This is a genomic window from Mycoplasma sp. 3686h (genome assembly GCF_056781225.1).
Map to the genome: position 1 here is coordinate 807,401 of NZ_CM165562.1, position 57,671 is coordinate 865,071.

A 57,671-nucleotide genomic window follows, 5' to 3' on the forward strand; every position below is an offset into this window, starting at 1 on the left:
ACAATGAAGGTAAATACACCGTTGTAGTAGTCTTTCCTTCAATTGACACAAGAGTGTGTGATATGCAAGTAGTGGCTGCTAATGCTTTAGCTCAAGAATATCCAAATGTAAATTTTGTTTCACTTTCGCAAGATTTACCAACTGCTTTAGCTTCTTATAAAGACCAACACAAAATCGATCACATTCAAATGTTTAGCGATTACAAAAAAAGAGAGATGACTCTTTCGTTAGGATTATTAATTGATCAATTATTTCTTAATGCCCGTGCAATGCTTGTATTAGATAAGGAAAATAAACTTGTTTATAAACAAGTAAATGAAAATGTTCACGAGCAAGTTAATTTTGATTCATTAAAAGAATTTTTAAACAAAATATAAGAAAAATGCCTGTGTGGCATTTTTTTAATGCTTAGGATATTTGTTAACCTTTTTGGTTTTACTTTTAACTAAATTTAAAACTAATGTAAATTCACCTTTAACAGCATTATTTTGATTTAATTGATCTAGAATTTCATTCGCAGTCCCATAATATCAAGTTTCGTAAATTTTAGTTAATTCTTTGACTAAGCATAATTGCTCATGTCCTTGAAACACTTGAGCTATATCTTCAAGCGAAGTAATTAATTTATGTGGAGAAACGTAAAAAATATAAGTTCCATAAGAGAGTGAATTTAATTGAGTAATTCGTTGTGAACTTTTGTCTTTTAAAAAACCTAAAAACGAAAAAGTATTAGAAAAATTGCTTCCTACAAAAGCACTAATAGCAGCATTAACACCAGGAATAATTTCAAATGCAATATTTTGCTCACGACATAATTTAATGATTTCAAATCCTGGATCTGAAATTACAGGCATTCCAGCATCGCTTACAAGTGAAACTGTTTTATCGTTTTTTAAAAGCTCAATTATTCCTCTAGCACTATTTTTTTCGGTAAAGTTATTATAAGTAATTAACTTTTTTCCTGTAATTTGAAAATGTTCTAACAATTTAGCGGTAACTCTTGTGTCTTCACAAGCAATAATATGACTCTTTTTTAGTGTTTCTAGTGCTCTTAGGGTGATATCTTGTAAATTACCAATTGGGGTACCAACAATATATAGTTTACTCATATATTTCCATTAAATTAATTAATAACTTTTCTTTTATTAATCCAAAATTTTGTTGTGAACTTAAATCTTGAACAAAAGTATCTAAATGACTAATAGCATTAATTAATTTGGGTTTTTGTCCTTTAAGCTCTTTAGATAAGTTTAAAAGATTTAATCCAAGACTAAATTCAAAGTTAATGTTTTGATAAACAACACTGATAATAAAAATAATCATTTTAATTAGTATTTTGTTAAGAAAAGGATTTTCTTCCTCTAAAGTAATGCTTAAATGAGCATATAATAAATATTTATTTCTTAGTGATTTTTCAAAAACACTAATTAAATTAACTATTTTGTCAAAGTTTTCCGGTTTTAAAAACTCTTGAATTAATTGGTAATCGTTCAAAAGATACGCTAACAATTCACTTTGTTCATTCAAAAGCTTTTGTGCTTGTAATTTTTGAATTAATTCTTTTGTGCTTGGATGTTTAAGCGAAATGAGATAGCTTCGCGAAATAATTGTATCTAAAACTGAATGCAATTTGGTTGTGGTTAAAATAATAGTTATGTTTGAACTAGGTTCTTCTATGGTTTTTAAAATTGAATTAAGCCCTTGAGTTGAAGCATTTTCAATATTTTTAATAATAACAAAAATTCGCTTATCAGGATAATTAAGCAGTTGGGCTTTAATAAAAACTTCCTCTAATTGCTCTTTTTTAATTTTTTGGTTTAAATTATCTATTAATAAAACATTGACAAAATCTGCATATGATTGAAAACTGCAATTTGGAACATCATTAAAAATACAAAACACTTCTCGTAAAGCTTCATTAATTACATTTTCATTTGAATTAAAAAGTAAATACAAGTGTGACAGCTTGTTATTTTTTTTAATGCTATTAAAAAAGGTAACTTGTTCATTAGTTAGCATGTTTTTTAAGATATTCCTTAAATTGAGGGTGTTGCATTAATTGTTCTACCACTTGGTTAAATACTTGTTCTTCACTTTGTGAAGCATCAATAATTAAATATCTACTTGGGTTTTGATTAATTAAAGTTCAGTATCCACTATAAACAGTTTGGTGGAATGATTCCTTTTCTTTTTCCATACGATCTTCAACAAGTCGAGTGCTATTACGACGAATTTTTGCTTGTTCTGGAGTTAAATTGAAAAAGATTGTAATATCAGGGACTGCATTTTCAATGACTAATTCAGTAAGAGTTTTGACATATTCATATCCTAAATTTCTAGCAAATCCTTGATAAACGTAAAAGCTATCTATATAGCGATCACAAAGAACTAATTTATCACTTTCAAGTGCTGGTCAAATAATTTTTTCTAAATGAATTCTACGACTAGTTGAATATAGCATTGCTTCAGCAACTGCCGAAAGGTCTGAAGAAGAGTCTAAAATAATCTCTCTAATTTTTTCAGCTTCTTTGAGTCCTTGACCACCTGGTTCACGGGTTAAAACGATATTAGATAAATGAAATTTATTTTGCAAATATTGCATCAATTTATTAATAATGGTGGTTTTTCCGCTCCCGTCTAGTCCTTCAAAAGTGATAAACATAAATTCCTCCTTTATTTTTGTCTATGAATTAGTGAAAATTTCAAAGTCATTTCATCAATATAATCCATTGAAGCACCAATTGGTACTCCAATAGCTAATTGCGAAACATTAACACCAATTTTAGATAATTCTTTTTTAATTAAAACATTGGTCATTTCGCCGTGTAATGTGGGCGAAATTCCTAAAATCACTTCATCAAAAGTTTTTGCATATTCTTTTAATGAGTTAATTTCAAACATAGTTTTATCTACGTCAGATTCTTTTTTCAAAAGATTTTTAAAGGTATAGTATTTCCCCTTATAAAAACCAGCGTTTTCAATTTTGTCAATAATGGCAAAATTTTCAACGAGTAAAAGTTTATTTTCTCTTTGCGAATTATCACAATATTTGCAATATTCAATTTGGCTAGGTGATTGACAAAAGTTGCAAAAATGAACTTTTTCTTTGAGTCTTTTGAAGGAATTAGAAAGTGCAAAAACTTCTTCTTCAGAACTTTGAAGTACTCATAAAACAATCTTTTCAGCTTGTTTTTTCGAGATATTTGGTAATTTTCTAATTTCTTCAATAAATTTGGTTATCGAATCAGAAAAGAACATTAAAAGGGCATTCCACCAGGCATTTGTGGTGCAATTTTTTCAGTTTCTTCTTTAATTAAGTCAATGATTTCATTTATTGCAACTACAATTAAATCTTCAAGAATATCTTTATCATCAGGGTCAATTAAAATAGGATCAACATTAACAGACACTAAAGTAAAATCGCCTTTCATTTTAATTGTGATTCCTTGTTTTTCAATAGAAAAAACTTTTTCATCAAGTTCTTTTTGTTTTTGCTCCATTTGAGCTTGCATTTTTTTAAGTTGTTTTAACATTTCGTTATTCATTTTGTCCTCTTTTCACTAAATTAATTTCATCACCAAAGAGTGATTTAATTTTATCCTCAGTACTTTGGTCTTTGAAACGATTTTCTAAATAAGTTAATGGTTCGATTGCTTTTAAATCGTTTGGGGTTTGTTTTTGTGTAAATTGATCTTTGAAAAGCTTAAGCACTCTCTTCTTTTGAGTATTGGATATTGTGTAAATGTGTTTGTATTCAAAAAATACTGTTTTAATGTACTTTTGAAAATCCTCAGTATTCCTAATTTTATAAATTTGATTTAAAAGATTTTCATCATCTGAAGCAATTAAGATAAACGTATCACTTGAAGCTAAAATTTTAGTTGGTTCAAGTAGTTTCATTTTTTCATATTTTCAAGTATCTGAAGGTATAAGGGTTTTTTCAGCCATTTGCTTATATGAAGTTAAAAGCTCTTTAGTATTCTTTTGAATACCTTGTTGAAGGATGTGCATTAAATTAGCTATTTCTTGATCGCTTCATTTTTCTGTGTTCGAATCATCACTCTGATTTAAATTGATTACTTTTGTATCTATATTATGTGGATATGAATCGTCTATATATTCTTTATTAGTAAATGTTTGCTCTTGTGATTTAAAATCTCTATTAAGCTGTTCACTAACAGATTGGTGCGATTGCTCGTATTGTGGGTTTTGTGATAAGTCACCTCAATCATGAATCTGGTCTGAGTTTTCTTCTTTAATTTTATGAGTAACCCCGGCTTGATTATTGAGATTAACAATTGGTTTAATTGGTTCATCTTGTGCTTTATTTGTTTTGTATGAGCACATTTTTAGTATTAAAACTTCAAGTAATTCAAACGGGTATTCTGAGCGAGCCATTTTAATTAGCACTTGATTTAATTCCTCCAAAAAACTAATTGCAAAGTTTTTATTAATTTGTAATGATTTGATTTGATCAATTTCTAATCATTCCAAAAATTCTTGTGATTGGGTTAAATTATAAATTAATCATTCTTTTAAAATATTTAATAAACTAATCACTAATTGATTTGGATCTGATCCTGAATCTTTGAGAAAATAAAATTGTTTCAGTGTTTTTTTAATTTTTAATGAACAAATTAAATTGATTAATTCAATGATTAAATCGTTTGAAACAATCCCAAAATTTGTGGTTAAATTTTCTACTGTAATCTTTCCTTGCCCAAATGAAGCACTTTGATCAGCAATTGAAAGTGCATCCCTCATAGCCCCAGAAGATAAGCGAGCAATTAATTTAATCGATTCATTGGTAAACTCAATATTTTCCTGTTTAAGTATTTTGACTAAATGCTGATAAATTTGTTCATTGGTAAGTTTGGTAAAATTAAATCTTTGTAAACGAGAAATAATAGTAAGTGGTATTTTTTGATAATCAGTGGTTGCAAAAATGAAAATTGCATGCGCAGGAGGTTCTTCCAGTGTTTTAAGGAGTGCGTTAAAGGCACTTTTAGTGAGCATATGAACCTCATCAATAATGTAAATTTTAAACCGAGAATGAATTGGGGATTGCTCAATTTTTTCCTTTAATTCTCTAATTTCATCAACTCCATTATTTGAAGCAGCATCCATTTCGACAATATCTAGTGATTTTCCAATTTGAGCTTTACAATTATTGCAAGCAATCGTTGCATCTTCACCATGCATACAATTAAGTACATTAGCAAAAATGTTCGCTAGCGAGGTTTTTCCTGATCCTTTAGGACCACTGAATAAATATGCATGCCCGATTTTTCTGGTTAAAATGATATTTTTTAACGTATTAATAATATGTTCTTGACCGACAACCTCATCAAATGATGTGGGTCGATATTTTCGATATAATGCTTTATAACTCACTTAAACTCCTTTGTTTAATAATTATATTTTAATATAGTTTTTTGAGTGGTTGATTTTTTAAAAAATAAAAGTTAATATTTAAAATTGTCAAACAAAAACCTCTTGGAAAAGAGGTTTTTGTTTATTACTCAACAATGGTTGCTTCATCTTCGTTTTGTGAACTTGTTGATTCTTGGGTCGCTTGTTGCTGAGCTGAGTAATTAGCAAAGTTTTTCATAACATTTTCCATCTCATCAAGCTTGGTTTTAAGAGTTGGAATGTCTTTTTTCTCGATTAATTCTTTTAATTCTTTAACTAATTTGTCTGACTCTTCTTTAGCTTTAGGGTCTAATTTATCACCTTGCTCTTTAGTTGCTTTTTCTACTTGATCAATTAATGTTTCGGCACGAACAATTGTTTCAGCTTCTTCTTTACGTTTAGCATCAGCTTCTTTATTTTCTTCAGCTTCACGAATCATTCTTTGAATTTCTTCTTCGCTTAATTTTGAAGAGTTTTCAATGGTAATGGTATTAGCTTTATTAGTTTTTAAATCTTTAGCAGTAACAGTGGTAATTCCATTAACATCAATAGTAAAGCTAACTTCAATTTGTGGTACTCCACGTGGAGCTGGTTCGATTCCTCCAAGATTAAATTGACCAAGTGATTTATTATCATTAGCCATTTCTCTTTCCCCTTGAACTACCCGAATAGTTACTTCACTTTGATTATCAGCGGCAGTTGAGAAAATTTGTGATTTAGTTACTGGAATAGTGGTATTACGTGCAATTAAAGGAGTTGAAATTCCACCCATAGTTTCAATTCCAAGAGTAAGAGGAGTAACATCTAATAAAAGAACATCATCAATATCTCCAGCAAGCACTCCTCCTTGAATTGCAGCCCCAATTGACACCACTTCATCTGGGTTAATTGATCTGTTTGGTTCTTTACCTAAAGTACGTTTTACTAATTCTTGTACTGCTGGCATACGGGTACTTCCACCAACCAAAAGAACTTCGTGTAAATCAGCAGCAGTTACTTTAGCCTCTCTTAAAGCATCTTCAATTGGTTTTCTGGTACGGTCAAGTAAGTGTGAGGTCATTGATTCAAACTCACTACGCTTTAGTTCTAATTCAACGTTAACTGGTCCGTCAGTTGTAACAGCAAGGAATGGTAAATTAATTTGAGCTACTGATTGAGCTGAAAGGTCGATTTTGGCTTTTTCAGCAGTTTCTTTTAATCTAGCCATTGCCATTTTGTCTGATTTAGCATCAAAATTATATTTAGATTTAATTTGTTTTACCATTCATTCAACAATGGCATGGTCTCAATCATCTCCTCCAAGGTGGTTATCTCCACTAGTTGAAAGCACTTCGAAAGTTCCATTTTCAAGCTCAAGTACTGAAACGTCAAAGGTTCCACCACCAAGGTCATATACTAACACTTTCATTGATTTGTCAGTTTTTTCCAATCCAAAAGCCAAAGCAGCAGCAGTTGGTTCATTAATAATTCTTAATACATCCAATCCAGCAATTTTTCCTGCGATTTTTGTAGCTTCACGTTGTGCATTGTCAAAGTAAGCTGGAACGGTAATAACTGCTTTAGAAACCTTGCTTCCAATTTTAGCTTCAGCATATTCTTTCATGTATGAAAGAATCATAGCTGAAATTTCTTCAGGTTTATAATCTTTATTGTTTGCATGTACAGTTTTATTGGTTCCCATTAATCTTTTAATTGACACAATGGTATTTGGGTTAGTTTCAACTTGTCTTTTAGCTGCATCTCCAACGATAATTTCTCCGTTTTTAAATGCAACTACCGAAGGTGTGGTTCTTTTTCCGTTTGGATTTTCTAACACAACTGATTGTTTATTTTCAATAATTGAAACAACTGAGTTTGTTGTTCCTAAGTCAATTCCTAATACTATTTCTTTTGCCATATTTTTTCTCCTTAAAACATCATATCTATAAACTAATTATAACATACTTTTTAGCACTCAAAGCTTTTGTTTGCTAAATTTTATAAATTTTTATTTATTTTTACTTGAGCTGGAACTACTGTTCGATCTTGTAATTTAAATCCTAAACGAACTATTTTAATGATTTGTTCGTGTTGCTTACTCGAATCGTGCTCAAAATCAATAACTTCTTGTTCGTGAGCATTAAACATTTCCCCTACATTTGGTTCAATTATTTTAATTTGACTTGCATCTAAGGCTTCTTGCAATTGCTTTAGTACTAATGAAAATCCATAACAATAATTTTGCACTTGATCATTAGTTGAATTTTGTCCTGCTTGAACTGCTGCAATTAAATTATTATAAGGAATCGCAAATTCTTGTATAAACTTTTGTAAAGCATATTTTTTTGCTTCTTCATTTTCTTTGGTAAATTTTTCTTTTAATTGAGCAGTTTTTTCTTCAATTGCTTCATTAGCTTTAGCGCTCGCTTGCATAATTTTATCTTTAAACAAGTATTCATTCACTTTTAATGTATTATTAAGTTTTTCAATTTGTTCCTTAAGTTGTGCATTTTCCTTTTCGAGCTGTTCAATTTTGTCTTTTTCATCTTCTTTAACCACTACTTTTGTAGTGATATTTGCTTCACTAATTTGGACTAAAACTTTTTGACCAGCTAATTCTTTATTTAAATGCTCGGCGCTAAGAGTAACTTCAAAATGATAGTTGCGCTTGTATTTTTTCCCAATTAAAAAATCATCTAAATTGCAATTAAAATCATTCTCTCCAATTACAATACTTCTAAATCCGCTTAGTTCTTTAATTTCAGTCCCATCTTCAAAAGTAAAAGTAAATTTCCCGTTTAATAAATCGCCTTTTTTAATCTTATTCATTATTCTCTCCTTTAATTAAAAATTTTTCAAAGACACTTAATGCACTTTTCATTTCATTAAAATCACTATCTTGTGGACCAACAATTGAAATTTCAGTTGTTCCCATAGTTGTATTGATTCTTTTAGTTAAAAAAGCACTTACTTCATTAACAGCAATTTTTAAGTTTTCTTGCTCATCTAATTTGTTTTCAATTTTCTCTCAAATTGAATAATTTTCAACCAAGTCAATGATTTGATTGACCTGTTCACGAGTAAAATTACGACTTAAAATCAATTCTTTTCGTCCGTAAACATTATTTTTAGTTTTAATATTAAAAATGTTTTCAACAAATTTTTCAATCACTGCAATATAATTAGAAACTTCTTTTTTGAGTACTTCCTTAAGAGCATAAGTTTTTTCAACTAAATCTTCTAGAGCAACACCAATGAGCTTTTCTTTGAACACACGTACAGCAATTTTAAGCTCGTTCATTTGCACTTTATCATTTTCAAGTGAAATTATTTTTGAATGCACTTCACCATTAGATACCACCATTACTGCTGTTGCCATAAACGAACTAATCGGAACTAAATCAATACTTTTTAAAATTAATGATTTGTCAAATTTAGTTGTAATTAGTGTTAATCCAGTGATATCGGCAATGGTTTCGGCTGCTTGTGCAATGGTAAAATTGGCATTTTCTTTTTTAGAATCGAAAGATTTTTTGAGCTTTTTTTCTAATAATTTTTCATTAGCTTGTGCAATGTGTTTGGCATAATAACTCAATCCAATCGGAGTTGGAATCCGACCACTTGATGAGTGAGCTTTTTTTAAATAACCTAAATCTTCAAGTTCTTTCATCAAGTAGCGGATTTTTGCACTAGAAAATTTAATTTCTTTTTCTTCGATTAAGTGTGCACTACTAATAGGCTGCTTTAAATGAGTATAAAGTTCAATAGTAGCACTAAGAATTTGTTCAAGTTTAGGATTAATTCTGCTCATAAATTTATTGTATCATAATTTAGCAATTAACAAGCTTTTTTGCTAAATTATTAAAAAACACTCTTGTGTGATACTTTCACTTTTAAGTTAGTTGATTATCTAACTTTGAGTGCATATCTTTTTAAGAGTGTTTTTAAAATAAATTAAAGACTGTCAGGTAAATCTTGATATTCGTATTCTTCAGGGTTTTGATAAAGCATTATGGTGGTCTCGTAAGAGTCTATATCAAGTCTAAATTGATTCATTCATTCAGAATTGCGTTCTAGGAATAAATCAGTGTCACTATTGAGTTCATATGTACTATTATCGACTTCTGCATTATCTCAATTGGTTAAATCAATTGCTTTTCATCTACCATCGACAAACACTTCATTTCAAGCATGTCCACCATCTTCAACTGTTGATAAGGGATCTCCATAGTGTCCTCCACCCATAATTCTGACAGGAATGTTTAAAATGGTAAGAGCAGCCGCTAAGTTCATACTATATCCAACACATTTAATTTCTGGATCATTAGTAAAAATTTGAGCAGGGTTATAAAATCCGTATCCATTGTAATTATATCTTTTCTTATTAATTGAAGATAAATAAGTTGTATTTGTAGCAATATAATAAGCAATTACCTTAATTTTGGTTTTAGTATCTCAATTTTTATTAATAATATTTAGTAAAACTTCTTTTCAATGATTAAATCATTTTCTGTATCCCGGAATTGGATTAATTCAAACGTCTTTACCAAGCTCTTGTGCTTCCTGATCAGTTAGTCGAAGTGAAAAATACACTTTTACTCTCCAATTTGCGTGTCCAGGTTTAAACCTCAAAAATTTGAGGTTTTTTAAATATTAAAATTACTTATCTTTTTGTAATAATCAGGCAATTTCTTCTTTATAAATTGGCCCATTATCAGTTCAAGGAGTTTCGAGAATAATTGGAATATTATCAAATTCAGGATCGTGGACAAAACGTTTAAGTGCTTCATATCCAATATAGCCTTTTCCAATATTTTCGTGGCGATCTTTATGTGAAGAAAGATCGTTTTTTGAATCATTTAAGTGAATTACTTTAATTTCTTGGAATAAATTTCATTTTCTTAATTCGTCCTTAAATTGTGTATATTGTTTAATATCATACCCTGCATCCCAGACATGACATGTATCTAAACATACCGCAAGACGATCTGAATTAACTCAATCTAAAACATAACGAATTTGTTCAAAAGTAATTCCAATTTCACTGCCTTTACCTGACATTGTTTCAATACAAATAACTACATCTTTGGTTTTTGAAAGAATAGTTTTTAAACTATCAACCAGGGTGTCTAAAGCTTCTTGAGGCGAATATTTAGTATATGCGCCAGGGTGAAGCACTAAATATTTAGCTCCAATATAGTTCATGCGTTCAATTTCTTTAGTTAAAAATTCAATAGCAAAATCACTTTTATCCGGATTGGCAGGATTAACAATATAAGGAGCATGAACAATAATGTCTTCTTTTGATATAACTTGCTCGAACATGAGCTCATATTTTTGTAATTGATAATTTTCAACCCCAGTACGCATAGTAGTTTGGGGAGCTCCTAAATAAATCATCATGGTATTAGCTCCATTTGAAATTGATTCAGCCGCTGCATCAGCTAAGTAACCAGGTTTTTTAAATGATATATGCGAACCAAGTTTAATCATTGTTCTCATCTCCTTTATTGTTTTTATTAATTTTGTTTTGCACTTGCTGTAAAAAGCTAGCTGCAATTACCCCTGAAGGAATTGCTATCACTGCTACTCCAATAAGTGAAATTATCACTACAATGACTTTTGCAGTAGCGGATTGAGGAGAAAAATCTCCATAACCAATAGTAGTTAGTGTAATGGTTGTAAAATAAATAGCATCTCAAAAGTTAGCTACAGTATTTGAACTTACACTTGGAAAATTCGGTTCATTTTGTGCTTTTGTTTGTGCTTGTTCGAATGTGATTTTATGTTCATTAGCATATGCTTGAATAAAATTATTAACTTGTGCATTATAATGACTAGTTTCAGCATTTCAAATAACTAAAGCAAATAAAATAATTATCACTATTACTAAAATAAAAATATTGAGTAAAAGTTTTGATTGCTCTCGAACTGCTTTAAAAATAATAGCAAATGGAGCAAATATTTTTAAAACAATGAGCAATCTTAATACCCTAACAATTGCTAATCCATTGAAAAAATCAAAGACTTTGGAATTAAAAGTATTGTCAGTGAATACTCCAATTAAGTTTACTGAAGCTAAAATACAAAGAATAGCTACTATACCATAGTAAGAAGCGAAAAATTTTAAATATAGTTTAAAAAGATTTTTTTCTTTATTTTGATAATGATACGTCATTAAATGAATGATAAAATCAATCACAAAGATAAAAAAGATTGGTACTTGAGCTATAGTGATGAACACTTTTGCATAAGTTGATGATCCTTGACCTAAAGGAACAAATAAATTAACAAATGAAAACAAACAAGCAAAAATAATTATCAAGCCATAAAACAATTGCATTCTTGCTGTTTTATTTTTGAGAAATTGCTCATTTTTTGAATTTTTATCTTCTTTAATTCAAACAATATCACTAATTGTTTGCATAAATTGTTGGTGTTTTTTCTTAATTGAATTAAGCATAAATAAAATTATAACTGAAAACGGGTAGACATTAACAGGTAAATTCAAAGCTCTTACTTAATTAGTTTTAGAATCATTGTCTTCTTTTATGTTTTTATTATCTTTTAAGTATCGTTCAACACTTTTATGAATTATGCTTGAAACTATAGCAAGGATTAGTATACCAATAACCAAAAGCAAACCGATAAAAATTTTTGCTACCGGAGATTCTGGGGAGAAGTTTTTATAACCAAAAGATACTAATGATAAAAATGTATAATAAATCGCTTCTCAATAGTCTGAAGGATTTTTTTCATTTCACTTAGGAAAATTTGGTTCATTAACTACTGTAGTTTTAACATCTCGAACTGAAATTTTATGTTCGAGAGCATAATGATCAATGAATGCAACTTTTTTTGCATTATAATGAATGATTTCAGCGTTTCAAATGACTAAAGCAAATAATACAACTATAAGAATTATTGAAATAAAAATGCGACGTAATATTTTTCACTGTTTGTCCAAGATTTTAAAAATAAAGTGAAAGAACGAAAACATTCTTAAAAATATAAACAATTTCAAAACTTTAACAATTGATATTCTAATAAAAATATTAAATATTGTTGAATTATAAGGATTATTGTAATCAGCATATTTAAATACTACAATTGAAGATGCAATACTAATAAGCATCACTAAACTATAATAAGATGAAAGAAATTTTTCAATTACGTTTTCAAAATTTTTTTTCATTATTTTGAGTATGATAAGTTATTCAACGAAAGAAAAAATCTATGGTAAACGAACAAAATACACAAGCTTGAGAGATTTTTATTAATTGTATATCAACAAGAGAATTGGTGGAAGGTAATAAATAAAAGAACGATAATAAAATGCTGATAAACATTATAAAAGGTCATGAAAAAATACTAAATTTTTCATGTTTACTTTTTTTAGATATGGTTTCATAGTCTCTAATTCAAATTGCCTCGCCCATTACCCCAAGTGTTTTAATTTCTTCTATTTCTGTTTCTTTTTTCTCGGATTGTTCAGACATAATCTTATTATATATGCAAAAATAGCCTCATGTTATTTTTTCCTAAAAACCAATAAAAAACGTAGCTAAAGCTACGTTTATAATGCTAATTGTAATTAAAGGAAGGAAAGCTTAATTAAACAAGTTCAATAATTGCCATACGAGTGGCATCACCAAGACGTTTTGGTAATTTGATAATACGTGTGTACCCACCATTACGCTCGGTATATTTTGGTGCAACTTCATCAAATAAAACTTTAAGTGCATTTTGATTGTTTTTATTTTTAATGTCACGGACATAAGCAGCAACTGCTCTGCGATTTGCTAAAGTTGGATTTTTTGCTTTGGTAATCATTCTTTCGGCGTGTCTTCTTAATTCTTTTGCTCTAGTTAAAGTAGTTGTTAATCTCCCATGGATTATAAGTTCACTAACAAGTGAACGCACCACACCATTTCTTCATTTGGTATCACGTGAATAAATTTGTGTTGGATTTGCCATCTTACTCATCCCCCTCTTTTAATTTAAAACCGTATTCGTGCAATTTTTCGATGATTTCATTTAATGATTTAGATCCAAGGTTTTTAACTTGTTCAAGCTCTTCATAGGTCATTTTAGCAATTTCACTAAGTTTAGTCTTTTTAATTCTTCTCAGAGCATTTAATGAACGAACTGATAAATTAACTTGGTTAATTTCAATTTCTGGTGACTCAGTTCCTTTTTCGATAATTTCTTCTTTGAAAATATCCACTTTCATGGTTTCAACTTCACCAATCCGTGCAAAGTGACCGATTAAAATTTCTGAAGCTTGTTTAAGTGCTTGTTTTGGAAGGATTGTTCCATCAGTTCTAAGGTTTAGTTCTAATTCTTCTTCAATTTGTGGTGAAGCCGAATTAAGTTCTTTGACACTGTAATGAACATTTTCAACTGGTGAAAAATTTGAATCTACAGCAATTAATTTTCCTTTTTTGAGATTTGATTGGATTTTATCTTCTAATTTAGCAATGAGGATTTTGTTTTCTTCAAACGAAATAAATCCTCTTCCTTGACGTAAGAATACTTCCAATTTAAGTGCTTTTTCTGATTGAATAGTAGCAATTTCTACATTTTGGTCCACTACTTCAATTTTAGGATGTGAAATCACTTGTAAGGAACGTGCTTTAATTTTCCCGATTGAATTAACCACTAATTCAGCTTTAACAATTTCATCCATTCCTAAAAGTTCAGGTTGATAACTAAAACGAACTTTTCTTATGTTCATTAAAATACTTGGAACATCTTCAACCACATCTTTAATAGTTTGAAATTCGTGTTCAACACCTTCAATTTTCACAGCAAAAGGTGCAAGTGATGTGATATTTGAAAGTAGCACTCTTCTTAAAGCAACACCAAGGGTGTTCCCAAAACCACGTTCAAGTGGTTTGAGTTGCATAGTTAAATTGAAATCATTATTATTGTTTTCAGTTTTTTGTAGGTAATCTAGTTTTGTCATTTTTTCCATAATTAACCTCTTGTAAAACTATTTTTTCGCACGTTCACGTTTAAGAACACGTTTTGGTGGTCTGGTTCCATTGTGTGGTGTAGGAGTAACATCTTTAATTTCTGTAACGGTAATTCCAGAAACTTCAATTTGTTTTCTTGCAGCATCTTTTCCTGCTCCAAGTCCTTTAAGTTCTACTTTAACTGATTTAAATCCGTGTGATTTAGCCGCTTCAGAAGCTGCTGCTGCAGCTAGTCCAGCTGCATAAGGAGTTTTTTTCTTGGTTCCTTTATATCCAATTGCTCCAGCACTACTTCAAGCAATAACATTACCTTGTTCATCAGTAAAGGTAACGATAGTGTTGTTGTTAGTTGAATGAATGTGTGCAATTCCAGTAGTAACAACTTTTTTCTTCGATTTACGAGCCATTATCTATTTACCTTTCTTTCCAGCAACAGTTTTTCTAGGACCTTTACGTGTACGAGCATTTTTTTGAGTTGATTGTCCACGAACTGGAAGACCTTTTCTATGTCTAATTCCACGGTAACATTTAATTTCCATTAAACGTTTAATATTAAGGTTCACTTCTCTTCTGAGATCACCTTCAGTGGTATATCCTTTAGCAGCTTCACGAATACGTGAAAGTTCATCTTCTGAAAGATTTTTTACCCGAGCATCTTCGCTAACATTAGCTTTGTGACAAATTTGTTTAGCAATTGTTCTTCCAATTCCATAAATATAGGTTAAAGAAACAACAACACGTTTGTCATTTGGAATTTCAACGTTTAAAATTCTAGCCATTTACTTATTCCTTTCTGATTATCCTTGTCTTTGTTTATGTTTTGGGTTTAAACAAATAACACGAATAATTCCTCTACGCTTAATAATTTTGCAATCTTTGCACATTGTTTTAACACTTGCTCTAACTTTCATGCGTTTCTCCTTTATTTGTGACGATAGGTAATCCGTCCTTGAGTTAAATCGTAAGGACTCATTTCTACATCAACAGTATCTCCAGGTAAAATACGAATGTGATTTACTCTCATTTTTCCTGAAATATGAGCTTTAATTACAATTCCGTTTTCAAGTTCTACTGAGTATAAATCAGTTGAGTAAGCTTCCTTGACTACGGCTTTCATTTTGATAGCATCTTTTGACAAATTAAATTCCTTTCGTTAAGACTATTCCCTTACCATTTTTAATTAAAACAGTGTGTTCATAGTGTGATGTGTTGCTTTTATCTTTTGACACAATAGTTCAACCATCACTTAACGTTCTAATATGTGGAGTTTGGGTAATCATAGGTTCAATGCATATTACCATTCCATCTTTGAGCAACATTCCAGTTCCTTTGGTTCCATCATTAGGAACATTAGGTTCTTCGTGTAAAGATAGACCGATTCCATGTCCACAAAATTCATTCGGAGTGTAATAACCAGCTTGTTTGATATACGAACCAATAGCATGCGATATATCGCCGATTCGAGCTCCTTTTTTAATTGCTTTTAAACCAGCACTAAAAGCTTCTTTAGCTACATCAATTAGTTTTTGATCTGCTAAAGAAATATTTCCAACACCCATTGTAAAAGCACTATCTGAATGGTATCCTTGTCATTTACATCCAAGATCTACACTAAGTAAATCCCCATCTCTTAGGATATAATCGCTCGGAATACCGTGAATCAATTGTTCGTTGACAGATATGCAAGCTGTCGCTGGAAAGCCATATAAACCGAGAAAGGCAGGTTGTGCATTCCGCTTAACTATTTCATTAAAAGCCAATTGATCAATCTCTTTTAATGAAATTCCTGGTCTTACAAAGTCATAAATTATTTGTTTAACTTCTGCCAAGATTGAGCAACTTTTGGTTATTTTTGCTATTTCTTGTGGGGTTTTTATTAATTTATTTTTCATGTGAAAATATACTTAATCTAAAGTAAGTTTAATTTTATCAGTTTATTGTATTTTTTCAAGGATTTTTTTAGCAATTAAATCTGGACTTTCGCTTGAATCTATTTTGTAAAGCATATTTTGTGAATCATAATAATCAATTAATGGTTTGGTTTTTTGATTGTAAATTTCTAAACGATCTTTCACTGCTTCAGGTTGGTCGTCCTTACGCATGCTTAATTGTGTCCCGTCCACATCACAAATTCCTTCAATTTTAGGTGGATGAAATTTAATATGATATCCTTTTTTACATTTTGGACAAGTTCTTCTTCCGCTTAAACGTTCTAAAATAATGTGCTCATCTGTATATAGTTCAATTGCTATAAAATCAAGGTTTTCAATTGAATTTAAAAATTTAGCTTGTTCAATGGTTCGTGGGTATCCGTCCAAAATAAATTTTTGATTTTGTGCTTGATATTTTTTAATTACTTTTTCTACAATTGAATTAGTAATTGAATCAGGTACATATCCTCCAGTAGTGACAATTTTTTCTACTTCAAGTCCTAAAGTGGTTTTATTTTCAATTTCCTCACGAAAAATGTTACCAGTTGAGATATGAATAATATCGCTCATTTTAGTTAAAAAATGGGCCACTGTGCCCTTACCAACTCCGGGTTGACCCATAAACACTAAGTTTTTTTTTATCATAATAGTCCTCTATTATCTACGTTATCTTTTTGTTCGCTAGATAGATATTGTCTTGATTGACGTCTTAATTTTGATAATCTAGCCGATTTTAGTCGTGCACTTAATTGAAGAACAGTTTCTAAAGCTACTGATACTAAAATCATTAATCCGGTTCCACCAAAAGAAATTGAAGGTGGAAGTCCAAGTAAAATTTCAACAAATTGCATCGATGCAATAATGATAAGATAAAATGCTGAAACTAAACTTAATCTAAATACCACTCCGATTAAGTAATCTTGAGTTTCTTCACCTGGACGCACCCCAGGAATAAAGGTAGAATTCTTTGCAAAATCTTCAGCAATTTTGTCAGCACGAGATTGTTGCAATCCTAAAACAATTGAAAAGACAAAGGTAATTACGATTAATAATGAAAGTCCTAATGGACGGGTAAATTGTAATTCTTGGTTAATAAATTGTTTTGAAGCACTAATATCTGAAAGTAAATTAGCAATCATTGAAGGGAATGACAATACCAACATTGCAAAAATAATTGGCATAATTCCACCCGGATTAAGTTTGATTGGTAATTTCCCCATTTCTTTAAGTGATTTGCTCCGTCCAGCACCAATTTGCTGAATTGGAATTCAACGTTCAGCATTATATACAATAGCTAAAATTGAAACACATAAAAAATAAATTACTAAGTAGGTTAAAAAGCTAATAATTCCAACCAAAGTTCCGTTTGAATTACTAATGTCCCCAACAAAATAATTAAATGCTGATTGAAATTGTTGTGGTAATCTTCCGGCAATTCCAGTGAAAATAATTAAACTAGTTCCATTCCCAATTCCTTTATTAGTTATTTGCTCAGAAATAAAAAGAGCAAATAATGAGGCTGCAGTTAAAATCATCGGGACAATAAATCATTCAATAGCTCCAGGTGCAAAAGCACTAGTTTTAATCACAGTAATAAATGCTCTTTGTCCGGCTGATAGTGATTTCATTAAAAAGACTGCTTGGGGATATGCTATAAATATTGTTGCAATCCGAGTGATAATATTGATTTTCTTTCTTCCATGAGGTCCAGATTGTGAAAGTTTATAAATCGGAGGACAAATTGGAGTTTGTAAAATCATCATGATTAATGAAGCGTTAATAAAAGGACTAATTCCTAACGCAAAAAGCGAAAATTGTCTTAGTCCACCACCACCCACTAAATTAAGTGTATCAATAAATGAATTATTCGATCGAGTTAAGTCTGAAGCTGTTGATATTTTAATAAAAGGTGCAGTAATTGTTGTCCCAATCACAAAGACTGATAAAAGCACAAAAGTATAAATGATTTTTCTGATTATATCTTTGGAACTTCAGAATTCTTTCCAGTTGTTTTTTCCTTTATAAACCAATCTAGAAAGGATAAAAAATAGATTTTTCATATAGATTTTTGCCTTTCTAAAAATACTTTTTAATTATAGCAAATAAAAAAGTTTTTAATATCAATATCTTGCATTTATCTCCACAATTAAAGACAAGAAAAAAGTAGAAACCTTCTTTATTAAGATTTCTACTTTTTTGCTTAATTTAATTTTAATTAACTACTTTTGGGAGTTAAATTAATAGTTAATGTTTCTTTTGTACCGTCTTTTTTGGTTATATTTAAAGTTAAAATTCCGCTATCTAAATCATAACTTGCTGAAATATATTTATTATCTTCTAATTTCAGATGATTAAAATAATCATCAGTTAAGAATAATATTTTGTTTTTTTCAACGTGATTATATCCAGCAAATCCAAACCCTTTTTTGTGATTTTTTTTATCATCAAAACTTTTATAGTATTGAATTTTTGAAATTGGTAATGGAAAGGATTTTGGTTGTTTTTTTGTTAAAAATGTTTTTAGTTCTGCAATAGGTGTTTTGTTAGCTACTTCATATCTGTTATCTGCAGTGAGTTGAACTCCGTTATCTTGAATTTTTCCACCACTAACATTTGCTGAATGATTTTGCGAATCTCCACTACTTACGGTTGGATTAGGACTGGTTGGATTTGTTTGTGAACCAGATGAAGAACTTGCAGGATTACTTTGAGAAGCACCAACGGTTTGACCTGCTCCTTGAGATGGTTGACTTACTGTTCCTGAACCATTTGAATCTACCGATGAACTATGAGTTTCATTGGTTTCTGTCGGAGCATCCCCTTGTGAACCTGGAGTGTTTGAAACAATTGGTTGTGATTGAGCACCCGAACCATTTTGAGGCGATGATGTTGAACCACTTGCTGGTGCAGTTGGAGTACCACTATCTGCAACTGGGGTATTTTTTTGCGAACCTGAAACACCTGGTTGACCAGAAGATTGACTTACAGGTTGTGAAACTTCATTGGTAGTCCCTTGAGCACCTAAGTCCCTTGAGCACCTAAGTCCCTTGAAGGTGATTCTTTAGATGTACTGTCTAGGTTTGTATTGTCACCTGCACTAGCTGAATCATGTGTTTGATTTCCTTGAACTTGTTTTTCATTTAATGAATCTGTTGATCCTGTAGGGGTTCCACTCCCCGAACTAGATAAAACAAGAGTATCATTTTGTGTTCCTGAAGAAGCTGATTGTCCAGTCCCACCTGTAACACTAGAAGATTGTGAACCACTGTTTTTTGAATCTTGACCTACTGAAGAAATACCTGCTTGATTAGAAAGTTGATTTGAAGGTTGTGAATCTGCAGTATTCCCAGATGCATTTGGTTGAGATGAATCTGAATGTGATAAAGGTTGAGCTTGCTTTCCGCTTCCTGAATCTATTTTTTCAGGTGAGGTACCACTACCTGAACTAGGTGCATTATTTTGTGAACTTGAAACACCAGTTTGAGAATTTTCTTTCGGTTTATTAGAAGATTGTGCACCTGATTGTGCACCTGATTGTGCACCTGATTGTGCACCACTATTACTTGAACCTTGACTTCCTGTTTGTTCAGAAGGTTGACTTACAGGTTGTGATTCTACATTCGAAACACCACGAGCTCCTGAACCTCTCGAAGATGATGAACTAGAAACACTGATTGCATTTGTATTACCACCTGCAACACCTGATTCACGTGCTTGAGTTCCAGAACCAGAAGTGTTTGAGTTATTTTGAGAAGTTGATGTTGAATCACTTTTTGGTGTAGTTTGTGAAGCTACTGAATTATCCTTACTTGATTCATTATTTTTAGAAGTGGTTTGAGTTGGTGTACTTGAACTATTTTGTGGTGTTGATTGATCAGCTCCTTGTTGTAAATTTTCTTGATCTTTAATTTGATTGGTTGAATCCTCGCTAGAAGCTGTTGATGTTGGAGCTAGGTTGATTGTTAATGTTTCTTTGGTTTTATCTTTTTTGGTTATATGTAAAGTTAAAATTCCCTTATCTAAATCATAACTTGCTGAAATATATTTATTGTCTTCTAATTTCAGATGATTAAAATAATCATCAGTTAAGAATAATATTTTGTTTTTTGGAACATGATTATATCCAGCAAATCCAAACCCTTTTTTGTGATTTTTTTTATCATCAAAACTTTTATAGTATTGAATTTTTGAAATTGGTAATGGAAAGGATTTTGGTTGTTTTTTTGTTAAAAATGTTTTTAGTTCTGCAATAGGTGTTTTGTTAGCTACTTCATATCTGTTATCTGCAGTGAGTTGAACTCCCTGATTTTGAGTACTTCCTCCTTGGGTCGAATCTACAGGTTGTGAGTTTGTTGGTGAGTTTGATTCACCTTGAGTTTGTTTTTCGTTTCCTGAATCTGTTGTTCCTGATGGAGTATCGCTAGGTGCATCGTTTTGAGTACTTGAAGCAATTGGAGCATCAGAAGATTGTGCATCACTATTACTTGAACCTTGACTTCCTGAAGAAGAACCACCTGCTTGTTGATTTTGTGAAGCTTGTTCATTATCTTTGGGTTGTTTTGAAGGTTCTGTATTTTGAGGGGTTGAATCTTTTTCTTGTTCTTCACCCGAAACAGTTGCAGTCCCTTCTTTTGGGGTTAGGTTGATTGTTAATGTTTCGTGACTACCGTCTTTTTTGTTTATATTTAAAGTTAAAATTCCCTTATCTAAATCATAACTTGCTGAAATGTATTTACGATCTGTAGATTTTCCATTATAAGTTGTAGCTTCTAATTGTATCTGATTAAAGTATTCTTCAGAAATCAATAATATTTTGTTTTTATTTGGATTATCTCTCTTTCAAAAACCAGCAAATCCAAACCCTTTTTTGTGATTTACTTTATCATCGTATGATGTATAATGTTGGATTTTTTCAATTGGTCATGGTTGAGAACTTGGTTTGTTGCTTTCTAAATAACTTTTTAGTTCCGCAATAGGTGTTGTATTAACTACTTCATAGTTATTATCTGTAACTACTTGAGAATCATTAGATGGTTTGTTTTCCTGGGTTGTAGATTCACCTGGGGTTGTTGGATTTTTTTCTTGTGAACCAGGATCTGATAAAGTTGGTAAATTATCTTTTATTGCTCCTGGGGTTGTTGTGTTTGAACCTGTTTGTTTTGGTTTGGTTTGTGGTTCTGTTGGACTACCTTGTGAACCACCGGTTGTATTAACAGGATTCGAACTTTCACCGGGGTTATTTTCTCCTGTATTTGGTTTTTGATCTTTTGGATTGGGATTAGTGTTATTAATTGATGCTTCACAAGAGGCTGATGCTGTGATTAATGTTATTGGCCCTGCTAGTATCAAAAAATTTCTTAAAAATTTCTTTCTCTTGTTCTTCATAGCTCTTATTATAAGGTATAAAAATTCTTTTTTAAAGACACCAAAAACTTCAAATTAATCCATTTGCAAAAATATTAAATAATAAAATTTTCATAAATAAGCTTTAATTCTGAGCAAAAAATATTTGGTTTTTAAAAAAATTCTATCCTTTTTTATAAATCTATAAAATATTTTTTAAATATTAAAAATTTTTAAAAAGCTGATAAAAAAGCATAAAAAAATGCGTCCTATGACGCGTATGCTCTCTCAAAACTGAATAGTAATTGGGAATAATAACTTATTAAAATGACTTTGAATTCATCTTAACTTTTAAACCGATCAATTTATTAGTAATGGTCAGCTGAATGTATTACTACACTTACACTTCCATCCTATCAACCTCATAGTCTATAAGGAATTTCAAGGAATACTTATCTTTGAGGAGGCTTCCCACTTAGATGCTTTCAGCGGTTATCCTTTCCGTACTTAGCTACCCAGCTATGCTTTTAAGAAACAACTGGAACACCAGCGGTACGTCCACTCCTATCCTCTCGTACTAAGAGCGACTCTCATCAATATTCCAACGCCCACATCAGATAGGGACCGAACTGTCTCACGACGTTCTGAACCCAGCTCGCGTACCGCTTTAATTGATGAACAGTACAAACCCTTGGAACCGACTCCAGCTCCAGGATGCGATGAGCTCGACATCGAGGCGCCAAACCTCGCTGTCGATGCGATCTCTTGAGCAAGATGATGCTCTGTTATCCCCAGGGTAACTTTTATCCGTTGAGCGACCGCTGTCCCATGACGTACAGTATGGATCACTAAGTCCTGCTTTCGCACCTGCTCGACTTGTAGGTCTCGCAGTCAAGCACACTTTTACCTTTGCGCTCTACATATGGTTTCTGACCATATTGAGTGTACCTTTGAACGCCTCCGTTACCTTTTAGGAGGCTGACCGCCTCAGTCAAACTACTCCACCACGCACTGTCCCCCTACTGGATTACAGTAGCAGGTTAGAAACTCAACATACCAAGGGTGGTATTTCAAGGATGACTCCATTAAAACTAGCGTTTTAATCTCACCGTCTCCCACCTATCCTACACATGTTAGGCCAAGTTTCAATACGAAGTTGTAGTAAAGCTCCATGGGGTCTTTTCGTCTTGATGCGGGTATCCAGCGTTTTCACTGGAACCATAATTTCACCGAGTCTAGTGTTGAGACAGTTGAGAGATCATTGCGCCTTTCGTGCAGGTCAGTATTTAGCCGACAAGGAATTTCGCTACCTTAGGACCGTTATAGTTACGGCCGCCGTTCACCCGGGCTTCACTTCAACGCTTTGCATTAAGCTAACGCATCCGCTTAACCTTCGGGCACTGGGCAGGCTTCACCCCCTATACTTCACCTTGCGGTTTAGCAGAGAGCTGTGTTTTTGATAAACAGTTGCCCCTCACAATTTACTGTGGCCTATTAAATAGGCACCCCTTCTCGCGAACTTACGGGGTTATTTTGCAGAGTTCCTTAACACTAGTTTTCTCGCTCGCCTTAGAATACTCATCTTGGGAACGTGTGTCCGTTCTCGGTACAGGTATCTGCAACTTTATAACGCTTAGAAGCTTTTCTAGGAAGCATGAAATCACACAATTAAACTCTTTTACGAGTCTATGCATTACTCCTTTTGGTTATAGAACACGCATTTAACTATGTTCACCAATTAAAGCTTACCCCCAAATCCATTAATGGGTAGTGCTATCCTTCTCCGTCACTCCATCACTTGTTGCAGAAAGTACAGGAATATTAACCTGTTGTCCATCAGATACGCTTTTCAGCCTCTCCTTAGGTCCTGACTAACCCTGGGTGGACGAACCTTGCCCAGGAAACCTCTCCCAATAGGCGTCGTAGATTCTCACTACGAATCGTTACTCATACCGGCATTCTCACTTCTAAACGCTCCACCAGTGCTCACGCTCTGACTTCACTGCGTTTAGAACGCTCCTCTAACGTACATAAATGTACCCGTGGCTTCGGTATTGTGTTTACTCCCGTTACATTATTGGCGCAGGGTCTCTTGACTAGTGAGCTATTACGCACTCTTTAAAGGATGGCTGCTTCTAAGCCAACCTCCTAGTTGTTTATGAAACCCCACAACCTTTCTGACTTAACACAATTTTGGGACCTTAGCCGACGATCTGGGTTGTTACCCTCGCGAGCCGGGACGTTAGCACCCCGGTTCCGACTGCATGATAATACACAATGGTATTCGGAGTTTGATTATAGTCAGTACCGCTAGGCGCGGCCATTCCATATTCAGTGCTCTACCACCAAAGTTTAACATCACACGCTAGCCCTAAAGCTATTTCGAGGAGAACCAGCTATCTCCAAGTTCGATTGGAATTTCTCCGCTATTCACAAGTCATCCGGGCACTTTTCAGCGTACTACGGTTCGACCCTCCACTTGGGATTAGCCAAGCTTCAGTCTGCTCATGAATAGATCACCTGGTTTCGGGTATATGTCATCATACTAATGCGCCCTATTCAGACTCGATTTCTCTACGGCTCCGCTTTTGTCCACTTAACCTCGCATGATAACATAACTCGCCGGTCCATACTGCAAGATGTACGCCATCACCCATTAACGGGCTCTGACTAATTGTAAGTAAGTGGTTTCAGAATCTCTTTCACTCCCCTCCCGGGGTTCTTTTCACCTTTCCCTCACGGTACTAGTTCGCTATCGGTGTCTGGTTAGTATTTAGCCTTACCGGATGGTCCCGGCTATTCAGACAGGGTTTCACGTCTCCGCCCTACTCAGGATGCTATCAGAAGATTTTGTCATTTCGCATACGGGAGTTTCACCCTCTGTGCTTTAGTTTCCCAACTAATTTTGCTATGACAAAATTTTGTAACTTCATGTAGATAGTCCTACAACCCCAACATATGTTGGTTTGGGACTTTTCCATTTTCGCTCATCGCTACTAGTGGAATCATTATTTATTTTCTTTTCCTGTTGCTACTAAGATGTTTCAGTTCACAACGTCTCTCGTCAAAAGCAACTATATATTCATTGCTTAGCAATTAGACTTTACTCTAATTAGGTTTCCCCATTCGGACATCCCCGTATCGTAGCGTATATCCAGCTCCACGAGGCTTTCGCAGGTAATCACGTCCTTCATCGACTTCCAGACCCACAAGATCCACCACAAACTCTTACTTATTTAAAAGTTATGTATTTTCCTATTGTTGATGTATTCAAAGACATTTTAATAAATTATTATTGCTAATAATTCTCAACTCGGTATCACAAAACAAATTGACTAAAAAATGTTTTTTGATGTCGTTGTTATATTAATTAATATCTTTACTATTCAGTTTTCAAAGAACATATGAGAGTAAGCTCTCTCAAAACTAGATATATCATTGGACTATTGACAATGTACATAACGGTATTTAAAATAGTCTTATTAAGGTAAATAATTCTTCAACGAATTATCTTTGTACTCCGTAGAAAGGAGGCGATCCATCCCCACGTTCTCGTAGGGATACCTTGTTACGACTTAACCCCAGTCACCAGTCCTGCTTGTAGGCGGTTGTCTCCGTAGTTAACAAAACCGACTTCAGGCATTACCAGCTCCCGTGGTTTGACGGGCGGTGTGTACAAGACCCGAGAACGTATTCACCGTAGCGTAGCTGATCGATGATTACTAGCGATCCTGACTTCATGAAGTCGAGTTGCAGACTTCAATCCGAACTGAGAATAGTTTTTTGAGATTTGCTCCATGTCGCCATCTTGCTTCTCTTTGTACTATCCATTGTAGCACGTGTGTTGCTTACACTCGTAAGAGGCGTGATGATTTGACGTCATCCCCACCTTCCTCCCAGTTACCTGAGCAGTCTCCTTAGATCATTTAACTAAGAATAAGGGTTGCGCTCGTTGCAGGACTTAACCGAACATCTCACGACACGAGCTGACGACAACCATGCACCATCTGTCATTTTGTTAACCTCAACTATATCTCTATAGCGTTGCAAAAGATGTCAAGAGTGGGTAAGGTTCTACGCGTATCTTCAAATTAAACCACATGCTCCACCGCTTGTGCGGATCCCCGTCAATTCCTTTAAGTTTCACTCTTGCGAGCATACTACTCAGGCGGATGATTTAATGCGTTAATTGCGCTAATGGTGTCCATCAGCTAATCATCATCGTTTACAGCGTGGACTACCAGGGTATCTAATCCTGTTTGCTCCCCACGCTTTCGTCTCTCAGTGTCAGTATATTCCCAGTTAATTGCTTCACTATATTGGTGTTCTTCCTTATATCTACGCATCCCACCGCTTCACAAGGAATTCCATTAACCTCTAAATAACTCTAGTCTATCAGTATCCAACGCGATTTGGGGTTGGTTCTCAAGTTTTGACGCCAGACTTAATAAACAACCTACAGACGCTTTACGCCCAATAATCCTGGATAACGCTTGCAACCTATGTATTACCGCGTACGCTGGCGCATAGTTAGCCAAGTTGCTTTCTGACAAGGTACCGTCAAGATAATAGCATTTCCTCTATTATTTTTCTTCCCTTATAACAGCAGTTTACAACCCAGCGCTTCCATCCTGCACGCTGTGTCGCTCCATCAAGCTTTCGCTCATTGTGGAAAATTCCCTACTGTCGCCTCCCGTAGGAGTCTCGGCTGTATCTCAGTCCCAGTGCATGGTTCAGTCTCTCAACCCCGCTAAACATCATCGCCTTGGTAAGCTTTTACCTTACCAACTAGCTAATGTTCCGCACCCCGATCCTTTAGTGAAGCATGCGCTCCTTTGATATTATTAACATGCGTTAATAATAAGTATCCTAAGCATTAGCGCTAATTTCTCAGCGTTATTCCAATCTAAAGAGCACGTTAAGTACGTGTTACTCACTCCATTCGCCGCTAAGTTTATAAATAAACTCCGCTCGACATGCATGTATTATAAGACACAGTACAGCGTTCATCCTGGTCAGGATCAAACTCTCGAAAAAATTGACTGTCATGTATTGTTATATATCTAGTTTTCAAAGAACTTTTTTGCTATTGTAGCTTATTAATTATACATATAAAAAAATTTTACAAAAACATTTTTATCATTTTTTTGATGGTTTTTCATATATCCAATTAAGAGCTGTTTTTAAATTATAAATTAAGAATTTTATTTTCAAAACAAAATTGTGTCATTAAATAATAAATAATTTTATCTTGATCATTTTCCGGTGCACTTATATATATAGTAACATGATTAAATAAATAATAAATTTGCTCAAGCAATTGGGCTGAATATTGTTTTGATGAATGATCGGAACATAAAAACCCACCTTGAGTTAGTTCAAAATCAACAATGTGCTCACTTGAGCACATTGCACACTGATTTAAGGTTAATTTAATTGCGTGATATTTAATTAAAGCAAGTAAAAAGATGTTCAGGATTTTGAAAAAATGAGTTTCTTGCTGGTGTTGATTAACAATTTGATAATAATCAATAAATTCACTTTGCAAATGCACTTCTTGTGCTCAGGTACTAATTCGTTTTAATAATAAAAAAGTTTTTTCATTGCTAAATTGATATGACCCAATTAGGCTCACTTTTTTCATGCGACCAATTTTGTTAGCATAACGAGCTTGAAAATATTCAATTTCACACAAAGCTCCTTGAATTAAGTTGCTCGCGTTTTTGGATAATGGTTTGTTCAAACCTAATGCAAACAAAGTAATTTGACCACTTTGAGTTAAAAAAGTGACCAAAAATTCATTAGCTGATAATTGCTTTTGGTATAGGAAAATTGCCTTTTGAATGGTTGTTTGTTTTGGCATTATTAATTAATTATAAATAAATATCTGCTCGCTTGAGCAGATATTATCTGTGAATTATTTTTGTTTTTTGAATAAACTTTTGTATTGAATGTTGGTGATATATAAATATCCGTCCACTTTTTTCAAATTAGCAATGCTAATAAAGGCGTTTTGGTCAATTTGACGAGCTACTTCAATGAATTTAGCTGCATCAATAAACAAACAGGTAGTCACAATAATGTTTTGAGTTTCTTTAGTATATCCACCTTTCACTTCATTAACACTAGTAGCAAAACGGTATTCTTTAAGTTGATTGACTGCATTAATAATAACTCATGGTTTTTGTGAAATAATTTCAACTTTAACCATTTGAAACTTAGGAAAAAGAATGTTTAAAAACCATCCGTTAAACAAAACCATGAGCAGTCCAGCCACAAATGCTGAACTAAAAAAGTTTTGTAATTTTCAATTTCCAGTTTCTAATCCATTAGTAATATAGCTTCCCACAAAGTAGGATAATAAAAACGAAAATAAGTGTAATAGCATTAATAAAGGACCCACGTTTTTGAATTTTTTATGTGATAAATACACACTTAAAATATCAAATCCCCCTGACGAGCTATCAATGATTAATAAAATGGCAGTACATACAGCTTGAATCGCTCCTCATAGTAAGGCATAAAAGATAATTGAAAAGTCTGAAAATTTTCCCTTTTCTCAGGTTATCAGTTCGTGTTCATTTAATTGTCCAAAAATATATAAATGATCATTATTAGTAATTAAGTTACTAATAATTAACCCTACAATAGACACTGTCCCCATAAAAATAAAGTTTAATAAAGTAAAGCGCTTGCCAATAAACTTTCATGAGAGAATAAATAATGGAATATTGGCAAATAAGTTTAATAATCAGAAAATACTATTGTAAATGATAAATTTATTTTCACCTTGAGGTATTAATTGAAAACTTAACCGAGCAATTGATTGAGAAATAGCTGCTATTCCCATTTCATATAGTCCGGTAATTTGTACAATTATATATTGAAAGAACGCAAACAAAATTGCAATAATTAAAGTAAAAATAATCTGTCATTTGAGTGATTTAACACGGTAAAAGAGGCCAAAAGTAAGCAATGATTGTTTAATTTTGGCACGTTTAAATTCCACAATTTTGTTTTCTTCTACTTGTAAAATATTTTTTGAGTGTGACTTATTATTTTTCATCTTTTATATTATAAGGTGGTTTTTAAAAACTTTTTATGACTTATTTAGTTGGTGATTTAATTTATTTATTCGCTTTCAATTATTTTTCTTAATTTGCTTTCGATTCGGGTAATAATTCCAGTGACTAGGGCATTTCCCATCATAAAATATCTTCGTTTTTCGGTCATTGTATCGGTTCAATTGAGTGGGAACATTTGAATTAATTCACATTCTTGGGGGGTTAATATTCGATATTCTTTAAGTTTGTCATCATAAATAATGTGCGAAGATCTATTAACAGTTCCTTCGCTGGTTAACATAGTTCGTGCAGGTTCGTTTAACTTTTCTGGAAAGCTCATTGCTCCTTCACTATAAATATATTCATGACCACTTTTAGAAGTTCTTAGGATTTTTTTTGAACCTTTGAGATACTTTCATTTTTCTAATTTGTTATCTCTTACTATGTAAGGTTGATAATTTAAATTTTCTTTGTGGACTTGATTGATTATTTGACTTAAAGTGTATTTTTTCTCGGTAATTGATTTAAAATCAGCAGATGTGATTTTACCGTTTTTCATTATTCCTGTGTCTAAAAATTTACCGTCTTGAAAATTATTGGAAACATCCAAAATATCAACGTATTTAGATAAATCAATAGATTGAATTTTAGCGTTTAAATTTATTTGAAACTCAGTATTAAAAATATTTGATTCTAATAAATTAATTTCATTAATGCTTTTAGCAAATTTTGTCGTTTTTTTATAAGCAAAGATAAAGACTCTTTTGCGTTTTTGTGGCATTGAATAATCTCCTGCATTCACAACTCGTCATTGAACATCATAACCTAAATCATCAAATGTTTTAAGCATAATCGCAAAATCTCTTCCTCTTTGAACTGAAGGTGATTTAAGTAACCGATCCACATTTTCAAGTAAAACAAATGTGGGGGATTTTTGAACTAAAATTTCTTTGATTTCCCAAAATAAAACCCCTTTTTTACCTTCTATTCCTTTTTCATTTGATAATGATCGTGCAACAGAATAATCTTGACAAGGAAATCCCCCTACTAATAAATTATGATCTGGAATTTCGTGCTTATTTACCTTGTTAATGTCTTCGTTTGAATTATTTTCAATTCCAAATCTGTTAATATAACATTCAAAAGCATGTTGCGTTTTGGTTGATGGTTCATATTGATTTGCTCATACAAACTTTCACGGACCTTTTTCAATCGCTCGACCATTTTTATCAATTTTTTGAATTTTATTAAATCCAACCCTAAACCCACCAACACCAGCAAAGAGTTCTACCACAGTTAATTTCATACGATTCTCCTATTTTAATAAATGCTTAATTATTTTTGATATATATTCATTATTAAATCAAAAACATTGGTGTGTCATTTTATCTCCATTTGGTAACGTGTCCATGTCTTTTTCACTTCCATTACCATATTTAATTCCATTTATTAAATAGGCACTTTTTAGCGAATGGGGTCTTAAATGAAAAATTTGAGTTTGGCTTTTCTTTGGTAAATCATTATGAACAACAACTTTTCCTGATTTTTCTTTTTTAATTTGAAAATTAACTCCATTTAATAATTTGTTTTTATAGCTTTCTCATTCTTGTTTTCCTATACTTTCTAGTTCATTAATGGGCATATTTCAAAATGTTGCTCCTCTAAGAATATACTCCCCATTTAATTTTTCTTGAAAAACAACAAATAAAAATCGGGTTGTTTCAAAGAAATTATATTCATTTGAATTATAAAAATCTTGCTTAACAAATTCTCTAATTTTAATTTTAGGGAATGACATACTTTCTTTTGGTTTGTTATTTAATTGAACTCTAATTGTTTTAACGATAATATTTGCTTTAGCAAATTCTTCAGCATTTAGAGTTTTAACACCTAACATGCGATAAACAAGTGTTTGATTGATATTTTTAGCATTGGTTTGGGTACTAATTTCAAATAACTTATACAAGCTTTCTTCTTTTTGTCCAACATATTTATCAATGACTTGAAGCACCAAATCATCAAACTGGTTTTTTGCTAATTGTTCTTTTGTGAAAATTGGGTCAAGATTATATTCACTTTTTTTATCAACATAATTGTTTAATATGTATGTCATATAAGATTGCTTAAGTGAAAAAGCTCTTCTTTTAGCAGGTATGAGTTTATTATAAAATTGTGGTTGTAAAATTTTATTTGAATTTGCACCTTTGGGACAAGCACCTAAATATTTTGTGTCTGACTCTGAGAGAAGATGAGCATTTCCACTTGTAATTTTATTAACGATAATTTTATAATCTTCTAGAATGATTTTTAAGTCTTTTGAGCATATTTCATCGTATATATCAAATAAATTAACATAATTGATTTTATAATTAGTTTTGAGTTGTTCTTGACTTCGGTGATACCAAACCATTAGCATTAATTTAATTTTATTTTCAAGATATGAACCTTTAAATTCTGTTTCTATAGGTTTATTGTTTGGAATCATTGAAATTATAAGACGTTCACCTGCTCTAATTCCATTCTTGGTTGTTTCGTAAGGTGTAACTTTTAGCTCCATTCCCACTTTTTCAAAATCAGGTTGCGAATCAGAATTAGGTTTGTAGAAAAAATGATACTCTTCCAACAAATTACCTAAACCACCTTTGTTGTTGCTGTTGTTATAATAATTTATTTTTTCATTTAATAAAAATCCATCTAACACTTTTCTCAATATATCTTCAAAAGTTGAACCTATTAGTTTTTTAGAATACTTTAAAATATCTTTTACACTATTATCATCATAAGGTAAGTTTTTCATCATTTTTCCAATTTAAAAATTGTTTATTAAATCTATCAATTGCTATCTTGTTTTCGTTTTAAGTATTTTATTATTATAATGTAACATTTAGCAATCTTATTTAGAATATGAAAAGATAAGCAAAAATAAGAAACAAAAAATCTTAATTTTGCTTATCTTTTAGGATAGATTTAAACCATTTTTAAAATCTTGTTTAATTTTAGTTCTTGAGTTGAATGAAAAACAAGATCACAAGATAAAAATAAATGTTCATTACCTTGAGGAATAATTGCAATTGAATGCATTTGAGCATCAATAATTGCTTGAACACCTGAATGAGCATCTTCAATTCCAATACATTCTTGAGGGAACAATTTAAGTCCTTGAGCTGCTTGAAGAAAAATATCTGGTGCTGGTTTACCTTTTTGCACATTTTTCGGATTAACTATAAAATCAAAATAGCTTATTAAACCAATTTTTTCTAAAATTAAAGGAGCATTATGCGAGGAAGAAGCTAAAGCAATTTTATAATTATGCATTTTTAACTCTTTTAAAAACGATTCTATCCCAGGTAAAATAGCACTTGAGTCTAAATTGGTTTGTAACAATCTTTTATATTCTTCGTTTTTATTAAAACACATTTGTTCAATTTGAGTGTTCGAGAATTGTTCAAGCACATTTTTAGCTTGCAAAATAGCAATTAGTGTGTCTTTTCTTGGTAATCCTTTAAGTGGTTCATTTTCTTGCTCACTATATTCAAGATGATATTTAGCTAATTCACCTTTTCAAGCTAAATAGTGTAAATGAGCTGTATCAGTAATCACTCCATCTAAGTCAAAAACAAAACCTTGAATTTGTTTTTTCATACATTTTATCCTTGAATTAGGAATTTTTGAACCTCAAGGAGTTTAAACATGAATTCATTATTATTGATGATAAGAGGCTTATTAGCTTGTTTCAAGCAGATAATTTCAAAATCTTCTTTAGATACTGATACTAAAAATTCACCACTAGCATAGCTAAAATTATATTTTAAATTATTCCATTCTTTAGGTAAATTGGGATGAATGTGTAATTGATCATTATGTCAATCAAGACCACCAAACCCAAAAACAATCATTTGTCAAATGGCCGCTAAACTTCCGGCATGAATTCCTTGGTTTGAAGATTCCATATTGTTTCCTAAGTCAATGTTAATTCCATATTTAAACAATTGATAGGCTTTCTCAATTTTACCTAAACGGGCAGCTTCAATAGCGTAAGTGGCCGGTGAAAGTGATGAATCGTGAGTAGTGATACTTTCGTAATAATCAAAATTAGCATTTCTGATTTCTTTAGAATATAAATGTGGAAACAAGGAAGTTAAAAGGACTACATCGGCTTGTTTAACTAATTGTGAAGATAAAAGATTATGTCCTTGAGTCGTATTGAATAATTTTTTTCCTGCATCCCCAAGCATTTGAAATTGTGAAACATCATTTTTAGGGAGTTTCAAAAATTGATCATTTTCTGCAATAATGAGGTCTTGATTAGGTAATTGTTGTTTTAATTTAGCAACAACTATTTTCATTTTGTCCACATTTATTGGATAAGGAATTTTTTGATAAATCTTTTGCAATAATGCCAATCCTTGAGGAGTTGAAGATAATTTTTCAATTGCTTTTAATGCTAATTGAATATTAAATTGAGCTAATTTATTAATATAAGCATTATTATCAATGTTTCCTTTATATTCATTTGGGCCCATGACGTCTTTAATATGATATTCTCCATTAGCTTGTTTTTCTGCACGATTAGTGTAAAAATAAGCAGTATCAATAATCATCTCATAACCCATTGATTCCATAAATTCTTCATCACCTGTTACTTGATAATATTGGTTAATTGCATATGCTACATCAGCCGATACGTGAATTTCTTGTCTCCGCGAAGCAATTGGAACTTGCTCACCAGTGATAATATCAGCTTGACCTCAATATGGACAAACTTCTCCTTCACTTGGCCAAGCCATTTCTCATGGGAATTGAGCTCCTTCAAGATTACTTTCTTGTGGTCTTATCTTAATTTCTTTTGCTTTATCCCGAGCTCCTTGAAGACCTAAATAACGATAGGTGAGTAAATTACGGACAATTTTGGGGTTAGTAAATAAATAATTAGGATTAATAAAAAATTCTGTATCTCAATAAGTATGTCCTTGATATCCTTCCCCACTTAACCCTTTTGCTCCAACGTTTTTGAAAATTGAATCTTTGGGTACAAACGAATTTAAGTGAAAGATTCCAAATTCTAGAGCCAAAGTATCATATTTAGATTCAAAAGAATCTCCTTCAATTTGAACAAAAAATTGATTTCAAACCTTAGTATTCATTGCCTGAATTGATGCTTGTTTTAATGTTTGATAATCAGCCCTTAATAATTGCTCGTGTTTTTTATTTGCATGTTCAATAACTAAATCATCAGGCAAAATTTCTTTTTCTAAACCCACTCCAGTGTGAACAGACATGAGTTTAATCAACTCAAATTCATCATTTTCTTTTAAGGTGACATTAATTTTAAAAGCTACTTTTCTCCGAGAAATTGTGATTAAATAATCATCATTTCCTCCGTAAATTCTTTGTTGATTTAAACTAGCTTGTGTAATTAAATTATGCACTACTATTTTCTTAGAAAAAGTGGTTCATTGCTTCATTTGTAATGATTCTTTGGTTGGGCGAGATTTAAGCCCTTCAGCAAAGTGCTGTGAACCAGTGTTAGTGACTTGACCATTAATAGCAGGAATGATTGTTAGTTTAATATTTGGATAATTTTTGTTTAATTCTAAAACTTTTATATCTATTTTTTGTGCATAAACGTTTTTTTGTTCTTGAGACACAAATCGTTCAAAATTAAGTTCAAAAGTTCCTTGTTCTCTTTTGATAATAACTCTACGTTGTAAAACCCCTTCTTTTATAAAAAGAGTTTTTAAATACTCATCATCTTCTTGGAGCTGAATTTGTTTTCCATTCAACAAAATAGGTGTGGTCATCAAATCAGCTAAATTAGCTAATTCAGAAACATCTTCTTGGGAAGATTTATTAAAAATTCCATTAACAAAAAAGTCTTCTTTGTTATAAATAGCAGGTTCTTCATCAGCACTTCTAATTCCTAAATATCCATTCCCAAGTGCAAAAATACTTTCAGTTTTAGCTGTTTTTGTGCTGTCAAATTTAATTTGCGAAATAGTTTTCTTATCTAAATCATATTTTAAAAATTCCATTTTTTCTCTCTCTTATAAAAATTATTTATTCTTTAACAAGCACTGATTCATATGGTCTTAATACTTTGCTTGGTATTTTATAATCTGATCATGAAGATAGAATTAGTTCTTTGATTAGTCCATCAAAATGCATTTCTTTTGATGTTAGGTTAAGATATGCAATTAGTTTTTCGCTCTCATTTCAACGAGTAATTTTGATAATTCCACTGTCTAAAATTTCAATGTTTGCTTTTCCGTAAATCAAAACATTATGGTAGGTAGTTTTTCTTAAGTGAATAATTTGTTTGTAAAAATTCAAAATGCTATGTGGATTCTTACTTTCTTTTTCAACATTGATTTGGTCGCTAAATCTTCCTAATTTAATTCATGGGGTTGCTCCGGTGTTAAATCCACTATTTATACTTGAGTTCCATTGCATAGTCACTCTTCCTGAGTCCCGAGAATTAATATTTGAATAAAGCAACATTTCTTCTTCAGTATAAATTTTATCCCGATCAACCATATTTTTGAATGAATTGTGTGTATCAACATCTTTAAATTGATCTCGATTATCAAAATGAATGTTTAAAAGTCCAATTTCTTCACCATAGTATATGCTTGGCACTCCTTTAAGAGTAAAAAGCATAATGGCATGAGATTTAGCTGATTGATTTCTGAAAATAGTTTCACATCCTCAACGCGATACACTCCGTGAAGTGTCGTGATTAGATAAAAAGTTGGTAATCATTGATGGATGAACTTGCTCATCAACTTGAAATTCTTTTTGTCTCAGTGCAAATTGTTTGTAATCTCAAAGTGAATCATACCCGTTTCTTCCGGTTTGCCTTCCTCAACCAATTCATCATCATGAAAAATTGTAATAATTATCAGCAACTTTATCTGTGATTGCATACTGAATTAATTCATCATGAGTAATTCCACTGGCTTCTCCTAAGGTAAAAGTGTCTGGTTTATCTGCAAACGCTAATTTATTAAACTCTTTTAAATAATCTGTCGCTCCCTTACATCAAGCGAATTTAGGATTATGGTTTAATTCTGCAAAGTTTTTCGAAACATGTTTAATGGCATCAAGTCTAAATCCACGAACCCCTAAAGCATACCAAAAATCAATCACCTCAACCATAGCTTTAAGTGTATCAGGATGCTCTCAGTTTAAATCTACTTGTTCTTTAGCAAATAAGTGAAAATAATATTTGTTAATGCTTGGTACATATTCTCATGCACTTCCACCAAAAATAGATTTAGCTTGCTTTTCTTGTTCAGTTAATTGTTCTCTTCAAATAAAGTAATTGTGCTCAACATTTTCAGTTGATTCAATTGCTTTTTGAAACCATTCATGTTCATTGGATACGTGATTAAGGACAATGTCCATAATAATGTCTATTCCCCGTTTTTGTGCTTGTTGGGCAAGTTCTTTAAAATCTTCCAGTGTCCCAAATTGCTCTCACACATTTTTATAATCTAGTACATCATACCCTGCATCAACAAAATTAGTTGCATAAATTGGACAAAGTCAAATGGCATTAATTCCAAGTTCTTGTAAATAATCGAGTTTGCTGGTAATTCCTTTTAAATCACCGTTTCCATCATTATTTGAATCCATAAATGATCGAGGAAAAATTTGGTAAATAATTCGATCTTCTAATTTAATTGTTTTCATGATTATTCCTGTTCTTTAGTCTTTTTAATTTAATTTTTAAATTAAAGGTATGTAAATTATAGAAAATAAACACTCCAATAACATTTAAATTCTTGATAAGTCAAATTAATTTTTTATTTTTTCCACAAAATTAATAATTTATGAAATGCATTGAGAATGGGTTGATAAAATTTAATATACAATATAAAAAACCAATACATTATTAGTGTATTGGTTGTAAGTTTTGATTAAAACTCTAAAGACTATCAGGTAAATCTTGATATTCGTGCTCTTTGGGGTTTTGATAAAACATGATGGTGGTTTCGTAAGAGGATAGATTAAGTCTAAATCGATTCATTCAATCTGAATTACGCTCTAAGAATAAATCTGTATCATCTTTTATTTCAAATATTTCTTCTGAAACTACAGTTTCTGCATTATCTCAATTAGTTAAATCAATTACTTTTCATCTTCCATCAACAAAGACTTCATTTCAAGCATGTCCATCATTTGCTATTGTTGATAAAGGATTTCCAAAGTATTTCCCACCCATAATTCTGACAGGTATGTTTAAAATGGTAAGAGCAGCTGCTAGATTCATACTATATCCAACACATTGAATTTCTGGATCGTTAGTAAAAATTTGAGCAGGATTATAAAATCCATATCCATTATAATTAAAATCCTTTTCAACAGGGGATAAATAAGTTGTATTTGTTGCAATGTAATAAGCAATTGCTTTAATTTTGGTTTTAGTATCTCAATTCTTATTGATAATATTTGGTAAAATTTCTTTTCATTTATTAAATCATCTCTTGTATTCTGGAATTGGATTGATTCAAGGATCTACCTTTAGTTTTTGTGCTTCCTCTTCGGTTAATTGAAAAGAACTATCTGTTGTGATATATTCACCTTTTTCTCTAATGTGTTTTGGATTGATTAATTCAGAAAAAATGCTTTTATAATTCCCGTCAGAAAATAAATTAGGATTTTTTCAAAATAAATTATTATAAATATGGTAATCTTCGCTGGCTGCAGGTTTGTGTTGGAACTCTATAAGTTTTAGATATTTATAATATTTTGCAAAGTCCATGCTTGCGATAGATTCATCAGCAAAGAATTTGTATTCTTTATCTCCTATTTTTAAATAATGTTGTTTTAATATTTTGGTTGGTTCAAAAGTATATTTTGTTTTTTTTAGCTTATTGATTTCATTAATGATTTTTTCTTTTTGCTCGTTAAACTTTTTATAAATTTCATGATTATAAAAAGTACCATTATTATCCATTAATTTTTTTAACTTCTTATAATCTACTTTTTCGGGATTTATAGGATCAGCTTTTCAAAGTTCTTCATATCCATCTGGTTGAAAATTGATTTGTCTTTTAATATATTCACTCAGAACTGGATTGTTTTTAAATTCTGGATTTATTTGTAAAGCTTGAATGTCTTTATCTTGAATTTTAGCTAGTCTGTCTTTTTCGTTAACAAAAATTCAATTTCACCTTTGATAATATTTTAATCAATTATCAATATACTTATCATTAATTACAACATGATTAATTTTTTCGCTATAGTATTTGCTTGGTTCTAAAGAAAACTTGTCATTTTCATCGATTCCTCATTGTAAAATAACATATTCATCATAATTGTTTTGATAATGATATAAAAGTTTTTTCAATCTTTCAAGAGGTTGTAAATAATATGGGTGCTTTTCATATAAATCAATTTGTTGTTTTAATTTATAAATATAAAATTCTTTCTTTAATTCTTTAAGATTTTCGGTTGTTAATTTTGAATGATTAATTAAATTATTTTTAAATAAATTAGACCATTCTTGTTTATCTTGGAAACTAGAAATTAATTCGTTAGAATTTAAAGATTCTTTCTTATAAACTCTATAACCTTCCAGTAAATTATCAAGGGCTTTAGAGCTAAGTTTTAAAAATTCAGATTGAGTTTTTGTTTCGTTTAATATATTTTTTAAATCATTTAAATGATTTAAAAATTCTTGTGATAAGGGAATGGTTTGACTATCTAAAATAATTTTGTTAAATTGTGTTCTTCAATTATTTAACTGTTCTTTTTGATTTTTGGTTAATTCTAAAGGTTCTGATTTTGGTAGTTGATTTTCTTGCTTAGGTTTTGGAGAAATTATATTTTTTGATGGATTTATAGGAATAGGATTAGTTTCAGAATCACTAGGTATATTTTTTAAGGATTTAGTATTATTACAACTAATAACTAGTGTACTTAAAATAATTATTAGTGTTAAACTTACAGATGCAGTTAAAAATAAAAATGGTTTAAATACATTGTTAATTTTTAAAAAACTTCACTTCATGTTAAATTAAATTATAAATATAAAATAGGTTGAATTTTAACAAATACCAAATTAAATTGTGGTATTTGTTAAAATTAATTAACTCACTTAACACCTATTACTGAGTAATGAGCAAGAAAATCACCTGATATTGCTCTCAAATCAAATCTATCAAAAGAATTTTCTATTGTTTAAAATAGGACAAGTTTTTTAGTGAATTTGATATTTTAGAAGCATTAAATACTCTAACATTTTCATCAATTAAAGATTCTCACACAGATGAAGTTGTTAGAATATTCAAAGATAAAAACAAATCAACTAATGAAAGTTGAAAATTATATGAAGATTTAATTTTAATGATTCAAAATTTATAACTAATAGCAAATAAAAAACCGTTTATCCACATTTATTGGATATAAACGGTTTTTTAACTCCTGTAACTGGGAAACTCAGGAAAAACCAATACATTTTGTAAATGTAAACCTGGACACGCAAATTGGAGAGCGTGTCTTTTTAATTTATAATTAAAACGAGGTATATTATGAGTCAATTGAAACCTGAACAATGATTAAAGTGGTTTGAATATTATGAAAAGTATCAAAATAACGAAATATCAAAAAGTGAATTTAAGTTTATCTCTATAAAGGAATTTAATAAGAACTTTCAAGATGATCAGATAAGAAGATATTTCAATCATAAATACAATGATTTTTTAAAAACAATGATGTGATTTATAGTAAAACTGGTAAGTCACCCAAAAAGGTAAAGGTATTGGGAGACCAAAGAAAAACAAAAAATCGATTGAACCAAAGTTCCTATGGATCAGATAATTAAAATTCTTGAAATTTACGAAGAAACATTCGAGGAAAACAATATAAATGTTGACATTAGTAAAATAGAAAAGAAGGGAATTTGCAAAAAGCTTGCATTTAACCAATTTAGAATTAGTTCGTCAACTTATTATTATCAAATTAAGAATAAGCAAAAACCAATCAAGCACAACACAAAACAATTGCAAATAGAAGAAATTATTACTAAATCTTTCTTTGAAAACAAAGAAAATTATGGAAGAGAAAGATTATCTGTTTATATTAAAAGAAGATACAATATTTACATAGAACCCAGAAAAATCAGGCTGAATCATGAAAAAATTAACTCTTATTTGTCAAATTAGAAAAGCAAGAAGAAAACTAGAAATCAAAAATACAAACGTACAATATCCAGATTTAGTAAAAAGAGATTATAACGGTAAAAATGCAAATATAATAACTACTGATGTAACATATATCAAAGCACCAAATGACGTGAATGAAAATCACGTTTATTTATCTGTAGCTATTCATCATCGAACTAAAAAATTATCAATTGACAAATTGGTAAAACAAACGATGTTAACTTAGTATTGTCTCATATTAAAAACATTAAATTTAATGATAAATGAATCATCCATTCTGACCATGGGGTTCAATATTCTTCTAAACTCTTTGTTGATACAATTAAAGAAAATAACGGAATAATATCAATGGGTAGAGTCTGAAATTCATTAGACAACCGAGAGGTAGAATATTTCTTTTCAAACATTAAAAGCGAATGTTTGAATAAATTAAATTACAGCAAAATAAATTATCAAGAACTTAAAAATGAAATAGAAAATTACATCAATTGATACAACACTGAACGATATCAATCAATATTAAAATGAAAAACACCTCAAGAAGCTTGAGGTGAAACTATAAATATTTAAAAGATTCCAAAAAACTTGTCCAGGTTTATGTATTGGTTATAGGTTTTAATTAAAACTCTAAAGACTATCGGGTAAATCTTGATATTCGTACTCTTTGGGGTTTTGATAAAACATGATGGTGGTTTCGTAAGAACATATTTTAAGTCTAAAATGATTCATTCATTCGGAATTGCGTTCTAAGAATAAATCCACATCGTCTTTAAGTTCATATATTTGTTGTTTTTTAGTTGTAAAATCCGCTTTATCTCAATTAGTTAAATCAATCGCTTTTCATCTGCCGTCAATAAACACTTCGTTTCAAGCGTGCCCACCATCTGCCACTGTTGATAAAGAGTCCCCGAAGTATGCTCCATCCATAATTCTGACAGGAATGTTTAAAATGGTAAGTGCAGCAGCTAAGTTCATGCTATATCCAACACATTGAATTTCTGGGTCATTAGTGAAAATTTGAGTAGGATTATAAAATCCATATCCATTATAATTAAATTCTTTTTCAATAGGAGTTAAATAAGTTGTGTTTGTAGCAATATAATAAGCAATTGCTTTGATTTTGTTTTTAATATCTCAATTTTTATTAATAATATTTGGTAAAACATCTTTTCAATGATTAAATCATTTATTGTATTCTGGGGTTGGATCAATTCAAGAATGTTTTAATTCAATTTTATCAATCTCTTCGTTGGATAATTTAAGTGTATAATTAACTTTAATATTTCCGTCTTCTTTTGTAATATGTTTTGGGTTTATTTTTTCAGTTATTAATCTTCTATATGTTCCATTTGAAAATAAGTTAGGTTGTTTTCAAAGTAAATTATTATATGGATTATATGAATTAGTGGAAATATTTTGTTTTAAATATTTACCAAATTTGACGTAATCCATGCTTTGGACTGATTCATCAAAAAGAAAAGAATTTTTTTTATCTCCTATTTTGAAAGTATGTTCTACTAGTTTGACAACCCTTTTAAAAACATATTTTGTTTTTTTAAGTTTATTTATTTCGTTGACGATTTTGTCTTGGTGTCTTGATAATTCTAATGAGTTTTTATTGAAGAGTTCATAATGTTTATCTGGTAAAAAATCAATTTGTCTTTTAATATATTCACTCAGAACTTGGTTATCTTTAAATTCCGACTTAATTTGTAAAGCTTGAATATCTTGATCTTGAATTTTAGGCATTTTATCTTTATCATCAACAAAAATTCAGTTTCAACGTTGATAGTATTTCAATCAATCAGAAATATATTTGTTATCAATCTTTAAAAAATCAATATTTGCACTATAGTATTTGCTTGGGTCTAAAGAAAACTTGTTATTTTTATCAATTCCCCATTGGAAAAAAACTTTTTTTTCATTATTTTGATAATAATATAAGAGTTTTTTTAATCGTTCAAGGGGTTGTAAATAATAAGGATGCTTTTTATATAAAGTAATTTGTTGATTTAATTTATAAATATAAAAATCTTTCATTATACTTTCAAAATCATCAGAGGTGAATTCTAAATTAAAGTTCGTTTTTTCTTTAATAAGATTTGAATTATTTCTAAATATTCTAATTCATTCTTGCTTATCTTGTGGGCTAGAAATTAATTCGTTAGATTTCAAAAATTCATCTTTAAAGATTTTGTAATTTTTTAATAAAAGATTTGGGTTTATAACTTTGAATTTTCAAATATCAGAATCGCTTTTAACGTCAGTAGTACGAGAAAGTAAATTATTTAAATAATTTAAAAATTCTTGTGATAAGGGAATAGTTTTATCATCTAAAATAATATTTAATGTTTTTTTATATTCATTTAATTCGTTTAGTTGATGTTTAGTTAAGGGTCGCGATATTTGCTCAATAGGTTTTTTTGAGTTATTTGTAGGGGGTGTAGAAACTATTGGATTGAAAACAGGATTAGGCTTAGCATTATTGGGTGGTTTTTTTAAGAATTTAGTATTACAAGAAGTAATAAATATAGTACTTAAAATAGTCATTCCTGTTAAACTTAAAGGTGCAATTAAAACTAAAAATGGTTTAAATACATTATTAACTTTTAATAACAAATTTGACTTCATATTAAATTAAATTTGAATTTAATAAATGTCACATGAATTTGTGGTATTTATTAAAATTAATCAACTCAGTTGATTCCTATCACTGAATAGTGAGCAAGTAAATTGCCTTTTACTGGTATTGGATGAAATGTTTGTTTTATATCTAGATTTGGGTGACTCATTTGCAATGACCTAGCAATAACACTTGAAATTTCATAATCATCTCCTAATCGCTTTATAACTAAAAATTCTTCTATTAGAACTGGGTCTTGATCATTTTTGTTATACTTGAGTATTGCTTCTCGACTATCTAATGAAATGACCTGTTCGTCTTTATTTGGGTCTATTTGTATTGTCTTAAATAAAATTTCTTCGGGATCAGTTGGATAAATATAAGCGATTCGAATTTTTCTATTTTGTCGATGGTTTTGACGGTCTAATTTTATTCTATTAATAACCCCAACTTGATCTGGGTTTTTACCAGTTAATTGTTTAAAATATTTCCCAAATTCATCTATATTTTCATCCCCAAAGTAGCCTGTTAACAAAGGATTTACAAAGTCAGATATTTGCTCCAGATGGGTTGCATTTTGATATTCTTTTGAACTTTTAATTATATCTTTAAACTCATTTAATTTGTTTTTTGCTTGTTTTAATTCATATTGAGCTTGTTCTAGTTCTTCATGTAATTTAAGATTTTTGTTTTGTTCTTGTATTATTTTTTGACTATCGTAATCATCTAAATTTGATTCTAGTTGGTCAATTCTTTTTTGTTTTTCCTTATTGTCCTTAATCAAAGAAGTATTTTGTTTTTCCACATGATCAACAATCATTTTATTAAATTTAGTTATTTCACTCGTTAACTTATTAATTCGGTCAGTATATTCCTTGATATAGTTAATTTGCTCATTAATATTTTTAGGAGTTGATAAATCTTGTAAATTAAGCAATTTATCTAAATCACTAGTGTTAATTTGATAACTTTTAGCATGGTCTTTAACTTTAGTTGCTAGTGTTTTAAGACTTTGATATTGTCTAAGTAATGTATCAGTATTGGTAGTTAAAGCACTTGAAAAAGTTGCTTGTTTTGTTATTAAGTTATTAATGGTTGTTTCGAGCACTTGATTGTTATTTCTTAATGAATCAACAGTGCTATTTAATGATATTGTTCTTTGATTAAAATATTCTTGATAAGTACTGTTAAACAAATTGCTTAATTGAGTTAACATATCAATTAAATTTTTAATACTTTCTTGCATTTCTTGCAGCGAATAATTTTGGTCAAAACTTGGTACAGTTTGTGCTAGATTATTCTTTAATTCATTAACATTAGTATTATCATCGTTTACTTCATCAATAAAAGTTTGTGCTTTATTCTTGATGTTGTCATATAATTGTTTAACAGAATTATAAGTATCTTTGGCTTTAGTTTTATTATCTACAACTTTAACATTTAAGGTTTCGAGTTCATTTTGAGTTGTTTTTAGAGATTCTTGTGTTCTTTGTAGAGTTGCTTGGTTTTGGTTTAATTCATCTTGAACTGATTTTAAAGAATTGTTTGTGTTTTGTAATTCTTGTTGTTTTAAAGTTAGTTGAGATTGAACATTTTCTAATTGGGTTGTAGTGTCTGTTAATTGTGCTAATATGTTTTGATATTGTGCATTAAGAGGGTCAAGCACACTTGTTTTATACTCATTAATAACTTGTTGTGCTAATTCATGTGCTTGATTCGCTACAGGAGTAAATGTTTGAGCATAATTCTCTGCACTATATTTACCTTTAAGTTCAGTTAAAGTGTTGATTTGTGTCATTAAACGATTTGCTAAATTAGTTGTGTTTCCAAATTGTGAACTTCTAATTGTAGCTTCAATTGCACTTAATGAGTTGATTTGGTTTTCAAGTAAAAAATCTAGATTAGTCTTTAAATCAGTTTTAATTTGAGTAAGATTTTCTTTTAGTTTTGTATTTTGTTCATTTAAAGCATCTAATTGAGTTTGAGTATTTTTTATTTGTGATTTTAAATCGCTAATTTTCAATGCTTTATCTTGGATACCTTTTGTATATAAAGAAATGATTGAATCTTTAATACCTTCATATTCTTTAATAATTTTTCTAAAACTTGTATTGACTTGATCTAAATCATAACTTTGAACTTGTGAATAATCATTAGCTGCTTTTGCTTGTGCTAAAGAATTCTGAATTTGTCCAAAAAAGCCATTAAATAAAGTTTGTTTTTCATTTAAAAGTTTTAGTACTTTTTTGACTTTATTTTTGATTTTGTCATTTTCGGTTTTATTTACTTTCTCGAGATCGAAGTCATTAAAATATTTTAATGCTTTTTTAAATTGAGCAATTAATTTTAAATTAAATTTAAGATTTTTAGCTAGTTTTTCAGCAAATTCTTTAATTTTATTATCACGCTGTGCTATTTGTTTTTTAAGATTATCAATTTCTTGATTTTGTTGGTCAATTTGACTTATTATTAAATTAATGGTATTACTTAATTGATTCAAATAAGTATTTTGGACTTTTTGAATAGCTTTAAACGCTTGAATCATAGTATTATTATCATTAAAACTGGTTTTGTTTAATAATTCTATTATTGCTTTACCTTTATTTAGTGAATTAGTGATTCCTTGTTGGGTTTCTTGGTTTAAATTCTGATTATTTTTATCCAAAAGGTTTTTTAATGTTTGATTGAAAGTTGTGACTTTTTTAGTTAAATTATTCTTTCAAGATAAAAGTTGTTTTTCTAAGTTTTTATATCCATTCTTAGAAATATTTTGCTCATTTATATCAATAGCATTTAAATTTTTACTTGATAAATTGAGCTCTTGTAATTCTTGAACAAGAAACTGTAAGTGATTGGTCCTGCTTTTTAAATCTTTGACTTTTAAATTATCTACTTTATTTTGTGATTTATACTCTTGGTTCTGTAGATAGGATTGGTTGTTTGAATTTACAGGTAAACTACTTTGATGTTGATAAATAGTTTTTGCTGTTTGAAATGTAATTCCAATTGAAGTACCTAGTAACAAAAATGCACCAAGAGAAAATAAAGTTCTTTTTGTTTTAGTTTTCATATTTATCCTTAAAATGTTTAGTTTTTTTGGTTTGTTTTAGGTTTAAATTAATACAAAATTTATATTTTAAATTTGTATTAATAATTAAATAGATAGATATTAATAAAAACTAATTTAGCTTTTATTGATACCTTCTCTAATTGAGGTGCTTAAAATAATTAAAATATTAATTATGTCCACTTTTTAAGGAGGTAAAAATTTATCATAATTGATAAATATTTGCTTTTTTGAATTATTTCTCCTATTAATATTAATCTTTTGAAGGGAAATTTTAAATAAAATTCACTCTAAATTCTTATTGTTTTTCAGGAAAGAAACATGCAATAAACAAGAAGCGAAAACAACCTTTTTTCTCATACGTTTTGATTATAATTGAAACTTTAAAATACACAAAAAAATGGAAAAATTTTCCACAAAAAGCATGGAAACGTAAACATAAAAATTATCATTTTTTAAGGTTTTTGCAAGAACTTATATTTTTGCTTTTACTTGCATATTCAAGAATTAATCTTAATTCAGTAAGTAAAAAGAATACAATTTATATTGCTATGAATTTTAAAACATTATCTGATAATCAAATTAAACAATTTGATCAACAATTTGCTTATGATCACAATGATTTAGGTGTGGTCTTTTTAAATGAACAAATTCAAATCAAGTTATGACAACCACTAGCTAAAAATGTGGATATCTTAATTTTTAAAGACAGCAATTCAAACGAATGTATTCAATTACCAATGCATAAACAAGGTTCAGTTTGAACAATCTTACTTGATTCAAGTTTTGAATACACTTATTATCAATTTAAAATCACTCATCAGAATAATACTCAAACTTTTGTCCTTGATCCATATGCTAAATCAATGGCTCCTTTTAATCATTTTGAGCAAAAAGTTGGAAAAGGTTTTATTTTTGATTCAAACAAAGAAATTGTCAAACCAGCTCAATTAAAAAACAAAATCATTCACAATAATCAAGCAATTATTTACGAATTACACATTCGTGATTATACTAGTTTGCTCGAGCAAAATTTTTCAACTTCTAAAGGAACTTTTCAAGCAGCACTGCAAGCTAATATTTTTCAAAATCTCAATGAGCTTAATTTCACTCACGTACAATTACTTCCAATTCAAAGTACTTATATGGTTAATGAATTTGATCAAAGCATTATTCAACATGGTCAAGGACAAGGATGAAATACTAATTATAACTGGGGATATGATCCAAATAATTACTTCACTATAAACGGAATTTATTCATCCAATCCAAAAGATCCACTCGCAAGAATTAAAGAGTTTAGTGAATTTGTTAATCAATCTCATAAAAACGGAATTGGGATTATTTTAGATGTTGTTTTCAACCATTTATTCCATAATGATATTTTAAACAACATTCTTCCTGGTTATTATTTCCGAGAAAATGCTAAGGTTCATCCTGTAGATCAACCACCTCTGGCAACTCAAAGAACTATGACTCGTAAGTTAATGATTGATGTTTTAAAATACTTTGTCCAATATTTTGATGTTGATGGTTTTCGCTTTGATTTATCAAGTTTTTTTGATAAAGAAACTCATGAAGTAATTGCTCAAGAATTGCAAAAAATCAAGCCAAACATCATTTTACATGGTGAAGCTTGACCTTATTCAGATTTAGAATTTAAGAGCACTTATATCAAAGGTTATAATTCAAATAATTTTGAATTTGGATATTTTAATGATTCATTAAGAAATTCAATTACATGCTATGAAGGAGAAAAAGAGAAAAAAGGTTTAATTTTTCAAAATACCTATCAAGCATTTCAAGTCTATGTCTCTTCAATCCCTGGTAATATTAAAAATTATAATTGAGGAGATATTGAACACTCAACTTATTTTTATGATCTCTTTAATGAAAATACAACCACAAATTTAGCATATGTTGCCTGTCATGATGGTTTGACACTTTGAGATAAAATTGCTGTACATGCACAAACTAATGATTTTGTTAGCTTGCTTGAAATGTATCGAAAAGCTTTAATTATGCTTTATACAACCCAAGGAAGAAAACTAATTTTAGCTGGAACTGAACTACTTCATAGCAAACCATGTGATATCACTGGTGATGATCCACATAAATGTCTCCCCATGAACATTGATGATTTTTTAAACTTAAAACCCGATCAAAATTCTGTACATGAAAATTCATACAAAACTTCTGATTATGTTAATGGTTTAAAATGAAATAATTTAAATAATAAACAAATAAAAGAACATATTTATCAATTTATGAGCAATTTAAATGCTTTTAAATTGCAATATGATCACTTTAATTTAATTACTCCTGAACAAATAAATGAAAAATTATCATTTATTAAAGTTGATTATGAACAAAAACTCATAATCTATAAAGTGGTCCATAATAATGATGAAATTGTGGTTATACACAATTTTAGCGATAATTCGTATGAATTTGAACAATATAAATATTACCAAACATTATTTAGTTCGCTAATAAATTCTAGTACTAGTTACTTGCTTGCACCACATGAATCCAAGATTTTAAAAAGATAAGTTAAATAAAAAATTAAAACATAGCTGAGTTTGATTTGAATCCCAAAAGTTAGACAGTAAACACTAACTTAAAAGGTGTGTGCATATCAAAATTTTCTGCTATGTTTTGTATTCTCTTATTTTTCTTTGGTTCAAACAGCTTTTCCTCTAAACCAGGTTTGGAATGGTTTAATTGTTTTAAGCTTTTCAATATTGTTTTGATCAAAGATATCTTGTTCATAAATAACAAAATTAGCTAAATAATTCTCTTTAATTTGACCCATAATCTTTTCTGCGTTCATAAAGTAAGCTGAACCTTTGGTGTAAGCATCTATAGCCTCATAAATACTTATTCTTTCTTTTTTATTGGGATGATTAAGTGCTCCATAAACATTGTTTAATGGATCGAGCGGAAAGACTAAATGGTCAGTTGACATTCCAACACTAACTTTGTTTTTGATGCAAGTTTTAAACGGTAAAAGACTTTCTTCTAAATCACCAATTACTTTATTGCCAACAGAACACATTTCAAAACCAACAGGTATATTGCTTTTAGCTAAGCTCTTAATCAGATTAGAATCTAAATAAGAAGCATGAATAATTGCGTTTCTTGCATGATTACTTGGATCGACTTTTTGATAATTTTCTATCACTGAAGCAATCGCACGATTTCCGATTGCATGAGTAGTCACTGCAAAACCATATTGGTTCATTTCTTGCACATATTTGTCAAAATTGTTATCTTCTGTGTAAGCTTTTAAACTCTCTTGTTTAAATTTTTTTGCTAATCTGTAATCAAGTGAAGCTGTGCTCGAATAAATAGTTCCATCAGCAAAAACCTTAATGGCCGCTAATTTGTGATTATCCGGTAAAATAAATTGATCTTTTTTGCTAATAAAATCGTTTAATCAGTTCCTTTCAGTTAATCACAGTTGATGATAAACTTCTAAAGTTAATTCATTCTTGAGCATTTGAATTTGCTCAAGGCTACTTTGTCAATTTGAATTTCTTAAATCACAAGTATAAATCCCAGTTAATCCTAGCTCATTTGCATACTCAACGTACTCTTTAAGATAAGCAACTTCTTTTTCTATATCTGCTTGTGACATGAGACTATCAACTCTTCAAGTGATCATTTCACGAACAAAACCAGTTGGTCAACCTTGTTCATCAAGTTCAATAATTGAACCTAGATTTGTTGCGTTTTGCTTAAAAAGGTCAAATCTTTTTAAAGCTTTGGTGTTATAAACACCGGAATGATAATCATTTCTTCACAAAAATAAAGGAACTTTTTCGAGCATTTGATCTAAATCTGTTCGTTTTGGAATTCTTGCTTCTTGTAAGTTAGCTTCATTTAATCCATATCCAATTAAAACACTATTACTTTGAATATTGTGTTTCTTTTGATGTTGCTCTATTAATTTAGCAATATCAGAAAAATTTTTAGCTGATTCAATATTAAGATAATGGGCATATTTAGCTGAAAAAAAGAAGTGCACATGACTATCAATAAATCCAGGAATTACCGTTTTTCCTTTTAAATCAATAATTCGATCTGGTTGTTCATTAAGAATTTGTTCGTTTAAACCTACTTTTAAAAATTTATGCTCTTTAATTAAAAAAGATTGTGTAAATTTTGCGTTTGAAAGATATACTTTGCCATTTATAAAACCAATTGACTTCATACCAAAAATTATAATAAATTCTTTACTCCATTGATAAAAGTATAAATAAATACAGTTTGATAAATTAAGTAATTTTTTCCTTAATTTTAATAAAAAAATATAATAAATAAAAATAAGCAATCAGAAAACAAGAAGAAAGGTATGGATGAAAAAACTATTTAAGACATTAACTATTTTACCAATTGCAGCAATTCCTGCTGTTGTTGCTATGTCTTGTGAAACAAGAGAAGTAGAAACCGAATCAATAAAAGATCATGAAAAATCAAATCCAACCATAGGTGATTTAAAAGCATATCTTCAAGCATATATAAGAATAACTTCTGCAGTAGGTGATTTTAATTTTGATAAAAGAACGTTAGAAAGAGAAGATTCTTTTAAGAATTACTTTGAAAAAAATTTTGACGAACAATTGACATTAGCAAAAAATGAAAAGGATCTCAATAAACTAAAAGCTTTATTAGATGTTTTTACCTCATCAAAAATCCCTTCAAATGCTACTTCACTTACAAGAACAGTAATAGAAGCTTATTCAGGAGTAAAAATTAATTCAATTAAAAGTGAAATTTCAAAAATCGAAAGTCAAAAATAAAATTCAGTTGTAAGCAACTGAACTTTATTATCCCTAAAATGTCTTTTTAGTATTTATTGTTTCTTAATTTAAATCAACCTGGTATTTTTTAGATTTGCTATCACATTAAATCTGGTGTTTTTAATTCTTTAACACCTTCGTGAGAAAACAAGTGTGTCAAACTTTATATTTTAGAGTATAACAAGATTATTATAATTTGACCGAATTAAAAATCTTTAAATATAAAAATAAGCTTTTTTATAAATAATAATAATAATATAATTATCAAGATGTACAATAAACTATCAAAAATCTAGATGAAAGGTATAATATATGAAAAAACTATTTAAATGACTAACTATTTTACCAATTACAGCGATTCCTACTGTTGTTGCTATGTCTTGTGAAACAGAAAGCGACTCAATAAAAGATTACGAAAAACCAAACCCAACACCAAGCGATTTAAAGAGATACTTCCAAGCTTATGTAAGATTATCATCTAAATCTAATGGTCTTAATTCATTGTTTGATAAAGGAACAGCAGAAAGAGAACAATCTTTTGAAACTTATTTTAAAACAAATATTGATCAGTCAATTTCCTTGGCTGAAACCCAAAAAGATATTAATAAATTAAGATCTTTATTGGATGTTTTCACTTCAGTACAAATCCCTTCTAACGCTTCTTCTCTTGTAAAAGAATCATTAGAAGGATTAATAAACGGGAAAAAGTCTACAATCGAAGCTGCAATTGATAAAATTCGAACCGCTAATAATAATAGTGGGCAATAATTAAAATGTTCAGAAAATAGATTTAAATGTTTTTGTATTTCAGTTGCCGACAACTGAAATTTATTTTCGCTCAAAATTAGCATTTTTGGTTTTTGTTAATCTTTAATTTTAAATCAGCCTGGTGTTTTTTGAATTTTTTCTCACATTAAATCTGGTAGTTTTAATTCCTTAACTTTTTTACGAGAAAGAAAATGTTCAATTTGTTCTTCATTACCTGAAAGAGTTTTTATAATCCAATCTGGATCGGTAATTAAAACTTGTCCTAAAGCAACCAAATCAGCTCCTAATTTTAAGACTTGCATTGCTTGATCTGGTGTTTGAATTTGTCCAGCACTAATTAATGTTGCACGTTTATTAATTTGTTGAGCAAATAATTGAACATAAGCTTGTTCATATCCTTGAGGTTTTGATTGATATGCTTGAAAAAGTGATATATGAATATAATCAACTCCTAAGTTAACTAATTTTTCGGTAAGTTGTAAAGTATCAGTAACTTTTAAACCATTTTCAATTTGTTCATCTGGAGAAATCCGGTATCCGATAATAAAGTCTTTTTTATTTTCTTGCTCAACTACCTTTTTAACTTGTTTTACAATCTCTAAAGCAAAACGCATACGATTTTGTAAGCTACCGCCTCATTGATCGTTTCGTTTGTTAAAATAAGGTGATAAAAAGTTTTGAATTAAAAATCCATGAGCTCCATGTATTTCAATTCCATCAAAACCGGCTTGAATAGCTCTTTTAGTTGTGTGTCCAAAATCTTGGATTATTTGTTGAATTTCTAACTCACTTAATTCTCTAACTTTTACCTTGCTATTCGCTACTCCTACATTACTTGCAGAAACAATATCCTGAACTTGTTCAGGATCAGCTTTATTTCCTGCGTGGAAAATTTGTAAAATTGCTTTTGCTCCACCTGCTTTAGTGACTTGAGCTAATTTGCTTAAACTAGGAATGAATTTATCATCATATCCGGCAAATTGATTGCTAAATCCAATTCCATTTTCCGAAACAAATGTACACCCAGTGATTAATAATCCAATTTGGTTATTTCTATGTTTGTAGTATTCTAACTCTTGATCAGAAATAGTTAAATCTTCATTTGAAGCATAAGTAGTCATAGGTGCCATTGCAATTCTGTTTTTAATAATATGTTTATTAACTAAATTAATTTGAGAAAAAAGTTCCTTCATCTTACTCCTTATTTTGTGTGTTTTAGTTAAAAATTATATAAAAAGTTTATTAAACCTAAAAGTATAAAATTCCTAGGTTTGATAACTGCTTTGCTTAAATAAATAAATTATACTGGATTATAATTCAGTTCATTTTAACCGAATTAAATGTAACTAAATTACTATTATTTAAAAAACGGACAAAGTTATATTTGTCCGTTTTTGCTCGTTTTGGGTTTATGCAATTGGTTTGAATTTGCGTTTTAAAATAATATCTTTGCTTAAAAATCCATATTTTAAGCGTGAATTAATTAAAATAATCATTAACGCAAAAGAAATAAACATTGAAGCTCATGCAAGTGAATAATTAATTCGGTCACTAGATTGAGTAATATTAACATTCTTTCCGCTAATATTAACTGTTCGAGCAATGGTAAGCTCAATTGGTTGAAGAGCAACAATAAAGAAGATTGACACAAATGCAATGAGTGCAAATCAAACGTTATATTTAATGATTTTATTCCCGTTAAATTTGTTACTAAATAATCCGTATAATGAAAGACTTGATAAGAACACACTGATTAAAAGAGAACTAATAGAAATTGAAACTAATACTAAAAAGACGGTTTTAAGTTGAAAACTAGTTGAACGTTGATTTAAAATTGCAACAAATTCGGCTTGACTTTTATCATTGAGTTCATCTTTTAATCGCTCAGTTAATCATTCTCGATCAAATGCAATCCGACCATAAAATTTACTAATTAACAATCCAAGTAAAATCAGAACAACTAAACCAAAAATAAGTGAAATTAGCACTAAAATTTTTCGTTGTTGATAGTTAACAAATCACTTCATTAGTTAATTCTTTTCTGAGTAACTTTATCAAAAATATGGACACGAGAATTATCAAATTTGAGTTGGATTTTTTGATAAAGTTCATACTCTTCGTTGTTTGGTGCAGTAATAATAAACTCTAGTGTTTCATTAATTTTAGCTAAAATTAATTGATCTTTACCAATTAGCTCAATGTTAAAAACAATTGCTTGAGTGCTATTGTGCTCATGGATTGACGAAATTTTAATATCTTCACTTCTAAATCCGACCACAAGTTCTTGGTCAGGGTGCAGTAATGAAGCAGTTTGAGGATTAATTTCAATGCTTAAACTTTTATCACTTGAAACTAGTTTACCATTTTCAAAAGTAGCATCAAATGTGTTCATAGTTGGTGAACCGATAAATTTAGCTACGAATAAATTAGCTGGTTTAAAGTAAAGTTCTCTTCCGTTTCCGCTTTGTTGAATTGAACCATCGTTAAAGACAACAATTTGATCACCCATAGTCATAGCTTCAAGTTGATCGTGAGTAACGTAAATACTAGTGGTTTTGAGCAATCTATGAATAGAAACAATTTCTCTCCGCATGCTTTCACGTAATTTAGCATCAAGGTTTGAAAGTGGTTCGTCCATTAAAAAGACCAAAGGTTTCCGCGAAATTGCCCGACCAATAGCTACCCTTTGTCTTTGACCTCCAGATAGGTCTCTTGGTTTACGATATAAATAATCTTCAATTTTGAGAATTTTAGCAACATCTTTTACCCGACGATCGATGATATCTTTCCGTTCTTTAGCAATTCTAAGCCCAAATGAAATGTTGTTATACACGTTCATATGTGGATAAAGAGCATACGATTGGAATACCATAGCAATATTACGTTCATTAGGAAGTAAGTTATTATATCTTTTATTATTGAATAATAAATCTCCTGAAGTAATTGAGTTAAGTCCGGCAATCATTCTTAATAAGGTAGTTTTTCCACATCCACTTGGACCAAGAAAAATACAAAATGAACCTGGTTTAATTTCTAAATTAATGTCCTTAAGGGTGTATTTTTCGTTTCCTTCATATTTTTTCGACAAATTCACTAGCTTAATATGAGCACCATTGTTAGTGTTGGTAATTTCACCTAATTGAGTGATCATTTTATCAAGATCAATTGTTTCAAAGTTATATTCTGGATCAATATGTTCATTTGGTTGAGATACGTGCGATTTTTTAAAAATATTTTTAATCATAATTATCCTTTAACAGCTCCTTCTGAAAGTCCTCCAACAATGAATTTTTGCAAGTACATAAATAGTGCAAACGCTGGAATTGACGCAAGGAGTGAACCAGCTAAATAAGCTCCAAAGTTAACGTGTTTTGGTTCAGTTTCAATCAGAGTGAGCAATCCAACAGCTAGTGTTTTAGTTTCATTTTCAAAAAGAACAAATCTTGGTAAGATAACGTCAGTAAACGGAATTAAGAACGATCATAATGCCACCATAATTAGTGAAGGTCTAATTACTGGAAGTAAAATTTTAAAGAACAATCCTCAATTTGTACATCCATCCACTTTTCCTGAATCATCTAATTCAGATGAAACTGTGTCTAAATAACTTTTAAGCATAAAAGTGTTGGATGAAATCGCTCCACCTGTGTAAATAACAATGAGCATGTACACAGGATTAACTCCAAGTGCAGTTCCCATTTTAACAATTATAAATAAGGTAATTAGCGATGAGGTTGCTGGAATCATTTGTAAGAGCATAATAATTGCCAGTGAATATTTAGAACCAGCAAACTTAAAGCGTGAATATGCGTATGCATTTAATGCTACTCCGGATGTTGCAAAAATCATAGTTAATCCAGCGATTAAAAGAGTGTTTTTATATCATGTTCCAAACAAGCTTCGTGGTGAAGTGAATAAGTAGTTAAAATTATCAAGCCCAAACTTAAATGGAACAATAGCAATAATCCTTGGGTTGTTAACGTTAAACGATGCGGTAATGAGCGAAAATACTGGAAATAAGATAATAATTGCTCAAAAAATAAGTACTAAATAGTTAATAAATAAGAACAAGATTTCCATTGGAGTTGGTGCTTTAGTATCTGATTCATTGAAATTAATTCTTTTTAATGGTTTCTTACGTGGAGTAGTATTAATGCTGGTATGAATTGGTTTAAAAAATCTTGATTCAGTCATTGCTTAATCTCTCCTTGTAATTGTTCGAATAAATCCTCTTGCTGAGACAGCAATAGTCATCAATGAAGCAAGAGTAGTAAGAGCAGCGGCAAACGCTTGATCACTTTCAATTTTAATAGCTCCTTGAGCAATTTTAAATACTCAAGAAATAATAATGTCAGTGGTTCCTTCTTTAAATACAGTTGCATCTAAGTATTCTGGACCACCACCAGTGAACAAGCTGATTGTTGTAAAGTTGTTAAATGCACCAACAAATTGTCCAATTAACATTGGTGCAATCATTGCCAGTAATTGCGGAATGGTTAAGAATCAGAACAAGTGTCGACCTTTGGCTCCATCAATTGAACCAGCTTCATAAATATCTTTTGGTATTGATTGTAAATTACCAGTTACTAGCATAAAGATTCATGCATATGAAATTCATGTTTGAATAAGAATTACCAACACTCTAACTCTGAGCACATTGTCAAATAATCAATTGATTGGTCGCTCGATTAGACCGAGTTTTAGGAATATAGCGTTGAAATATCCTGTATCCCCACCGGCAAATGAGTTTTTAAAGAAGGTTACAGTAATAAAGACTGGAATAGCTCAAGGAATAATGTAAATTAAACGGAAAATCTTTTTCCCTTTAAGACGGTTGTTGTTGACTAAAATAGCAATTGCAATTCCTAATACTACCGGTAATAGTGTTGAAAAGATACTTCACACTATAGTTCATGAAATAACTCTATAAAGTGAGGTAATGAGACGGTTCTCTCTAAAAATTCATCATAATCCTCATTGTTTCAATCCAACTCATGACACTTTTTGGGTTACTGGATCATGTAAGAATCCAAAGTCAGTAAAGGAAATTAAAATAGAAGTAATAACAGGGGTTGCAACCACAAAAAGCATCAGCACTCATCCAAATAATGAGATCATTCAAGGGAAACCGCTAGTGTTAAGTCAGCGTTTAGTTGATGATCATTTACTTGGTCTGAGTCCGTGTTGAAGTGCAATAGCTACTCTCCGTGCTCCAATTGCTGAAATGGTAAAATAAATCAGCGTAAACACGAGCAGAATAATTGACACTACACCACCAAAAAGGTAGTAACGAGCATCAGGTAAGATTCCTAATTCTACGTTTCGAATATTAGCTCCTAAATCAATTAGTCCAAGGACTCCACCAATTTTATCTCAGTATGCTCCAAATGAAAAAGGGATAAATCCTGCGTAAAATAGCACTGAAAAGGCGAGCATAATTGCACCTTTGGCATATTGCTTAAATCAGATTAACTCTGACAATCCAGGGAGAATAAATCCAACAATTGAAGCTCAAATACTAATGTGCTTAATGCATTCGGTTGGAATTGATTTTTGAGCTTCGTTGATTTTGCTTTCAAAGATCTTTTTATCAATCTTCATTTCAGCTTTACGTCTGAAATAAAGGGTTCATAAAGTGTTTTTAATCCGTGACACTTCATTGTTTAATTTAGTCTGGTTAATTGCTTCTTTATAATTAATTTTAGCTTCAATTTTCAAGTTTTTATATGCTTGTTTGGAAATTGCTTTAGTTGCAAGCTTTTCTTTAATTACTTTTAAAGCATTTTTATAATCTACTTTCGCTTGAGTGATTTGCTTTTTAAGTTTTTCATGCTCTTGAGCTTGTAAATTATTTGCTTTCATGACTGCTTTTTGACCAGCGGCTTGACACTCTTCCAGTAAAAATTCAAGTCGAGTTTTGTTTAAATCACTTGAGAGTGTTTGATAAGCATTTCCTGATTCAATATCAAACAGACCATTATATGTGTGTTTTTTTAACAATTCACCTTTTTTAATTAAGAATTGTCCTTTGTAAAAGTATTTGATAATGTTTTTAGTATATCCCTTGTTAATAAATCCTCTTACTTTTGATTCAATCACACCGAAAATAATGTTTTGTTCATTAGTAAATTGTTCTTTATATGAATCTAGGTTTTGTTCATTGAGTTGAGAAAGATCTAAAATGGTTTTGGTTAGATAAATGATATCTTTTTGCTGAGAATCAGCAAGAAAGCGTTCCATTTTAGCAAGCTCTTGTTGGTATTGAGCTTTGAGTTGAGCAATTTGCTCACTAGCGGTTTGTTTGTGTTCTTGCATTAAAGCAATGTTGTGCTGTTCTTGGTCAATAATTTGACTTTTATGTTCATTTATCGCTTGATTGAATTGTTCTTTCTTTGCTAAAATTGCTTGTCGATTAAGTTCAAATTTTTCATTATACTCATATTCAGCTTGTAAAATTCTCTTTTTATAGTCAAGCTTAATATTGTATCTTTGAGCTTTATATTCTTTTTTCAGAGCATCTTGTTGATTTAAAA

At 30.3% G+C, this 57,671-nt stretch carries 44 protein-coding genes, 2 rRNA genes and 1 pseudogene (2 of these 47 running past the window's edge); 6 read left to right on the forward strand and 41 right to left on the reverse strand.

The window, feature by feature from the left end:
• Positions 1-377 carry the 3' portion of a redoxin domain-containing protein gene (locus AC1RP9_RS03230; protein WP_481822118.1) on the forward strand. The gene continues 118 nt to the left of window position 1, outside the view, so 377 of the gene's 495 nt are visible here — the last part of the coding sequence; the start codon falls outside the window, past its left edge; its stop codon occupies positions 375-377.
• 24 nt (positions 378-401) lie between these two features.
• Here AC1RP9_RS03230 and rsmI read toward each other — a convergent pair whose 3' ends face one another.
• From rsmI to secY, 22 genes are all read right to left on the reverse strand, one after another.
• The gene (gene rsmI / locus AC1RP9_RS03235) at positions 402-1,109 is read right to left on the reverse strand and encodes a 16S rRNA (cytidine(1402)-2'-O)-methyltransferase (protein ID WP_481822120.1); all 708 of its coding nucleotides are present in this window, start codon (positions 1,107-1,109) and stop codon (positions 402-404) included.
• Entirely contained in the window at positions 1,102-2,019 is a 918-nt protein-coding gene (locus AC1RP9_RS03240) for a hypothetical protein (protein WP_481822122.1), read from the reverse strand. The genes rsmI and AC1RP9_RS03240 overlap by 8 nt, the downstream gene beginning before the upstream one ends.
• Positions 2,009-2,662 carry a dTMP kinase gene (gene tmk / locus AC1RP9_RS03245; protein ID WP_481822124.1) on the reverse strand — a complete coding sequence of 218 codons (654 nt, stop codon included), beginning with the start codon at positions 2,660-2,662 and terminating at the stop codon, positions 2,009-2,011. The genes AC1RP9_RS03240 and tmk overlap by 11 nt, the downstream gene beginning before the upstream one ends.
• An 11-nt stretch (positions 2,663-2,673) precedes the next feature.
• On the reverse strand, positions 2,674-3,258 hold the full coding sequence (locus tag AC1RP9_RS03250) for a toprim domain-containing protein (protein WP_481822126.1): 585 nt from the start codon (positions 3,256-3,258) through the stop codon (positions 2,674-2,676).
• Positions 3,258-3,545: a YbaB/EbfC family nucleoid-associated protein gene (locus AC1RP9_RS03255; RefSeq protein ID WP_481822128.1), complete on the reverse strand. Its 288-nt coding sequence runs from the start codon at positions 3,543-3,545 to the stop codon at positions 3,258-3,260. Before AC1RP9_RS03255 ends, AC1RP9_RS03250 begins: the two co-directional genes overlap by 1 nt.
• Positions 3,538-5,394: a DNA polymerase III subunit gamma/tau gene (gene dnaX, locus AC1RP9_RS03260; protein ID WP_481822130.1), complete on the reverse strand. Its 1,857-nt coding sequence runs from the start codon at positions 5,392-5,394 to the stop codon at positions 3,538-3,540. Before dnaX ends, AC1RP9_RS03255 begins: the two co-directional genes overlap by 8 nt.
• 124 nt (positions 5,395-5,518) lie before the next feature.
• Positions 5,519-7,309, reverse strand: a complete 1,791-nt coding sequence (gene dnaK, locus AC1RP9_RS03265; protein ID WP_481822132.1) for a molecular chaperone DnaK — start codon at positions 7,307-7,309, stop codon at positions 5,519-5,521.
• Positions 7,310-7,389: 80 nt separating this feature from the next.
• A complete protein-coding gene (locus AC1RP9_RS03270; protein ID WP_481822134.1) occupies positions 7,390-8,220 on the reverse strand; it encodes a nucleotide exchange factor GrpE in 831 nt (276 codons plus the stop codon).
• A complete protein-coding gene (locus AC1RP9_RS03275; protein WP_481822136.1) occupies positions 8,213-9,202 on the reverse strand; it encodes a heat-inducible transcriptional repressor HrcA in 990 nt (329 codons plus the stop codon). The genes AC1RP9_RS03270 and AC1RP9_RS03275 overlap by 8 nt, the downstream gene beginning before the upstream one ends.
• A 143-nt stretch (positions 9,203-9,345) precedes the next feature.
• The gene (locus tag AC1RP9_RS03280) at positions 9,346-9,984 is read right to left on the reverse strand and encodes a transglutaminase domain-containing protein (RefSeq protein ID WP_481822138.1); all 639 of its coding nucleotides are present in this window, start codon (positions 9,982-9,984) and stop codon (positions 9,346-9,348) included.
• Positions 9,985-10,050: 66 nt separating this feature from the next.
• Positions 10,051-10,884, reverse strand: a complete 834-nt coding sequence (locus tag AC1RP9_RS03285; protein ID WP_481822140.1) for a deoxyribonuclease IV — start codon at positions 10,882-10,884, stop codon at positions 10,051-10,053.
• Positions 10,877-11,854, reverse strand: coding sequence for a potassium channel family protein (locus tag AC1RP9_RS03290; RefSeq protein ID WP_481822142.1), 978 nt, complete (start codon positions 11,852-11,854; stop codon positions 10,877-10,879). Before AC1RP9_RS03290 ends, AC1RP9_RS03285 begins: the two co-directional genes overlap by 8 nt.
• A gap of 57 nt (positions 11,855-11,911) precedes the next feature.
• A complete protein-coding gene (locus AC1RP9_RS03295) occupies positions 11,912-12,586 on the reverse strand; it encodes an ion channel (RefSeq protein ID WP_481822144.1) in 675 nt (224 codons plus the stop codon).
• A gap of 419 nt (positions 12,587-13,005) precedes the next feature.
• Positions 13,006-13,368: a 50S ribosomal protein L17 gene (gene rplQ / locus AC1RP9_RS03300; RefSeq protein WP_481822146.1), complete on the reverse strand. Its 363-nt coding sequence runs from the start codon at positions 13,366-13,368 to the stop codon at positions 13,006-13,008.
• 1 nt (position 13,369) lies between these two features.
• Positions 13,370-14,359, reverse strand: coding sequence for a DNA-directed RNA polymerase subunit alpha (locus AC1RP9_RS03305; protein WP_481822148.1), 990 nt, complete (start codon positions 14,357-14,359; stop codon positions 13,370-13,372).
• Between the two features lie 27 nt (positions 14,360-14,386).
• Positions 14,387-14,776 (reverse strand): 30S ribosomal protein S11, encoded by a 390-nt coding sequence (gene rpsK, locus AC1RP9_RS03310; protein ID WP_257043451.1) that lies wholly within the window; start codon positions 14,774-14,776, stop codon positions 14,387-14,389.
• Between the two features lie 3 nt (positions 14,777-14,779).
• A complete protein-coding gene (rpsM, locus tag AC1RP9_RS03315; RefSeq protein ID WP_481822150.1) occupies positions 14,780-15,148 on the reverse strand; it encodes a 30S ribosomal protein S13 in 369 nt (122 codons plus the stop codon).
• 18 nt (positions 15,149-15,166) lie between these two features.
• The gene (rpmJ, locus tag AC1RP9_RS03320) at positions 15,167-15,280 is read right to left on the reverse strand and encodes a 50S ribosomal protein L36 (RefSeq protein ID WP_257043453.1); all 114 of its coding nucleotides are present in this window, start codon (positions 15,278-15,280) and stop codon (positions 15,167-15,169) included.
• Between the two features lie 11 nt (positions 15,281-15,291).
• On the reverse strand, positions 15,292-15,486 hold the full coding sequence (gene infA, locus AC1RP9_RS03325; RefSeq protein ID WP_373457106.1) for a translation initiation factor IF-1: 195 nt from the start codon (positions 15,484-15,486) through the stop codon (positions 15,292-15,294).
• A gap of 22 nt (positions 15,487-15,508) precedes the next feature.
• Complete coding sequence (gene map, locus AC1RP9_RS03330; RefSeq protein ID WP_481822152.1) at positions 15,509-16,261, reverse strand: type I methionyl aminopeptidase; 753 nt, start codon at positions 16,259-16,261, stop codon at positions 15,509-15,511.
• Between the two features lie 42 nt (positions 16,262-16,303).
• Positions 16,304-16,945 (reverse strand): adenylate kinase family protein, encoded by a 642-nt coding sequence (locus tag AC1RP9_RS03335; protein WP_481822154.1) that lies wholly within the window; start codon positions 16,943-16,945, stop codon positions 16,304-16,306.
• The gene (gene secY, locus AC1RP9_RS03340; protein WP_481822156.1) at positions 16,939-18,360 is read right to left on the reverse strand and encodes a preprotein translocase subunit SecY; all 1,422 of its coding nucleotides are present in this window, start codon (positions 18,358-18,360) and stop codon (positions 16,939-16,941) included. Before secY ends, AC1RP9_RS03335 begins: the two co-directional genes overlap by 7 nt.
• 604 nt (positions 18,361-18,964) lie before the next feature.
• Here secY and AC1RP9_RS03345 point away from each other — a divergent pair.
• The gene (locus AC1RP9_RS03345; RefSeq protein ID WP_481822158.1) at positions 18,965-19,309 is read left to right on the forward strand and encodes a hypothetical protein; all 345 of its coding nucleotides are present in this window, start codon (positions 18,965-18,967) and stop codon (positions 19,307-19,309) included.
• 12 nt (positions 19,310-19,321) lie between these two features.
• Here AC1RP9_RS03345 and AC1RP9_RS03350 read toward each other — a convergent pair whose 3' ends face one another.
• The 11 genes from AC1RP9_RS03350 to AC1RP9_RS03400 all read right to left on the reverse strand — a co-directional run bounded on the left by AC1RP9_RS03350 (position 19,322) and on the right by AC1RP9_RS03400 (position 38,722).
• Positions 19,322-21,685 carry a hypothetical protein gene (locus AC1RP9_RS03350; RefSeq protein WP_481822160.1) on the reverse strand — a complete coding sequence of 788 codons (2,364 nt, stop codon included), beginning with the start codon at positions 21,683-21,685 and terminating at the stop codon, positions 19,322-19,324.
• 305 nt (positions 21,686-21,990) lie between these two features.
• Positions 21,991-24,885, reverse strand: a 23S ribosomal RNA gene (locus AC1RP9_RS03355).
• Positions 24,886-25,169: 284 nt separating this feature from the next.
• A 16S ribosomal RNA gene (locus AC1RP9_RS03360) occupies positions 25,170-26,680 on the reverse strand.
• Together the 16S and 23S rRNA genes form the textbook arrangement of a ribosomal RNA operon.
• Before the next feature lie 151 nt (positions 26,681-26,831).
• The gene (recO, locus tag AC1RP9_RS03365) at positions 26,832-27,506 is read right to left on the reverse strand and encodes a DNA repair protein RecO (RefSeq protein ID WP_481822162.1); all 675 of its coding nucleotides are present in this window, start codon (positions 27,504-27,506) and stop codon (positions 26,832-26,834) included.
• Positions 27,507-27,560: 54 nt separating this feature from the next.
• Complete coding sequence (locus tag AC1RP9_RS03370; protein WP_481822164.1) at positions 27,561-28,709, reverse strand: YitT family protein; 1,149 nt, start codon at positions 28,707-28,709, stop codon at positions 27,561-27,563.
• Positions 28,710-28,774: 65 nt separating this feature from the next.
• The gene (gene dcm, locus AC1RP9_RS03375; RefSeq protein WP_481822166.1) at positions 28,775-30,013 is read right to left on the reverse strand and encodes a DNA (cytosine-5-)-methyltransferase; all 1,239 of its coding nucleotides are present in this window, start codon (positions 30,011-30,013) and stop codon (positions 28,775-28,777) included.
• Positions 30,014-30,022: 9 nt separating this feature from the next.
• Entirely contained in the window at positions 30,023-31,504 is a 1,482-nt protein-coding gene (locus AC1RP9_RS03380) for a Sau3AI family type II restriction endonuclease (RefSeq protein ID WP_481822168.1), read from the reverse strand.
• A 170-nt stretch (positions 31,505-31,674) separates the two neighbouring features.
• The gene (gene pgmB / locus AC1RP9_RS03385; RefSeq protein WP_481822170.1) at positions 31,675-32,349 is read right to left on the reverse strand and encodes a beta-phosphoglucomutase; all 675 of its coding nucleotides are present in this window, start codon (positions 32,347-32,349) and stop codon (positions 31,675-31,677) included.
• A 5-nt stretch (positions 32,350-32,354) separates the two neighbouring features.
• Positions 32,355-34,739 carry a glycosyl hydrolase family 65 domain-containing protein gene (locus AC1RP9_RS03390; RefSeq protein ID WP_481822172.1) on the reverse strand — a complete coding sequence of 795 codons (2,385 nt, stop codon included), beginning with the start codon at positions 34,737-34,739 and terminating at the stop codon, positions 32,355-32,357.
• Between the two features lie 25 nt (positions 34,740-34,764).
• Positions 34,765-36,399, reverse strand: coding sequence for an alpha-amylase family glycosyl hydrolase (locus AC1RP9_RS03395; RefSeq protein WP_481822174.1), 1,635 nt, complete (start codon positions 36,397-36,399; stop codon positions 34,765-34,767).
• A gap of 235 nt (positions 36,400-36,634) precedes the next feature.
• Positions 36,635-38,722, reverse strand: a complete 2,088-nt coding sequence (locus AC1RP9_RS03400; protein ID WP_481822176.1) for a transglutaminase-like domain-containing protein — start codon at positions 38,720-38,722, stop codon at positions 36,635-36,637.
• A 520-nt stretch (positions 38,723-39,242) separates the two neighbouring features.
• Here AC1RP9_RS03400 and AC1RP9_RS03405 point away from each other — a divergent pair.
• Positions 39,243-40,445 (forward strand): annotated as a pseudogene (locus AC1RP9_RS03405) (DDE-type integrase/transposase/recombinase).
• A 57-nt stretch (positions 40,446-40,502) separates the two neighbouring features.
• Here the strand turns inward: AC1RP9_RS03405 and AC1RP9_RS03410 are convergent.
• Complete coding sequence (locus AC1RP9_RS03410; RefSeq protein WP_481822178.1) at positions 40,503-42,506, reverse strand: transglutaminase-like domain-containing protein; 2,004 nt, start codon at positions 42,504-42,506, stop codon at positions 40,503-40,505.
• 56 nt (positions 42,507-42,562) lie between these two features.
• Entirely contained in the window at positions 42,563-45,568 is a 3,006-nt protein-coding gene (locus tag AC1RP9_RS03415; RefSeq protein ID WP_481822180.1) for a hypothetical protein, read from the reverse strand.
• A 479-nt stretch (positions 45,569-46,047) separates the two neighbouring features.
• Between AC1RP9_RS03415 and AC1RP9_RS03420 the strand changes: the two genes are divergently transcribed.
• The gene (locus AC1RP9_RS03420; protein ID WP_481822182.1) at positions 46,048-48,117 is read left to right on the forward strand and encodes an alpha-amylase; all 2,070 of its coding nucleotides are present in this window, start codon (positions 46,048-46,050) and stop codon (positions 48,115-48,117) included.
• 116 nt (positions 48,118-48,233) lie between these two features.
• On the opposite strand, the gene AC1RP9_RS03425 is transcribed toward AC1RP9_RS03420, so the two are convergent.
• Positions 48,234-49,781 carry an amidohydrolase gene (locus AC1RP9_RS03425; protein ID WP_481822184.1) on the reverse strand — a complete coding sequence of 516 codons (1,548 nt, stop codon included), beginning with the start codon at positions 49,779-49,781 and terminating at the stop codon, positions 48,234-48,236.
• A gap of 145 nt (positions 49,782-49,926) precedes the next feature.
• Between AC1RP9_RS03425 and AC1RP9_RS03430 the strand changes: the two genes are divergently transcribed.
• Both AC1RP9_RS03430 and AC1RP9_RS03435 read left to right on the forward strand, forming a co-directional pair.
• On the forward strand, positions 49,927-50,370 hold the full coding sequence (locus AC1RP9_RS03430; RefSeq protein WP_481822186.1) for a hypothetical protein: 444 nt from the start codon (positions 49,927-49,929) through the stop codon (positions 50,368-50,370).
• Between the two features lie 312 nt (positions 50,371-50,682).
• A complete protein-coding gene (locus AC1RP9_RS03435; protein ID WP_481822188.1) occupies positions 50,683-51,138 on the forward strand; it encodes a hypothetical protein in 456 nt (151 codons plus the stop codon).
• Positions 51,139-51,233: 95 nt separating this feature from the next.
• Here AC1RP9_RS03435 and AC1RP9_RS03440 read toward each other — a convergent pair whose 3' ends face one another.
• From AC1RP9_RS03440 to AC1RP9_RS03460, 5 genes are all read right to left on the reverse strand, one after another.
• Positions 51,234-52,331 carry an NADH-dependent flavin oxidoreductase gene (locus AC1RP9_RS03440; RefSeq protein WP_481822190.1) on the reverse strand — a complete coding sequence of 366 codons (1,098 nt, stop codon included), beginning with the start codon at positions 52,329-52,331 and terminating at the stop codon, positions 51,234-51,236.
• A gap of 216 nt (positions 52,332-52,547) precedes the next feature.
• On the reverse strand, positions 52,548-53,165 hold the full coding sequence (locus AC1RP9_RS03445; RefSeq protein WP_481822192.1) for a hypothetical protein: 618 nt from the start codon (positions 53,163-53,165) through the stop codon (positions 52,548-52,550).
• Positions 53,165-54,382, reverse strand: a complete 1,218-nt coding sequence (locus tag AC1RP9_RS03450) for an ABC transporter ATP-binding protein (RefSeq protein WP_481822194.1) — start codon at positions 54,380-54,382, stop codon at positions 53,165-53,167. Before AC1RP9_RS03450 ends, AC1RP9_RS03445 begins: the two co-directional genes overlap by 1 nt.
• A gap of 2 nt (positions 54,383-54,384) precedes the next feature.
• The gene (locus AC1RP9_RS03455) at positions 54,385-55,332 is read right to left on the reverse strand and encodes a sugar ABC transporter permease (protein ID WP_481822196.1); all 948 of its coding nucleotides are present in this window, start codon (positions 55,330-55,332) and stop codon (positions 54,385-54,387) included.
• A 3-nt stretch (positions 55,333-55,335) separates the two neighbouring features.
• Positions 55,336-57,671, reverse strand: the 3' portion of a protein-coding gene (locus AC1RP9_RS03460; protein ID WP_481822198.1) for an ABC transporter permease subunit. Its footprint extends 625 nt past the window's final position; 2,336 of the gene's 2,961 nt are visible here — the last part of the coding sequence; its start codon lies beyond the right edge, outside the window; it ends in the stop codon at positions 55,336-55,338.